This window comes from Kitasatospora sp. NPDC101235 (assembly GCF_044767505.1).
In the GTDB taxonomy this organism is placed as follows: Bacteria; Actinomycetota; Actinomycetes; order Streptomycetales; family Streptomycetaceae; genus Kitasatospora.
Window position 1 is genome coordinate 1 of record NZ_JBIWNZ010000017.1, and the last position, 56,223, is coordinate 56,223.

Annotated in this window: 50 protein-coding genes and 3 pseudogenes (1 of these 53 only partly in view); 39 read left to right on the top strand and 14 right to left on the bottom strand. The window is 73.4% G+C overall.

Features of this window, described 5'->3' with window-relative positions; genetic code table 11:
* The first annotated feature begins 529 nt into the window (after positions 1-529).
* The 5 genes and pseudogenes from ACIRRH_RS25885 to ACIRRH_RS25905 all read left to right on the top strand — a co-directional run bounded on the left by ACIRRH_RS25885 (position 530) and on the right by ACIRRH_RS25905 (position 2,493).
* Entirely contained in the window at positions 530-892 is a 363-nt protein-coding gene (locus tag ACIRRH_RS25885) for an ATP-binding protein (protein ID WP_403071847.1), read from the top strand.
* Positions 889-1,128: a hypothetical protein gene (locus ACIRRH_RS25890; protein ID WP_403071850.1), complete on the top strand. Its 240-nt coding sequence runs from the start codon at positions 889-891 to the stop codon at positions 1,126-1,128. Before ACIRRH_RS25885 ends, ACIRRH_RS25890 begins: the two co-directional genes overlap by 4 nt.
* A complete protein-coding gene (locus ACIRRH_RS25895; protein WP_403071853.1) occupies positions 1,128-1,301 on the top strand; it encodes a hypothetical protein in 174 nt (57 codons plus the stop codon). Before ACIRRH_RS25890 ends, ACIRRH_RS25895 begins: the two co-directional genes overlap by 1 nt.
* Positions 1,302-1,341: 40 nt before the next feature.
* A pseudogene (locus ACIRRH_RS25900) lies at positions 1,342-1,587 on the top strand (ATP-grasp ribosomal peptide maturase); the annotation flags it as partial.
* Positions 1,584-2,493: pseudogene (locus tag ACIRRH_RS25905) on the top strand (rRNA adenine N-6-methyltransferase family protein). The pseudogenes ACIRRH_RS25900 and ACIRRH_RS25905, both read left to right, overlap by 4 nt.
* 65 nt (positions 2,494-2,558) lie before the next feature.
* On the opposite strand, the gene ACIRRH_RS25910 reads toward ACIRRH_RS25905, so the two are convergent.
* Positions 2,559-5,108: a DUF262 domain-containing protein gene (locus ACIRRH_RS25910; protein WP_403071856.1), complete on the bottom strand. Its 2,550-nt coding sequence runs from the start codon at positions 5,106-5,108 to the stop codon at positions 2,559-2,561.
* Between the two features lie 161 nt (positions 5,109-5,269).
* Here ACIRRH_RS25910 and ACIRRH_RS25915 point away from each other — a divergent pair, with 161 nt between their 5' ends.
* The 3 genes from ACIRRH_RS25915 to ACIRRH_RS25925 are packed head-to-tail and all read left to right on the top strand — an operon-like array spanning position 5,270 to position 8,540.
* Complete coding sequence (locus ACIRRH_RS25915; RefSeq protein ID WP_403071859.1) at positions 5,270-5,539, top strand: hypothetical protein; 270 nt, start codon at positions 5,270-5,272, stop codon at positions 5,537-5,539.
* A complete protein-coding gene (locus ACIRRH_RS25920) occupies positions 5,532-6,125 on the top strand; it encodes a DUF6879 family protein (protein WP_403071862.1) in 594 nt (197 codons plus the stop codon). The genes ACIRRH_RS25915 and ACIRRH_RS25920 overlap by 8 nt, the downstream gene beginning before the upstream one ends.
* A 15-nt stretch (positions 6,126-6,140) precedes the next feature.
* Positions 6,141-8,540: an ATP-binding protein gene (locus ACIRRH_RS25925; protein ID WP_403071864.1), complete on the top strand. Its 2,400-nt coding sequence runs from the start codon at positions 6,141-6,143 to the stop codon at positions 8,538-8,540.
* Position 8,541: 1 nt separating this feature from the next.
* Here ACIRRH_RS25925 and ACIRRH_RS25930 read toward each other — a convergent pair whose 3' ends face one another.
* Entirely contained in the window at positions 8,542-9,462 is a 921-nt protein-coding gene (locus tag ACIRRH_RS25930) for a methionyl-tRNA formyltransferase (protein WP_403071867.1), read from the bottom strand.
* A gap of 228 nt (positions 9,463-9,690) precedes the next feature.
* Between ACIRRH_RS25930 and ACIRRH_RS25935 the strand changes: the two genes are divergently transcribed.
* From ACIRRH_RS25935 to ACIRRH_RS25955, 5 genes are all read left to right on the top strand, one after another.
* Positions 9,691-11,133, top strand: coding sequence for a glyceraldehyde-3-phosphate dehydrogenase (locus ACIRRH_RS25935; protein ID WP_403071870.1), 1,443 nt, complete (start codon positions 9,691-9,693; stop codon positions 11,131-11,133).
* Positions 11,134-11,266: 133 nt separating this feature from the next.
* On the top strand, positions 11,267-12,070 hold the full coding sequence (locus ACIRRH_RS25940) for a hypothetical protein (protein WP_403071873.1): 804 nt from the start codon (positions 11,267-11,269) through the stop codon (positions 12,068-12,070).
* A 139-nt stretch (positions 12,071-12,209) separates the two neighbouring features.
* Positions 12,210-13,250, top strand: coding sequence for a hypothetical protein (locus ACIRRH_RS25945; RefSeq protein WP_403071876.1), 1,041 nt, complete (start codon positions 12,210-12,212; stop codon positions 13,248-13,250).
* 47 nt (positions 13,251-13,297) lie between these two features.
* On the top strand, positions 13,298-15,169 hold the full coding sequence (locus tag ACIRRH_RS25950) for an HSP90 family protein (protein ID WP_403071879.1): 1,872 nt from the start codon (positions 13,298-13,300) through the stop codon (positions 15,167-15,169).
* A complete protein-coding gene (locus tag ACIRRH_RS25955; RefSeq protein ID WP_403071882.1) occupies positions 15,169-18,162 on the top strand; it encodes a hypothetical protein in 2,994 nt (997 codons plus the stop codon). Before ACIRRH_RS25950 ends, ACIRRH_RS25955 begins: the two co-directional genes overlap by 1 nt.
* A gap of 101 nt (positions 18,163-18,263) precedes the next feature.
* On the opposite strand, the pseudogene ACIRRH_RS25960 reads toward ACIRRH_RS25955, so the two are convergent.
* Both ACIRRH_RS25960 and ACIRRH_RS25965 read right to left on the bottom strand, forming a co-directional pair.
* Positions 18,264-19,055 (bottom strand): annotated as a pseudogene (locus tag ACIRRH_RS25960) (carbohydrate-binding protein); the annotation flags it as partial.
* A gap of 52 nt (positions 19,056-19,107) precedes the next feature.
* Complete coding sequence (locus tag ACIRRH_RS25965) at positions 19,108-20,004, bottom strand: LysR family transcriptional regulator (protein WP_403071885.1); 897 nt, start codon at positions 20,002-20,004, stop codon at positions 19,108-19,110.
* 151 nt (positions 20,005-20,155) lie between these two features.
* Between ACIRRH_RS25965 and ACIRRH_RS25970 the strand changes: the two genes are divergently transcribed.
* The 4 genes from ACIRRH_RS25970 to ACIRRH_RS25985 all read left to right on the top strand — a co-directional run bounded on the left by ACIRRH_RS25970 (position 20,156) and on the right by ACIRRH_RS25985 (position 23,539).
* Positions 20,156-21,079 (top strand): DMT family transporter, encoded by a 924-nt coding sequence (locus tag ACIRRH_RS25970; RefSeq protein ID WP_403071888.1) that lies wholly within the window; start codon positions 20,156-20,158, stop codon positions 21,077-21,079.
* Between the two features lie 76 nt (positions 21,080-21,155).
* Positions 21,156-22,472, top strand: a complete 1,317-nt coding sequence (locus ACIRRH_RS25975; protein ID WP_403072307.1) for a sensor domain-containing protein — start codon at positions 21,156-21,158, stop codon at positions 22,470-22,472.
* Complete coding sequence (locus ACIRRH_RS25980; RefSeq protein WP_403071891.1) at positions 22,457-23,128, top strand: response regulator; 672 nt, start codon at positions 22,457-22,459, stop codon at positions 23,126-23,128. The genes ACIRRH_RS25975 and ACIRRH_RS25980 overlap by 16 nt, the downstream gene beginning before the upstream one ends.
* Positions 23,129-23,176: 48 nt before the next feature.
* Entirely contained in the window at positions 23,177-23,539 is a 363-nt protein-coding gene (locus ACIRRH_RS25985) for a hypothetical protein (protein ID WP_403071894.1), read from the top strand.
* Here the strand turns inward: ACIRRH_RS25985 and ACIRRH_RS25990 are convergent.
* Both ACIRRH_RS25990 and ACIRRH_RS25995 read right to left on the bottom strand, forming a co-directional pair.
* The gene (locus ACIRRH_RS25990; protein ID WP_403072309.1) at positions 23,511-24,605 is read right to left on the bottom strand and encodes a glycosyltransferase family 4 protein; all 1,095 of its coding nucleotides are present in this window, start codon (positions 24,603-24,605) and stop codon (positions 23,511-23,513) included. The genes ACIRRH_RS25985 and ACIRRH_RS25990 overlap by 29 nt on opposite strands.
* Complete coding sequence (locus ACIRRH_RS25995; protein WP_403071896.1) at positions 24,512-25,666, bottom strand: hypothetical protein; 1,155 nt, start codon at positions 25,664-25,666, stop codon at positions 24,512-24,514. Before ACIRRH_RS25995 ends, ACIRRH_RS25990 begins: the two co-directional genes overlap by 94 nt.
* A gap of 644 nt (positions 25,667-26,310) precedes the next feature.
* On the opposite strand from ACIRRH_RS25995, the gene ACIRRH_RS26000 reads away from it, so the two are divergent.
* Together ACIRRH_RS26000 and ACIRRH_RS26005 are read left to right on the top strand one after the other, a co-directional pair.
* Positions 26,311-27,066 (top strand): SDR family NAD(P)-dependent oxidoreductase, encoded by a 756-nt coding sequence (locus ACIRRH_RS26000; RefSeq protein ID WP_403071899.1) that lies wholly within the window; start codon positions 26,311-26,313, stop codon positions 27,064-27,066.
* 87 nt (positions 27,067-27,153) lie between these two features.
* Complete coding sequence (locus ACIRRH_RS26005; RefSeq protein ID WP_403071902.1) at positions 27,154-28,110, top strand: ABC transporter substrate-binding protein; 957 nt, start codon at positions 27,154-27,156, stop codon at positions 28,108-28,110.
* Between the two features lie 149 nt (positions 28,111-28,259).
* On the opposite strand, the gene ACIRRH_RS26010 is transcribed toward ACIRRH_RS26005, so the two are convergent.
* A complete protein-coding gene (locus ACIRRH_RS26010; protein ID WP_403071905.1) occupies positions 28,260-28,664 on the bottom strand; it encodes a nuclear transport factor 2 family protein in 405 nt (134 codons plus the stop codon).
* 268 nt (positions 28,665-28,932) lie between these two features.
* Between ACIRRH_RS26010 and ACIRRH_RS26015 the strand changes: the two genes are divergently transcribed.
* The 7 genes from ACIRRH_RS26015 (at position 28,933) to ACIRRH_RS26045 (ending at position 38,022) form a co-directional block, all read left to right on the top strand.
* Positions 28,933-29,901, top strand: coding sequence for a GNAT family N-acetyltransferase (locus ACIRRH_RS26015; protein WP_403071908.1), 969 nt, complete (start codon positions 28,933-28,935; stop codon positions 29,899-29,901).
* Positions 29,894-30,688: an aminotransferase class IV gene (locus ACIRRH_RS26020; RefSeq protein ID WP_403071911.1), complete on the top strand. Its 795-nt coding sequence runs from the start codon at positions 29,894-29,896 to the stop codon at positions 30,686-30,688. The genes ACIRRH_RS26015 and ACIRRH_RS26020 overlap by 8 nt, the downstream gene beginning before the upstream one ends.
* Before the next feature lie 105 nt (positions 30,689-30,793).
* Positions 30,794-31,699: an ABC transporter ATP-binding protein gene (locus tag ACIRRH_RS26025; RefSeq protein WP_403071914.1), complete on the top strand. Its 906-nt coding sequence runs from the start codon at positions 30,794-30,796 to the stop codon at positions 31,697-31,699.
* A complete protein-coding gene (locus ACIRRH_RS26030; RefSeq protein WP_403071916.1) occupies positions 31,696-34,221 on the top strand; it encodes an FtsX-like permease family protein in 2,526 nt (841 codons plus the stop codon). Before ACIRRH_RS26025 ends, ACIRRH_RS26030 begins: the two co-directional genes overlap by 4 nt.
* A gap of 214 nt (positions 34,222-34,435) precedes the next feature.
* Positions 34,436-34,909 carry a hypothetical protein gene (locus ACIRRH_RS26035; protein WP_403071919.1) on the top strand — a complete coding sequence of 158 codons (474 nt, stop codon included), beginning with the start codon at positions 34,436-34,438 and terminating at the stop codon, positions 34,907-34,909.
* Positions 34,906-36,483: a multicopper oxidase family protein gene (locus tag ACIRRH_RS26040; RefSeq protein ID WP_403071922.1), complete on the top strand. Its 1,578-nt coding sequence runs from the start codon at positions 34,906-34,908 to the stop codon at positions 36,481-36,483. The genes ACIRRH_RS26035 and ACIRRH_RS26040 overlap by 4 nt, the downstream gene beginning before the upstream one ends.
* A gap of 180 nt (positions 36,484-36,663) precedes the next feature.
* Entirely contained in the window at positions 36,664-38,022 is a 1,359-nt protein-coding gene (locus tag ACIRRH_RS26045) for a DUF2252 domain-containing protein (RefSeq protein ID WP_403071925.1), read from the top strand.
* Positions 38,023-38,121: 99 nt separating this feature from the next.
* On the opposite strand, the gene ACIRRH_RS26050 is transcribed toward ACIRRH_RS26045, so the two are convergent.
* Positions 38,122-39,267, bottom strand: coding sequence for a Cmx/CmrA family chloramphenicol efflux MFS transporter (locus ACIRRH_RS26050; RefSeq protein ID WP_403071928.1), 1,146 nt, complete (start codon positions 39,265-39,267; stop codon positions 38,122-38,124).
* A 539-nt stretch (positions 39,268-39,806) separates the two neighbouring features.
* Between ACIRRH_RS26050 and ACIRRH_RS26055 the strand changes: the two genes are divergently transcribed.
* From ACIRRH_RS26055 to ACIRRH_RS26065, 3 genes are all read left to right on the top strand, one after another.
* Positions 39,807-40,106 carry a DUF6342 family protein gene (locus ACIRRH_RS26055; protein ID WP_403071930.1) on the top strand — a complete coding sequence of 100 codons (300 nt, stop codon included), beginning with the start codon at positions 39,807-39,809 and terminating at the stop codon, positions 40,104-40,106.
* A 162-nt stretch (positions 40,107-40,268) separates the two neighbouring features.
* Positions 40,269-40,571, top strand: coding sequence for a DUF6342 family protein (locus ACIRRH_RS26060; RefSeq protein WP_403071933.1), 303 nt, complete (start codon positions 40,269-40,271; stop codon positions 40,569-40,571).
* Positions 40,572-40,770: 199 nt separating this feature from the next.
* Positions 40,771-41,076, top strand: coding sequence for a DUF6342 family protein (locus tag ACIRRH_RS26065; RefSeq protein ID WP_403071936.1), 306 nt, complete (start codon positions 40,771-40,773; stop codon positions 41,074-41,076).
* Positions 41,077-41,171: 95 nt separating this feature from the next.
* Here ACIRRH_RS26065 and ACIRRH_RS26070 read toward each other — a convergent pair whose 3' ends face one another.
* Both ACIRRH_RS26070 and ACIRRH_RS26075 read right to left on the bottom strand, forming a co-directional pair.
* Positions 41,172-42,080 (bottom strand): diacylglycerol kinase, encoded by a 909-nt coding sequence (locus ACIRRH_RS26070; RefSeq protein ID WP_403071939.1) that lies wholly within the window; start codon positions 42,078-42,080, stop codon positions 41,172-41,174.
* On the bottom strand, positions 42,077-43,645 hold the full coding sequence (locus ACIRRH_RS26075) for an FAD-binding oxidoreductase (RefSeq protein WP_403071942.1): 1,569 nt from the start codon (positions 43,643-43,645) through the stop codon (positions 42,077-42,079). Before ACIRRH_RS26075 ends, ACIRRH_RS26070 begins: the two co-directional genes overlap by 4 nt.
* Positions 43,646-43,719: 74 nt before the next feature.
* On the opposite strand from ACIRRH_RS26075, the gene ACIRRH_RS26080 reads away from it, so the two are divergent.
* Together ACIRRH_RS26080 and ACIRRH_RS26085 are read left to right on the top strand one after the other, a co-directional pair.
* Positions 43,720-44,328: a TetR/AcrR family transcriptional regulator gene (locus ACIRRH_RS26080; RefSeq protein ID WP_403071945.1), complete on the top strand. Its 609-nt coding sequence runs from the start codon at positions 43,720-43,722 to the stop codon at positions 44,326-44,328.
* The gene (locus tag ACIRRH_RS26085; RefSeq protein WP_403071948.1) at positions 44,325-45,893 is read left to right on the top strand and encodes a glycerol-3-phosphate dehydrogenase/oxidase; all 1,569 of its coding nucleotides are present in this window, start codon (positions 44,325-44,327) and stop codon (positions 45,891-45,893) included. Before ACIRRH_RS26080 ends, ACIRRH_RS26085 begins: the two co-directional genes overlap by 4 nt.
* 38 nt (positions 45,894-45,931) lie before the next feature.
* Here the strand turns inward: ACIRRH_RS26085 and ACIRRH_RS26090 are convergent, their stop codons facing one another.
* Both ACIRRH_RS26090 and ACIRRH_RS26095 read right to left on the bottom strand, forming a co-directional pair.
* The gene (locus ACIRRH_RS26090) at positions 45,932-46,354 is read right to left on the bottom strand and encodes a hypothetical protein (protein WP_403071951.1); all 423 of its coding nucleotides are present in this window, start codon (positions 46,352-46,354) and stop codon (positions 45,932-45,934) included.
* Positions 46,355-46,436: 82 nt separating this feature from the next.
* Positions 46,437-46,730 (bottom strand): hypothetical protein, encoded by a 294-nt coding sequence (locus tag ACIRRH_RS26095; protein WP_403071954.1) that lies wholly within the window; start codon positions 46,728-46,730, stop codon positions 46,437-46,439.
* A gap of 79 nt (positions 46,731-46,809) precedes the next feature.
* Here ACIRRH_RS26095 and ACIRRH_RS26100 point away from each other — a divergent pair, with 79 nt between their 5' ends.
* Entirely contained in the window at positions 46,810-47,226 is a 417-nt protein-coding gene (locus tag ACIRRH_RS26100; RefSeq protein ID WP_403071957.1) for a hypothetical protein, read from the top strand.
* A 172-nt stretch (positions 47,227-47,398) separates the two neighbouring features.
* A complete protein-coding gene (locus ACIRRH_RS26105) occupies positions 47,399-47,974 on the top strand; it encodes a TerD family protein (protein ID WP_049650185.1) in 576 nt (191 codons plus the stop codon).
* Here the strand turns inward: ACIRRH_RS26105 and ACIRRH_RS26110 are convergent.
* Positions 47,956-49,278, bottom strand: coding sequence for an FAD-dependent monooxygenase (locus ACIRRH_RS26110; RefSeq protein ID WP_403071960.1), 1,323 nt, complete (start codon positions 49,276-49,278; stop codon positions 47,956-47,958). The two genes, ACIRRH_RS26105 and ACIRRH_RS26110, sit on opposite strands and share 19 nt — an antisense overlap.
* Before the next feature lie 197 nt (positions 49,279-49,475).
* Between ACIRRH_RS26110 and ACIRRH_RS26115 the strand changes: the two genes are divergently transcribed.
* From ACIRRH_RS26115 to ACIRRH_RS26140, 6 genes are all read left to right on the top strand, one after another.
* Positions 49,476-51,518, top strand: coding sequence for an FAD-dependent oxidoreductase (locus ACIRRH_RS26115; protein WP_403071963.1), 2,043 nt, complete (start codon positions 49,476-49,478; stop codon positions 51,516-51,518).
* A gap of 249 nt (positions 51,519-51,767) precedes the next feature.
* On the top strand, positions 51,768-52,169 hold the full coding sequence (locus ACIRRH_RS26120) for a hypothetical protein (protein ID WP_403071966.1): 402 nt from the start codon (positions 51,768-51,770) through the stop codon (positions 52,167-52,169).
* Positions 52,170-52,211: 42 nt separating this feature from the next.
* Positions 52,212-52,763, top strand: coding sequence for a PadR family transcriptional regulator (locus ACIRRH_RS26125; RefSeq protein ID WP_403071969.1), 552 nt, complete (start codon positions 52,212-52,214; stop codon positions 52,761-52,763).
* Positions 52,764-52,854: 91 nt separating this feature from the next.
* On the top strand, positions 52,855-53,631 hold the full coding sequence (locus ACIRRH_RS26130; protein ID WP_403071972.1) for a hypothetical protein: 777 nt from the start codon (positions 52,855-52,857) through the stop codon (positions 53,629-53,631).
* Positions 53,632-54,286: 655 nt separating this feature from the next.
* Positions 54,287-54,706 (top strand): hypothetical protein, encoded by a 420-nt coding sequence (locus tag ACIRRH_RS26135; protein ID WP_403071975.1) that lies wholly within the window; start codon positions 54,287-54,289, stop codon positions 54,704-54,706.
* Between the two features lie 44 nt (positions 54,707-54,750).
* The gene (locus tag ACIRRH_RS26140) at positions 54,751-55,173 is read left to right on the top strand and encodes a hypothetical protein (RefSeq protein ID WP_403071978.1); all 423 of its coding nucleotides are present in this window, start codon (positions 54,751-54,753) and stop codon (positions 55,171-55,173) included.
* A 103-nt stretch (positions 55,174-55,276) separates the two neighbouring features.
* On the opposite strand, the gene ACIRRH_RS26145 is transcribed toward ACIRRH_RS26140, so the two are convergent.
* Positions 55,277-56,223, bottom strand: partial view of an alpha/beta hydrolase family protein gene (locus ACIRRH_RS26145; RefSeq protein WP_403071981.1) — the 3' portion only. Its footprint extends 346 nt past the window's final position; only the last 947 of its 1,293 coding nucleotides appear in the window; the start codon falls outside the window, past its right edge; the stop codon is at positions 55,277-55,279.

The window sequence follows — 56,223 nt, forward strand, 5'->3', positions numbered from 1 at the left end:
CGTCGCCAAGTGACCGCGCAAGCGGCCTTTTCCCCCTGAACGCCTGGCCACGGCCCTCGCCGACGGCCTACGGGAGATAGCACGCCACCTGCTGCCCCCGCGCCGCAGACGCTCCAACGCACGCGTCGTCAAACGCAAGATGTCCAACTTCGGCGTCAAACGCGCCAAGCACCGCCTCTGGCCACAGCCCACCCGGAACCCCACCGAAGCCGTCAGCATCGCCCCGCACTACCGCACCGCTCCCACCAACCCACCGACCAAGGCTCTACAAGGCAGAACCTTAAGTCACTGGTATTGGTCCTAGAGGGAACATTCCAGATCCATGGAAAATTTCTCATGGATCCGCGATACCGTCGATGCAGATCGATCCGACGGAGCGTCAGTAACGTCTGCCTCCCGGGCAGTAGGCGCCTCCTGCCCTCGCACCGCAGAGCAGCCATGCGCGGCATCAACCAGCCGCGCCCTGGCCTGGCTCACGGCGACGCATCCGTCGTCACCTCTCCCACACCACAGCCTCACGGAGGTTCCCGTGTGCACCCGTAACACCCCCTCGCTCGACCTCTCCCGCCAGTCCCTCCGGGACACCCTGACCCGCTACGGCTGGGACCCCGAGACGATCTTCAACGCCGAGCTCGCCCTCATGGAGCTCCTCGTCAACGCCTGGCGGCACGGCAACACCGCCTGCCCCGTCGTCTTCTACTCCCTCCTCGGCGGCACCCTCCGGGTCACCGTCTCCGATGAGAACGACGCGCTCCCGGAGCAGCGGACCCCCGCCGACTTCGCCGAGAGCGGTCGGGGCCTCCAGCTCGTCGAGGGCCTGACCCACCGCTGGGGCATCGACCCCCAGAAGCGCGGCAAAACCGTCTGGTACGAGCTGGACACCCTCGCGTGACCCGCGAACCCGCCGCACCGGACGACCCCCGGATGCGCGACTACACCGCCCCGCACATCACGGCCCTCCTGGGCGAACTGCATCGACGCGGAATGCCGTACGGACTCCTCTGGGGCTCCGCCTCGGCCGGCGAGTCCACCCTCGACGGCCGCATCCTCGTCGACTTCGGCAACGCGCCCGTGAGCACTCTGCTCAACCTCCTCCATCTCCTCCGCGACATCGAGGGGAGCGAGTGATGCGATCCGGCCCCGGCGCCTTCCTGGTCGGCGCCGCCTTCACCGTCCTCCTCGCGCTCGCGTTCGCCACCGTCGCCCTGGGTGCCATCACCGCCCTCAGGATGCCCGGGTCGGAGGAGCCCGCCGAGCCCGAACCCAGCCACGACAACCCGACCCGGCGTATACCCGCCTGACCCGCCCGCCGCGCGTGGCCGAGCCGAGTCCCCAACTCGGCGCAGGGACTACAGCGCGCTGACTTACAGCGTCGTCGATCTGCCGGACCGGCTGGCCATGGCCCTGGTGGCGTACCTGGAGCACTTCGGCCTGGCGTCAGGCAGCTTCGACCTCGCCGTCGATCGCGCGGGTGACTACCGGTGGCTTGAGCTGAATCCGAACGGGCAGTGGGGTTGGCTGGAGGACGAGACCGGCCTGTCGTTGACCGCCGCCTTCGCCGACCTTCTCACCCAAGGAGGACCATGACTCCGGACACCACGGCCGAGCGTCGCGCGCTCGCCGACCGCCTCGAGCTGAACGGCGACCTGACCAGCCCGGCCTGGAGAGCGGCGGTGGAGACCGTTCCGAGAGAACTGTTCCTCCAGCCCGGGGTGTTCCTGCCCACCGACGACGGCCGGTGGCAGCCGGTGACCGCGCGCGGCGCCGACCCGAAGGAATGGGTGGACATCGCTTACAGCGACCAGTCACTCGTCACTCAGCTCGACGGGCACCTGACTGCCGACCAGATCGCTGAGCCGGTGCGTGGCTTCCCGACATCGTCCTCCACCATCCCGGCGACCGTGGTCGGCATGATCGAGGCTCTGGACATCGAGGACGGCCAATCCGTCCTGGAGGTGGGAACCGGGACGGGGTACTCGACCGCGCTGATGTGCCACCGGCTCGGCGAAGACCAGGTCACCACCGTCGAGGTGGACCCCGATGTGGCCGCCCGGGCGGACGCCGCGCTGGAGACCGCCGGTTACTCGACCTGGACCGTGACCGGGGACGGTCTGCTCGGACAACACCGACACCGAACGGCACACTTCGATCTCCCCGCAACTGCTGGAGGAGTGGACACCGGCCTTCCTCGCCCAGCTCGCCGCACCGGGCGCCCAGCTGGTCAAGGCCATCGCCGACGGCGGCGAGCAGACGGTGTACCTGTTCGACGTCGAGCGGGAGTCCTTCGCTCAGCTCGGCGACAGCGGCGACGGCTGGACCGTGCGCCAAGGCGGTCCCGTCGCGTTGTGGGACGCCATCGAGGGCGCGCTCACCGCCTGGCAGGAAGCCGGACGGCCGGACGTCAGCGCCGTCCGCCTCCAGGTCACGCCCCGGGCGCATGCCTACTGGATCGGTGACGAGCCCGCTCTGCGATGGGAACACCGCCTTGCCTGACGGCATCCGCGCCGCGCGCGGCCGAGCCGAGTCACCAACTCGGCTCGGCAGCGCGGCGATCCGGCTCAGGCGCGTTGCGCGAGCTCCAGCGCGGCCGTGTGGATGAACCACTCCAGCACCGCGCGGATCTCCTCCGGGTGATCGGCGAACACCTGGAGCGGGAACGAGGGCCGGAGGTCCAGCTTCGCCTCCGACAGCTCGATCCCGTCGATCTCGTTCAGCCGCCGCAGCAGCTCCCGCCGCACCTCGGTGTCGTCGAACGGACTGCGGTCCTTCAGGTACTGGAAGACCACCTCCGCCGTCCCCGACACCGGGTAGATCGCGAGCGGCCACAGCAGGTGCGGTTGCGAGGCGGTTCCGGTGTCGAGCATCGGGAAGCAGCTGGTCTCCTCGGAGCGGCCGTACTCGAAGTGACCGCCCTGCTGCTGCCAGAAGTACATGGCGGCCTGCACATGAGCCTTCAGGATAGGGGACTGGTTCTCTTCCAGTTGGGACCGGAAACGCTCCGCCGCCACGGCGTTCTCTGGGTCGGGCAGCGGGTCATGCTGGCTGTCCGCCGAGATGTCGCGGCCGAGCAGGGTGGCGAGTTCGGGAGCGGTCAGTCGACACGGGCGGTGTGCGCGGCCGGCCTCGTCGAAGGGCACGCCCTCCTGCTCCAGGATCTCCTGCGGGGTCTCGGTCCGCTCGTCGTCGAGCCAACGGAAGCCGGGGGAGACCCGGCCGTCCGAGTTCAGCACCCGGTACGCGCCGACCACCCCGGGCTTGGTGGCCAGGTGGTTGCCGACGCCGATCGCGTGGAGGCCGATCAGCTCCCCGATGTCGCCGTACGTGGTCCAGGTGCCGCTGGGCATCGCGACAAGAGCCGCCCGCAGGTCCGCCCAGCCCGGCCATTCGTCGCCGACCGTCTTCACCGCTCCGAGGGGAGACGGCCACAGGCCGATGGCCCGTTCGGCAAGCCGGTCGGCGCGGGCCAGGATCTCCGCCTTGCCCCAGCCCTCGGCGGCGGCGATCTCCTGGTTCATCCGCAGCGCGCTCGCATCGAGGAGCTGCTGCTTTCGCTCGAACGGGTGGTTGGAGAGCTTGGAGTTCTCGCCCGACAGCGTCAGATTCCCGAGGGTGTGCACCAGCAGGTCGTGCAGCTCCTTCGGGCTCTGCCCGTCCTCCGTCTCCTCGGCGAGCAGATCGAACCACGCCTGCGGCGGACGCTGCGGCAGCACGTGCTCGATCGTGAGCGCTGCCTTCTCGAAGTCCACCGGCTCGCTCGCCGCGTGGCTCTCCTCCAGCCGCCGCAGCACGTGGAAGCGCTGGGTGGAACGCCCGCTCCAGTAGAACGGCTTGGTACGGATGGCCGCGCGCAGGTCCTCGTCCGAGGGCCACTTGCGGCGAGGGCCGGAGAGCAGCCGGCGTACGGCCTCGGCGGGGGAGCGGTCCGTCTCCAGCTCCCTGGGGGCGTCCATGAAGATCCGGTTGAGGTTGTTCGTCGGAACCTGGCAGATCATCCGGCGCACCAGGTACGACTCGACGTAGCCCAGCGCCTCGGCTGCTTCCTCCGCCGTGGCTCGTTCGGCTTCGACCAGGTCGAGCAGGTGGAGCGCGAGCGGGTAGTGCGTCTGCCCACCCCAAGCCCCGAGCCGCTCAAGCGCGTTGCGCAGCGCGCCCGAGCTTTCGAGCTCGGGATTCAGGATGCGGCGCAGTCGCTTTCCGCGCTCGGCGAGCAGCTGGATCTCCCGCTGCAACGCCTCCTCGTCGTTCTTGAGGCCGTCCAGCCGCTTCTGCTGTTCGCGGTAGATCTCGCTCTGCTTGGCCTTGCCGTGTCCGCGCACCACCAGGTCGAGCCAGACCAGGAGTTCGAGGTTCTTCGGTCCGAGTTCCTGCTGCATCGGCAGCCACAGCTCCCGGTACACCCGCTCGCCGCGCTTCGGCAGCAGGCTGAAGACGTAGTTGCGCAGCAGGTCGCTCTGGCTGAGGCCGACGCCGGTGTTGTTGATCGACTCGAAGATCCGGTAGACGTTGTCGCCGTCCTGGGCGGTGATCTCGACGATCGACAGCAGGTCCTTGAGGACGGTCTCGACGGCGACAACCCAGTCGGCGCCGTGCTCGTCCGCGCCCTGGGCCAGGGCGCCCAGGAAGAAGCGGTACGCGGTGCCGATGTTGCCGGCGCCGCCGGCCTTCGGCGAGGACTCCACACACGCGGTGTAGCCCTCCCGGTCGGCCTGGGTGGGCAGGAGGCGGTAGTGGTCGAGTTCCTCGTGGAACTCGTTGACCAGGATCTGCCGGTGCACCCGGTCGGCGGCGCGCTCGGCCCCGGTCGTCTTGTAGTGGTCGCGCAGTGCGGTGAAGGCGAGCATCAGCGTGGTGAGCCGCTGCTGGCCGTCGACCACCAGCCAGCGCTGGACGCCGCCGGCCTGGATGTGGCCGGGCGCGAGGACGACGGAGCCGAGGAAGTGGGCAGCCGGCGCCCTGCCGCCGGTGTGCTCTTCCACCAGCTCGGACACGTCGTCCCAGAGCTGCTGCAGCTGCGGTCGCTCCCAGCTGTACGTCCGCTGGTAGAGCGGCACCTGGAACTGCTTCTCGCCCTGCACCAGTTTGAGGAACGTGATCTCCTGCGCCCGCATGACTCCCCTTCAGCCGGTCGTGCACGGAACCGCGTGTCCGGCACCGGCCGACAGCGTACGGGCGTGGGGCGGCAGTTGGCCCAGGCGGATGCATTGACGTAGAGCTGAGTGGATTTGTACGGTGTGTAGCCGACCGCTCACGCAACCTTTCTGGAGGCATGATGAGTCAGCCCTGGGGCGCTGATCCGGACGCAGTGCTGACTCGGCGCCTGGGCAAGTCACCGGCCGAGCTGGGTACTACAGGCGATCGGGATGGTTGCCCTGACATCTGGGAGCTCGACAACGGGGACATCGCGGTCATCGGCCGGGACCTGACCGAGGTCTACCGGCCTGGACTCCCTGAGGGCGCGGCGATCAACGAGCGCGAGCGGCTCGTGGTGATCCCTCGGATCACGCTGCTCTCCGCAAAGGCGGACCTGCCTGATGCGTGACCTCCTCGGTGGCGTGTCGGGTGACCGCCTCCCCCAGGCAGAGTACAAAGCAGACTTCCGCCAGCGGGACTTCGCGGTCGATGGCTACGACTCGTGGAAGCTGGAACGCCGCCAGGACTTCCAGCAGCCCGAGGACGCCAGCTGGCGCGCCTATCTGGAGGGGGATCGATCAAAGGCGTGGGAGCTGATCGAGGCCAGGCGTGACGACCTGCTCCAGCTTTCCCGGCTGGCCACCGACCATGCCTGTCGGCTGCTGCGTGTGCGCGTCGTCGAGTTCCCCTTGATTCCCTATCTGGCGTGGGAGCTGGAGGTCTTGAGGGTGCGTGCCCAATGTGGCGAGCTGATCCGTGTGGTCGGCCCCGAGCTGATCGCGCCGTACGAACTTGATAGGCCGCTCCCGGAGCTCGTCACCCTGGGGCCGGACACCGTCTACGACATCTCGTACGACGAGGCCGGCATCTTGAACGGTGCGACCCGCTACGTGGACCACGCGGCCCGGGATCGAGTCGCGGAGTTCATCTCCCGCCTGTACGACCAGGGCGAGGACATCGAGACCTTCATGGCGCGGCTCCCGGTGGAGCGCTGAGGGGTGGAGCGAGAGGTGCCCGAGGCATCCCCCGGCAGGGTCAGTTCGTCGCTGTCGGGGTCCTCCACCGGGCACGTCGTGCAGGCCCGGGACATTCAAGGGCCGGTCCACATCCACGCCGTGCCACCGAACGCCACTACCCGGCACGGCGAGCCCGTGCCCTGGCAACTTCCCACAGGCGTCCGAGGTTTCGTCAACCGGTCCGTGGAACAAGAGGCCATGGGTCGCCTCCTGGCCGAGCACCCGCCCTCGGCCCAGGTCCTGGTGCTCACCGGCACCGCCGGGGTCGGCAAGACCTCGCTGGCCCTGCACTGGGCGCACGCCGTCCGCGAACGATTCCCGGACGGGCAGCTCTACGCGAACCTGCACGGCTACGATCCGCAGGAGCCGGTGGCTGCCGCACAGGTGCTGGAACGGTTCCTGCGTGCGCTCGACGTGCCTGCGGCGGCGATACCGACCGACCCTGAGGCCATGGCATCCACCTACCGATCCCTGGTGGCGGGTCGCCGGATGCTGATCGTCCTGGACAACGCCTCAAGCGCCGCCCAGGTCCGCCCGCTGCTGCCCGGCGTTCCGGGGTGCCTGGTCGTGGTGACCAGCCGGCACCGTCTCTCGGGTCTCGGCGTGCGCGAGGGAGCCCGGCACCTGACCTTGGAGGTGCTGGCGGAGCATGACGCCGTCGAGCTGCTGCAAGAGGTCACGGCGGACTACCGCAACGGGGACGATCCGGACGAGCTCGCGCAGTTGGCGCGGCTCTGTGCCCGCCTGCCGCTTGCCCTGCGCATCGCGGCCGAACGCGCGGCCGGCCGGCCGCGGATGCTGTTGAACGACCTGATCCAGGACCTTCGCGACGAGTCCAGCCTGTGGGATGCGCTGTCCAGTGAGGACGAGGAGGAGTCGGAGGCGGTTCGTTCCGTCTTCGCCTGGTCGTACCGGGCCTTGCCCGCCGACGCGGCGCGGCTCTTCCGCATGCTCGGCCTCCACCCGACCGGCGAGTTCAGTGTTGCGGCTGCCGCAGCACTGGTCGCCGGCACCGTCCGGCAAACGGGCCGTCTACTCGATGGGCTCGTCGCGGGCCACATGGTGGAGCAGACCGCGCCGGACCGCTACCGGTTCCACGACCTGCTGCGCGCGTACGCCGTCGACCAGGTGAGGCGTGAGCAGGAGCCGGAGGAGAGCGAGCGGGCAGTCCGGCGGGTGCTGGCCTGGTATCTCCACGCGGCCGATGCGGCTCAGGCACACATCGCTCCCCACGAGCCCCGTGTCGCGCTTGCGCCACTCGACTCCGAGGTGGAGCCCGTGGCCTTCGGCGATGAAGCTGCCGCGAGGGGGTGGTTCGAGGCGGAGCGCGAGAACCTCGCGTCGGCAACGCGGACTGCGGCCGCTCTGGGCCTGGATTCGTATGTCTGGCAGCTCGCCGTCGTCCTCCGAGCCTTCTACATGCAACGCAACACCTTCCAGGACTGGTTCGCGACCTCCCGCCTGGGCCTGGAGGCCGCAGGGCGCGGCAACGATCGGCACGCGCAGGCGGAGCTGCACGAGAGCCTGGGCATGGCGTACACCCAGTCCAGTCGCCTCGATCAGGCTGCCGAACAGTACGAGGCAGCACTGGCCATCCGCCGTGAGCTCGACGACCCGGCAGGCGAAGCGCTGACCCTCAACGGACTCGGCCTTCTCCGGTTGCGCAGACACCAACTGCCCGACGCTCAGGAGGCTTTCGAGAGAGCGCGTGCCTTGTTCCAGGCCCTCGGCGACACCTACTGGGAGCCGAGGACAGCGGTCAACCTCGCCGAGGTCCAAGCGGCGCTCGGCCGACTCGCGGACGCGGAGCGGGTGGCGCGCGCAGGCCTGGAGTCGTTCCGCGAGGTGGCCGACCGCCGGGCCGAGGGCAACGCACTGCGCATCCTCAGCCGGATCCAGCTCGAAGGCGAGCGGACGGACGAGGCGCTGGACAGTGCCCGGCACGCGGTCGACCTCGCGGTGGACCTCAACAGCGCCGTCGCGGAAGCGTACTGGCTGACGCAGCTCGGACACACCCAACGCGTGGCGGGCCGACTCGCCGATGCCCTCGCCTCCTACCAGCGTTCCGCCGTCCTGCAACGCAGCCTCGGTGACCGCAGTCGCGAAGCACTCGCCTGGGACGGTGCCGGCCTGACGTACCTCGAACTCGGCCAAGCCCAGGAAGCGAGCGAGTTCCACCGTCGTGCCATCGCCGTACACCGCGACCTGGGCGACCGGTGGCAGTGGGCGGAGGCCCTCTGCCACCTCGCCGAGGCGCTGGAGGCCATGGGCGAGGCGGCGGACGTCGTGCGGGAGCACAGGCGCGAGGCGTTGACACTGCTCGGCGGCTTCACCGACCCGTCCGCGCTGCACCGGCGTGACCGGTTGACGAGCGCCTTGGGTGAGGGTGCCTGAGTCAGCCCGCGGAGAGCCAGACGTCCCGAGCCGGGACGGGGACCGATTCCACGATCCACAGCGGGCCGTCCGCGCACTCCATGCGTACACCGTCACCGGGTTCGACACGGGACTTGAGGACGGCCACCCAGCGGCCGTCGACAACGGCGAGGGGACCGGGGACGGGGAACAACCCGACCCGGAAGGTGCGGACGAGGTCGTGAACGTCACGGCGGCTCGCCGACCAGTCGATGACCGCGCACAGCGGCCCCATCAGGCCCTCGTAGGTCGCACCGTCCCGGTCCTGAGGAGTGCCCGGGTGCCCGCCGGCGGCCAGCTCCAACGCTTCCGGGAGAAGTTCGCGCGAAAGGGCCTGGATCTCCGCGAACACGCTGTCGCCGTCCAGGTCATCCGGCAGGACGACGCCTCCGCGCTGGACGAGAATTCGTCCGGTGTCGAACGATTCGTCCATCCAATGGATCGTCACGCCGGTCTCGGGATCGCCGTGCCGAACGGCCCAGTGGATCGGCATCGGTCCGCGATGGCGCGGCAGCAGGGAGGGGTGGACGTTCAGCACACCGAGGCGCGGAACGCGCAGGACCTCGGCCGGCAGCTTCCACGGGAACCCGTTGCAGACCACCAGGTCCGGTCGGTAGCCGGACAAGGCATGTGCCAGGCCGGCGGTGCTGTGCGGCAGCAGCAGATCGACCCCCGGTGGCAGTTGCGAAAGAACGTCGCCGACCGCTGCTCCTGCCGCGGATGCGGCGCACACGTAGGCGACGGTCTCATGGCCCGCCTCGGTGCACGGGGCCTGGAGGTTGGCGAACCCTTTCGCGCCGTAGGACATGAGAACGATCCGTAAGCGGTTCTGCACTGTGCCTCTCCTGCCTGGTTCTCGACGGACGTGCCGGCGCCGTGCGGTACGCCGGCCGCCTGCGGTCATTCTCCCGAAGGGGCGGTTCGCGTCGGTCCCCGACGGGTCGAGGGCCTCGTCCGTATCGGCACTCGCCGGCCCCTGCCCAGGGTGGCGGTGATCACCTTCGGGGGTGGGATGGGGGGGAACGCGCAGGTCGGGGGCTCGGGCGGGGTGGGCCGGGGAGGGACCGGCGGTCGGGGCGCGGGCGGGCGAAGCTACCATGTGGGCAACACCCTCAGCTCGAAAGATGGACTTGTGACTGTCAACGACGACGTGTTCACGGACTGGAAGAACCGCGAGGAGATCGCGGAGTCGATGATCCCGATCATCGGGCGGCTGCACCGGGAGAAGGACGTCACCGTCCTGCTCCACAGCCGGTCCCTGGTGAACAAGTCGGTGGTCAGCATCCTCAAGACGCACCGCTTCGCCCGGCAGATAGCCGGCGAGGAGCTCTCGGTCACCGAGACCATGCCGTTCCTGGAGGCGCTGACCACCCTGGACCTCGGCCCCTCGCAGATCGACCTCGGGATGCTCGCCTCGACCTACCGGGCGGACGACCACGGCCTGTCGGTGGAGGAGTTCACCGCCCAGGCCGTCGCCGGTGCCACCGGTGAGAACAAGCTGGAGCGCCGGTCCGCGCAGGACGTCGTGCTGTACGGGTTCGGCCGCATCGGCCGCCTGGTCGCCCGCCTGCTGATCGAGAAGGCGTCCGGCAACGGTCTGCGGCTGAAGGCCATCGTCGTGCGCAACGGCGGCGGCGACGACCTGGTCAAGCGCGCCTCGCTGCTGCGCCGGGACTCGATCCACGGCCAGTTCCAGGGCACGATCACCGTCGACGAGGCGAACAACAAGATCGTCGTCAACGGCAACGAGATCACGGTGATCTACTCCGACGACCCGACCAAGGTCGACTACACGGAGTACGGGATCAAGGACGCGATCCTGATCGACAACACCGGCAAGTGGCGCGACCGCGAGGGCCTGTCCAAGCACCTGCGCCCCGGCATCGCCAAGGTCGTGCTGACCGCCCCGGGCAAGGGTGACGTGCCGAACATCGTGCACGGCGTCAACCACGACATGATCAAGCCGGACGAGCAGATCATCTCCTGCGCCTCCTGCACCACCAACGCCATCGTCCCGCCGCTGAAGGCGATGGAGGACGAGTACGGCGTGGTCCGCGGCCACGTGGAGACCGTCCACTCGTTCACCAACGACCAGAACCTGCTGGACAACTACCACAAGGCCGACCGTCGCGGCCGCTCGGCGCCGCTGAACATGGTGATCACCGAGACCGGTGCCGCCTCGGCCGTCGCCAAGGCCCTGCCGGACCTCAAGGCGAAGATCACCGGCAGCTCGATCCGCGTGCCGGTGCCGGACGTGTCCATCGCGATCCTGAACCTGCAGCTGAAGCGCGAGACCAACCGCGAGGAGGTCCTCGACTACCTGCGGGACATCTCGCTGACCTCGCCGCTGAAGCGTCAGATCGACTTCACCGACTCGCCCGACGCGGTCTCCAGCGACTTCATCGGCTCGCGCCACGCCTCGATCGTGGACGCCGGCGCGACCAAGGTCGAGGGCGACAACGCGATCCTGTACCTGTGGTACGACAACGAGTTCGGCTACTCGTGCCAGGTCGTCCGGGTCGTGCAGTACATCTCGGGTGTCGAGTACCCGACCTTCCCGGCTCCGGCGGTCTGATCCACCGGTAGGGCAGGACGACCGAGCAGTACGGCGGGGCGGTGACCGGGGCGGTCACCGCCCCGCCGGTGTTCGGCAGCGGGGCGGTCGCTATCTTGAGGGGTCACTGACAGGCCTAGGGAGGGCGATGGGGATGGGTGGTCGGCGGGTGCTCGCCGCGGTGGCGGCGGCCGGAGTGCTGACGGGCGTGCTGTCCGGGTGCTCCTCCGGGGGGTCGAAGAGCGCCGGCGCGGCGGAGTCTGCGGCCTCGTCCGCGGCGAGCCCGGCGGCGGGGACGACTGCGGCGGGTACGGCTGCGGCGTCCGCCTCCGCTCCGGCCGGGGGCGCGCCCGACCCGGCGGCGCCCTCCGCGCCCGGGGCGGGTTCGGCGCCCGCCTCCGCGCCGGCCCCGGCCGCGGCGGAAGCGCCTCGCGGGGACCTGGAGACGGCGCTGCTGGACGACAAGGTGGTCGGGCAGGTGCTGCCGGACGCCAAGGCGATGGCCGGGTGGGAGGAGGAGAAGCGCAGGGTCGACACCGCCGACCACAAGGTCACCTGCACCGGTGCCGCCGCCGCCTCCTGCGCCGGCAAGCCGTTGAGCGGGTCGGTCCGGTTCTCCTCGGGGGACGTGGTCGTCCGCTTCCTGGTGGACACCCTGCCCAGCCGGGACGCGGCGGCGCAGCGGCTGAAGGAGAACTACGCCTCGTACTCCGCGGGGCCGTTCAAGAAGGTCGACACCCCGGCGCTGGGCAGCGAGAGCCAGGCCTTCCAGGGGCCGCTGGCCGAGGGCGAGGGCGTCGGCATCGTGGTGCGCTCGGGCACCGTGGTGGCGAGCGTGACCAGCGAGGGCGGTCCGGTGGACGTGGCCGCGACGCGGAAGTTCGCGGTGATGCTGGTCAAGCGGATCGAGCAGGCGCAGAGCGGCAAGGCGCCGGACGCCGGGCTCGGCGTGGGCTGAGGGCCCGCTGCTCCCTCCCCCCGCGCGGGCCGGGGCGCTGGGCTGGGCAAACGGATGTCAGTCGACCGTGATATGTACCTATCTCGTGGCCATCGTGCGGCCATGCGAAAGATGCCGATGACGTTCGAGGGGGCCAGACATGCCGCTGTTCCGACGCCGCTCCGGCGGGGAGGGCGCGCAGGACCGGGCCGGGCGGCGCGGGTTCGGCTTCGGCCGCCGGGGCGCCGGATCGCCCGCCGCCACCGGCAGCGCCGAGCCGCGGCTCGACCCGACGTACGGGGACGAGTCGGCGCGCCTGGCGCTCCGGCAGGCCGCCGCCGGGGACTGGGCCGCGCTGCGCCCCACGCTGGCCGCCGCCGACGGCGCTGAGCTGTCCTTCCTCGTCGGGGCGATGTCCGACGTGCCCCGGGTCGAGCAGTGGACGTCCCGCGCGCTGGCCGACACCCCGGACGACACCCTGCTGCTGTTGCTGTCCGGAGCCCGGCACGTCGTCTGGGGCTGGGAGGCCCGGACGGCCGCCCGGGCCAAGGACGTCACCGAGGAGGGGTGGAAGGTGTTCCACCAGCGCCTGGACGTCGCCGAGGAGCAGCTGTTGGAGGCCGCCGAACGCGAGCCGTCCTGGCACGCCCCCTGGAACTTCCTGCAGATGAGCGCCCTGGGAGCCTCACTCGGCCCGGACGTCGCCGCCTGCCGCTTCGAGGCCGCGGTGCGCCGGGCGCCCGGGAACGCCGGCTCGCACCGGATCCGGCTGCAGCAGCTGAGCGCCAAGTGGGGCGGTTCGCACGAGGAGATGCACGAGTTCGCCCGCTCCGCGATGCTCGCCGCCCCCGAGGGCAGCCCCCTCGGCGAGCTGGTGGCACTCGCGCACCTGGAGCAGTGGCTGGCCCTGCCGGACGGAGAGGACCGCGCCTACCTGACCAGCCCGGCCGTGGTGGCCGGGCTCCAGGAGGCGGCCTTCCGGTCCGTCCTGCACCCCGACTTCGTGCCGGTGCGCGGCTGGCAGGCGAGCTTCAACGCCTTCGCGATGGCCTTCTCCCTCGCCGACCAGCCCAAGACCGCGCGCCTGCTGTTCGACGCGCTGGACGGCTGCGTGACCGAGGCGCCCTGGCACTACCTGTCGCGCGATCCGGTCAAGGCCTTCCGTGCCCACCGCGACCGCTGCACCTCGTACTGGCGCTGAGCCGTACCCCGCCACCGTCATCCACCCCGCGATCGAAAGAGCCTCCGGTGTCCCCTACCGACAACCCGACGAGTGCGCACACCTTCCAGGTGGACCTGCGCGGACTGGTGGACCTGCTCTCCCACCACCTCTACTCCAGCCCGCGGGTCTACCTGCGCGAGCTGCTGCAGAACGCGGTGGACGCGATCTCCGCCCGTCACGCCCTCGACCCCGGGGCGCCGGCCACGATCACCGTCCGCGCCGACGACGAGCTGTCCGTCACCGACACCGGCATCGGCCTGACCGAGAAGGACGTCCACACCTTCCTCGCCACCATCGGCCGCAGCTCCAAGCGTGACGCCGACGGCCGGCTCGACGGCGACGGGCTGGCCCGGGCCCGCGGCGACTTCATCGGCCAGTTCGGCATCGGCCTGCTCGCCTGCTTCGTGGTCGCCGACGAGATCACCGTGGTCACCCGCTCCGCCGCCACCCCGGACGCCCCGGCGATCGAGTGGCGCGGCAGCTCCGACGGCAGCTACACCATCCGCACCCTGCCCGCCTCGGCCAAGCCCGAGCCGGGCACCACCGTGACGCTGGCCCCGCGCGCCGACGCCGCCGAGTGGACCCGCCCCGGCCGGGTCCTCACCCTCGCCCGGGACTTCGGCAGCCTGCTGCGCCACGACGTCACCGTGATCGACGCGGGCGGCACCGAGCACCGGGTCAACCGCACCCCGCCGTGGGCCGAGCGCCACGCCTCCCCGCTGGCCAAGCGCGACGCGCTCACCGAGTACTGCCGCGCCGCCTTCGACTTCACCCCGCTCGACACCATCGAGCTGGACCTGCCGCTGGTCGGCCTGCGCGGCGTCGCGTACGTCCTGCCGGACGCCGCCCCGCCCTCGCGCCGCAACGGCCACCGGGTGCACCTCAAGGGCATGCTGCTCTCCGACCAGGCCGACGAACTGCTGCCGGACTGGGCGTTCTTCGTCCGCTGCGTCGTCGACACCGACGGGCCGCGCCCCACCGCCTCCCGCGAGGGCCTGTACGCCGACGAGACGCTGGCCGCCGTCCGGGACGCGCTCGGCGCCCGGATCCGCGACTGGCTGACCGGCCTGTCCGCGAGCGACCCGGCGCTGCTGCACCGCTTCCTGTCCGTCCACCACCTGGCCGTCAAGGAACTCGCCCGCTACGACGACGAGTTGCTGCGGATGATGCTGCCCTGGCTGCCGTTCGAGACCACCGACGGCAACGTCACCCTGGACGAGTTCGCCCGCAGCCACCCGGTGGTGCTGGTGACCCGGACGGTCGAGGAGTTCCGCCAGGTCGCCCCGATCGCCGGCGCCGCCGGGCTCGGCGTGGTCAACGGCGGCTACACGTACGACCACGACCTGGTGCACCGGCTGCCCGAGATCCGCCCCGGTGTCTCGGTCTCCGACCTCGACCCGGGCACCGTCACCGCGCACCTGGACACCGTCGACCCGGCCGTCGAGCTGGCCGCCAACGCCTTCCTGGCGATCGCCCGCGAGGTGGTCGGCCGGTTCGACTGCGACGTCGCGCTGCGCAGCTTCCACCCGACCAACGCGCCCGCCCTGCTGCTCGACAACCGGGAGGCCCGGCACGAGCGCACCCGGGCCCAACTCGCCGACGAGGCGGACGGGTTGTGGGCGGACATCCTCGGCTCGCTGCGCGCCGAGGTGCCCCGTGCCCAGCTGGTGCTCAACCACCTCAACCCGCTGGTGCGCCGCGCCGCCACCGTCACCAACCGCGAGCTGGCCGTCACCGCCGTCGAGGCGCTGTACGGGCAGGCCGTGCTGATGACCCGCCGCCCGCTCAAGGCCAGCGAGTCCGCCCTGCTCAACCGCTCGTTCATCAGCCTGCTCGACCACGCCATGCTCGGCCACGAGGCTGCCGGCTCCGGCCGCGACGGCGGGACGGAGGCGTGATGCTGGACACCCCCGACGCGGTGATGGCCGCGCTGCGCGAGAACGACGCCCGTCCGTACGGCCGGACCAGGACCGTCACGGCCGAGGAACTCGTCGACGCCGCCGAGCAGTTCGACGACACCGGGGTCCGCTCGATGGCCCTGCTGGAGCTGATGGAGGCCTACGAGTACGACGGCGAGCGCAGCAAGGGCCCGGTCGTCTTCGCCCGCATCCTCAAGCTCTGGGACACCGACCCGGACGGCTTCGGCGAGTGGGCCCGGCACCAGGTGTTCTGGCGCTTCAAGTGGGTCGCCGACGCGCTCAAGGACACCCCGGACGTCCCCCTCGCGGCGATCGGACGCTGGCACACCGAGCTGCGCGACCGCTACCGCGCGGCCGGCCACGACCTCCAGCCGTACTACGCCCAGCGCTACCACCTGGCCGTGCAGACCGGCATCGACGTGCAGAACGCCTACGAGCTGTGGGCGGCCCGCCCGCGCTCCGAGCTGAGCGACTGCCACGCTTGCGAGACCCGCGCCCGCGCCCGGCACTTCCTCGCCGCCGGGGACGACGCCCGGGCGCTGGAGGTGCTCGCCCCGGTGCTGGACGGCCGCTCCGGCTGCGAGCAGGAGCCCTACCTCAGCCAGGCCACCGCGCTGCTCGCGCAGCTGCGCCAGGGCCGGCCGGACGAGGCCCGCTCCGGCCACCTCTCCGGCTACCGCCACGCCCGCGGCAAGGCCTCGATGCTGAGCGCGGTCGGCCTGCACATCGAGTTCTGCGCGCTGTCCGGCAACGAGCCGCGCGGCCTGGAGCTGCTCGCCGAGAACCGCGCCCTGTTCACGGTCACCGGCGACCCGGCCGCCCGGCTGGACTTCCTGACCGGCGTGGAGGTGCTGGCGGCCCAGCTCGCCCGGGCCGGCCACGGCGAACTCGCCGTCAGCGGCCCGGCCGGCACGGCCTGGACGGTGGACTCCCTGCTCGCCCACGTGCGCGCCGAGGCCGACGCGCTGGCCGCTCGCTTCGACGCCCGCAACGGCACGGGCGCGGTCGGCGCCGGGCGGCGCGCCCGGCTGGCCGTCGAGCCGCTGCTCGCCGAGCCGCTGGCGCTGGGCGTGCGGGCCGCCGTCGCGCCCGAGCTGTCCGCCGCCCCGGCCGTCGCGCCCGCGCCGCGCCGGCCGGCCGAGCCGGAGCCGGAGGACTTCACCGCCCTCGTGCTGCGGGCCCGCGAGCTGGAGCTGCTCGGCCACCCGGACTCCGACCGGCTGTGGAAGCGGGTCGCCGAGCGCGCCGGGGCCGCAGGCTTCGTCCACCCGGAGAGCGCCGAACTGGGCGGCCCCGAGCGGCTGCGCGCCGAACTCGCCGAGCAGCGTGCCCACGAGGCGCTCCAGCGGGACGCCTACGCCGAGGGCAAGGCCGGGCTGCTGGCCGCCGCCGAGCTGTTCGAGCAGGCGGGGCTGCCGGGGCCAGCGCTGATGTGCCGTACCCGGACGCTGATCGCGGACCTGGACGAGAGCGACGAGGACGGGAGCGGCGGGAACGACGGGAACGAGAGCGACCCGGACGGCAGCGAGGGCGCGGACGGCGAGGACGGCGCGCGCGGCGCCAGGCAGGTCGACTGGGCGGCGCTCGACGCGGCGCTGGTCCGGGCCGAGGAACTGCGCGCCGACGGCGAACTGACCGACGACGACTACCTGATCGTGCTGCAGACCCGCGCCTACGCCGCCCACCACGACCTGGTCGAGGCGGAGCCCGAGCCCACCGCCGAGGTGGCCGAGCGTTTCGAGGCGGCGGTCGGGGCCTACCGGCGGACCGCCGTGGAGCTGGGCTCCGAGCGGCGGGCCGCCACCTCCCGGCAGTACACGGCCGACGCCGCCGCCCGGCAGGGCCGGCTGGCCGAGGCGCAGGCCGAACTGCGCGAGGTGCTCGCCCAGTTGGACGCCGCGGAGCTGCCCTGGCACACCCCGCGGGTGCTCGGCCTGCTGGGCCAGGTGCTGTTGCAGAGCCATGAGCCGGGCCAGGCGGTCGAGGTGTTCCACCGGGCGCTGGCCGAGGCCGTGCGCTGGGGCGACGACTCCTACCCGTACGCGCCGACGTACATGATGCTCGGCCACTCCTGCCTCCAGACGGGCGACCTCGGCGGTGCGGTCCGCGCGCTGTCGGAGGCGGCCGCGCGCTACGACCGCAAGGGCGCCGAGGCGGTCGAGGAGGCCGCCCAGGTGCGCCTGCAGCTGGCCGACGTCCTGCGCGACACCGGCCGGGCGGCGGACGCGGTGGCCGTGCTGGAGTCGGTGCTGCTGGACGCGTCGGCGGCCCGGCTGGACGTGTGGATGCTCGCCCAGACCCGGCTGGACCTCGCCCGGGGCCTGTCCGAGCTGGAGGAGTACCGGGACGCCGCCGAGGAGTACCTGCGGCTGGCCGACCTGGTGGCCGGCTGGGAGGACCAGGAGACCCACACCATGGTCGCCTGCGAGGCCACCCTGGCGCTCGCGCGGGCCGAGCGCTGGGACGCCGCCGAGGCGGCGCTGGCCCGGGCCCGCGAGGCGCACGGCAAGGCGCCGCAGGTGGACCAGCTGGCCGCCACCCTGCGGGAGCTGGCCCGGCTGACGACGCGGGAGCAGGGCGAGGAGGGGCTGGCCGAGGCGCTGGCCCTGCTGGCCGAGGCGGACGCGGTCGGCGTGGCGGCCGAGCAACGCGGCGAGGAGTACAACTCGTGGTACCTGCGCGGCGGTTCGCACTACGAGCGGGCGCGCTCGCTGGCCGTCGCCGGGCGGTACGAGGAGGCGCTCGCCGAGGTCGAGCGGGCCATCCCGGAGTACGAGGCGGGCGGCGGGCAGGCCGAGTCGCCGCGGGCGGAGGCCGTCCGGCTGGCCGCGCTGATCGAGGGCAGCGACCTCGGCCGCACCGAGGCGGCGGTGGCCCGGCTGACCGCCGGCATCGCGCGCTGCGAGGCGGCCGGGCTGCCGGAGGCGGCGGAGGTGCTGGCTGAGCTGCGGGAGCGGTTCGCCGGGGAGTGACCGTGCCGCTGCCGGCCGGGGCCCAGGGGCCGCGAGACCCCGGGCCCCCACCCGCAGCGGAGGAGGTTCCGTCAGCAGGGCCCGTCGTCGGCCCAGACGCCCTACTGGCCACCGGCGCTCGGCACCTCGTTCAGCGTCCACCACTTGGCGTGGTAGGCGTGCCCGCTGTACGAGACCTTGGCGCCGCCGTTGTAGGTGGTGCTCGCGCTCCACGCCGGGGCGGTGCAGGTGCCCGGGGTGGGCACCTGGGTGGTCGGGGTGCCCGGGCCGGTCGGCGAGGAGCTCGGGGTCGTCGTGGGCGGGGTCGCCCCGGCGGACTTCACCGTGTACCCGGTGAAGTCCCAGTCGTTCTGCACCACGCTGGAGCAGGAGCCGGACAGCCCCGGGTCGACGTTGCCCGCGCACTGGCGGTCCCGGTTGACCGACCAGTAGGTGTACCGGGCCAGGCCGTGCGCGGTGGCGAAGTCCAGCACGGTCTGGAAGTCGGACTGGTGGAAGTACGCGGTGGCCTCGTTCCAGCCGAAGGTGGTCTGCAGGATCGCGTTGAACTTCACCAGTGCGTCGGTCTGCGCCGCGGCGCCGTTGAAGCCGCCGTCGAACGGCATGATCGAGTAGTTGTCCGGCGTGAAGCCCTGCGACTTGGCCTCGCCCAGCATCTGGGTGCCGAACCAGCCGGTTCCCGCGTTGGTGCCGGCGGTGGTGATCGAGACGTACAGGCCGGGGTTGTTCTGCTGGAGGATCTTCGCCGCGCCGATCTCGTTGTGGATGGCCGCGGTGTTCTCGTACTCCGGCTCCTCCAGGTCGAAGTCGATCGCCTTGAGGTTGTACTTGGTGATCACCTTCTGGTAGCCGGCGGCAGCCCGCCCCACCGCTTCCCCCTCGCCGGACGCCCCGTCAGGCGCGCAGGTGAATCCACGCGACCCGTGCGGGAGTCGTCGCAGCAGGTCAGACCCCGGCCCCGGCCTTCACCCCGGCCCCGGCCGCCACCCCCGCCAGCAGTCCGCTGACCGCCGGGGACCACGGGCGGCCGGTCGGCCCGGTCAGCGACAGCGTCCGGTGGACGGTGGGCCGGATCGGGACCAGCACGCACTCGGCCGGGAGCATGGTCAGCGCCAGCGCGGGCATCACCGAGACCCCGACGCCCGCGTGCACCATGCCGATCAGGGTGTTCAGGTCGCGGATGCGGTGCCGGGGCGTGAAGCGGGCGCCGGCCCGCCGGTAGGCCTCGCGGATGTGGCGTTCGCAGCCGCCCTCCGAGAGCAGGAAGTCGTCGTCCTCCAACTCGGCTACGTTGATGGCTGGTTGACCGGCGAGCGGGTGGTCGCGGCGCAGCAGCGCGTGCATCGAGTCGGCGCCGAGCGCGACTGCCCCGGGCGGCAGCGGCCCGGCGTCCACCAGCACGGCGGCGTCCACCGTGCCCGCCTCCAGCCAGGCCGCCAGCTCCTCGTCCTCGCCCTCGAAGACCCGGACGGTCACCTGCGGGTAGGCCGCCCGCCAGTCCTGCAGCAGCCCGGGCAGCAGCGCCTGGCAGACGGTGGTCGGCGCCGCCAGCCGTACCGTGCCCGTCGGGCCGCCGGAGTGCCGGGTGGCGATCGCGCGGACGGCGGCGGCCGAGGCGACGGCGGTCCGGGCGTGCGGCAGGACCTGCTCGCCCAGCGGGGTGGGGCGGCACGGGTTTCCGCGCCGCAGCACGGGCGCGCCGAGGCTCCGCTCCAGCGCGGCGACGGCGTGCGAGACCGCGGACTGGCTGATGCCCAGCTCGTCGGCGGCCGCACTGAAGCCGCCGGTGTCGGCGACCGCGACCAGTGCCCTGAGCTGGGCCAGGTTGATGTCCGGGGTCATGAGACTTCCTCATCACGAACGGGCTACCACTTGTTGGACTCATGCTCCGGGCCGGGCCACGCTCTGTCCAGCGACAAGCAACAAGCAACAAGCAACAAGCGACACGCGAACACGCGAACACGCGAGCAGTGCGAGGACGGAGGTGGTGGGGGTGCGGCGCTGGCTGCCGGGCTTCGTGGCCCTGTCGGTGATCTGGGGCGCGAGCTTCGCCCTGATCAAGGTGGCGGTCGACGCGGGGGTGCCGCCGGTGTGGGTGGCGTTGTGGCGCTGCCTGTTCGGTGTCGTCACGCTGTGGGCGATCCTGCTGCTGCGCGGCGAGCGGGCCCCGCGCGATCGGGGGCTGTGGGGGCATTCGGCCGTGGTCGCGGTGCTGCTCAACACCGTGCCGTTCACCCTGTTCTCCTTCGGCGAGACCAGGGTCAGCTCGGTGCTCGCCGGGGTGATGAACGCGACCACCCCGCTGTTCACCCTGCTGTTCGCGGTGCTCACCGTCCCCGAGGAGCGCCACCCGGGCGCCCGTCGGCTGGCCGGCCTCGGGCTCGGCTTCCTCGGCGTGCTCACCGTGCTCGGGGTCTGGCGCGGCCTCGGCGCCGGGGCGACCGCCGGCGCGCTGGCCTGCCTGGCCGCCGCCTGCTGCTACGGCGCCGGCTTCGCCTACCTGCGCCGCTTCCTCTCGGGCCGCCCGGAGTCGGTGACCACCCTCTCCGCACTCCAGATCGGCTGCGCCGCGGCCGAACTGGCCCTGATCGCCCCGGTCGCCGCGGGCGCCCCGCACTGGCCCGGCCCCGCCGCCTCCGCCGCCCTGCTGGTGCTCGGCGCGCTCGGGACGGGCCTGGCCTACCTGTTCAACCTGGGCCTGGTCCGGTCGGCGGGCGCGACGGTGGCCTCCGCGGTCACCTATGTGACCCCGCTGTGGTCCACCGCCCTCGGCGCGGCCTTCCTGCACGAGCCGGTGGGCTGGAACGCCCTGGCCGGCGGCGCGCTGGTGATCGTGTCCGTCGCGCTGACCAGGCCGCGCCGGGCCCGGACCGTGCAGCCGGCCGAGGACCCGAAGGGCCGTCAGCCGGTCGGTTAGGGTGGATCGGGTGAGCGAGGGGAGCAGCGGGCGGACCGGCGCGGGGACCAGCGAGGGGGAGCAGCAGCCGGCGTCCGTGGGCGAGGCGCTGCGGGCGAACCCGCTGCGCTTCCCGATCACCCGCTGGGTGCCGCGCTGCTGGGCGTACCTGCTCGGCGGCGCGCTGTTCGGGCCGGTGCTGCTGGTGGTCCTCGCGGCGTTGCTGGTGCTCGGTGCGGGGCTGTCGGTGGTCGGCGTCGGGCTGCCGGTGCTGCTCGCCCTGGCGCTCGCGGGCATCCCCGCCGCCGCCGTGGCCCGGTGGCGGCTGCGGCTGGTCGAGCCGTTCCCCCCGTCCGACCCGCACCGGAGCCTGCCCGGAGCGGGCCGCCGCGCCCGGATCCGCACCCGGCTGCGCGAGCGGGCCACCTGGCGCGAACTCGCCCACGCCGTGCTCGTCTCGACCGTGCTGGCCACCGCCTCGCTCGGTTTCACCGTGCTGCTGGTGCTCTCCGGCCTGTACGTGATCTCCCCGCTGGTGGTCTGGGCGCTCGATCCGGAGACCGTGATGCTCGTCCCCGGACACGCCGTCGCCGGGCCGCTCGCCGCCCTGCCGTTCAGCGCCGCCGGGCTGGCCGGCCTGCTGCTCTGCGCGTACGCCGGGGCGCTGCTGGTCTGTGCCGAGGTCTCGCTGGCCCGCTTCCTGCTCGGGCCCCGGGAGGACGACCTCGGCCGTCAGGTGCTCGAACTCACCCGCTCCCGCGCGCGGTTGGCCGACGCCTTCGAGGCCGAGCGGCGCCGGATCGAGCGCGACCTGCACGACGGCGCGCAGCAGCAGCTGGTCGCGCTCAGCATGACCCTCGGGCTCGCCGAGTACGAGCTGCGCGGCCGGGAGGGGGCCGGGGGCGGTGGCCGGGAGACCCGCGGCGAGGGCGACCGGGACGCCCGGGCCGCCGAACTCGTCACCCGGGCGCGCGGCGAGGCCCGGCAGGCGCTGGAGCAACTGCGCGAACTGGTGCGCGGCATCCACCCGCAGGTGCTCACCGACCACGGGCTCGCCGCCGCCGTCGACGAGGTCGCGCAGCGCCACCCGATCCCGGTGGCCACCGACATCGAGCTCCCGGAGCGGCTGCCCGCCCCCGTGGAGACCACCGCCTACTTCACCGTCACCGAGGCGCTCACCAATGCGGCCAAGCACAGCGGTGCCACCGCGATCACCGTCCACGGGCGTCTCGCGGGCGGCCGGCTGGTCGTCCAGGTGACCGACGACGGCCGCGGCGGGGCGGACCCGGCCGCCGGGGCCGGACTGGCGGGACTCGCCGACCGGGTGGCACTGCTGAGAGGACGGCTGATGGTGATGAGCCCGACGGGCGGCCCGACGACGCTGCGGCTGGAGGTCCCGTGCTCCGGGTCGTGATCGCCGAGGACGCGGTGCTGCTGCGCGCCGGACTGGTCGAACTCCTTGCGCTCGGCGGCCACCGGGTGACCGCCGCCGTCGGCGACGCCGGGGCGCTGGCCGCGGCCGTGGACGCCGACCGGCCGGACATCGTGGTCACCGACGTCCGGATGCCCCCCGACCACACCGACGAGGGCCTGCGCGCCGCCCTCGCCCTGCGCGAGCGCCACCCGGGCCTGCCCGTCCTGGTCCTCTCCCAGTACGTGGCCACCCCGTACGCGACCCGGCTGCTCGCCGCCGCCGGCGCCCAACCGGCCGGTCTGGGGTACCTGTTGAAGGACCGGGTCGGCGACGTCGCGGACTTCCTGGACGCGCTGCGGCGGGTCGCCGACGGGGAGACGGTGATCGACCCCGAGGTGGTCCGGGTGTTGCTGCGCGGTCAGTCCGCCGACCGCCCGCTGGCCCGGCTCACCCCGCGCGAACGCGAGGTGCTCGCGCTGATGGCCGAGGGCCTCAACAACCAGGCCGTGGCGGGCCGGTTGAGCATCACCGAGGCCTCGGTGGTGAAGCACTGCGGGAACATCTTCACGAAGCTGGACTTGGACCCGACGGAGGGCAACCGGCGGGTGCTCGCGGTGCTGGCGCACCTGCGGGGGAGTGAGCGGCCGGCCGGGTGACGATCCACCCACTTGTCACGGTGGTTGCGGTGCCGGAACGATGGCGTCATGGCGAGGACACGGGAACCGCAGAGCGCAATCGTCAACCGACTGCTCAAGGGCGAGGCGACCACGGACGACAGCACGACGGCCCAGACGAACTTCCTGCTGTGGCTGCGGCAGGAGTGGGGCGGGGACGGCGACCAGGCGCTCGCCGCCTGCCTGGACGTGCTGGCCGAGGCCGGGGGCGAGGAGTGGCGGGCGCTGCCGGAGCGCGATCTGTCCGCCCACGTCTGGCTGTTCAGCTTCTCCTGCCCGAGCCGGGACGACCTGCCGGGCCAGGCGCGGAACTGGGTGACGGCGGTGCGCGCCAACGGCGGGGCTCCCGCGATCGCACGGCTGGTCAGGCACCTGCGGGGGCAGCAGGAGTGACCGGGGCGGTCGCGCCGGGCAGGGGCACCTCGGGGTCCAGCAGGTCGGTGAGCCGCCGCGCCGAGGACTCCCAGGTCCAGTGCTCCTCGGCCCAGCGCCGCCCCGCCGCCCCCGTCCGCACGCGCTCGGCGGGCGGGGCGAGCAGGATCCGGGTCAGGGCGGCGGCCACCTCGGCGGGGGCGCGGCCGTCGACGACCGTGCCGGTGACGCCGTCCAGGACGGTGTCCGGGGCGCCGCCGGAGCGGCCGGCCACCACCGGGAGGCCGGCGGCGGCCGCCTCCAGGTAGACGATGCCGAGGCCCTCGGCCTCCAGCCCCAGCCGACGGGTGCGGCACGGCATCGCGAAGACGTCCGCCCCGGCGTAGTGGACGGCCGTCCCGGCGTGGTCGAGGCCGCCGGTGAACACCACGCTGCCCGGCTCGGTGAGCCGTCGGGCGAGGCCCCGCAGCCGGTCCTCGTCCGGGCCCCGGCCGACCAGCACCAGGGTGGTCCCGGGCACCGCCCGGCGGATCGCGGGCAGCGCGCGGATCAGCACGTCCTGGCCCTTGCGCGGGACCAGCCGTGCCACGCAGAGGACGACCGGGGCGGCGGACGCGCCGGTGGCGGTGGCCGGCCGGAAGACCGACGGGTCGACCCCCGGCACCAGCCGCGCCAGCCGGGCGTCCGGCCCGAGCGCGGGGGCGATCCGGGCACGGGTGTAGGCGCCGAGGTAGGTCACCACGTCCGTGCTGCGGCCGATCCGGCGCAGCAGGCCGCGGGCACCCGGCGTGCGGGCCCACCAGATCTCGTGGCCGTGCGTGGTGGCGACGGTGCGGCGGATGCCGGGCGCCAGCCGCCGCAGCCCCGGCGTCATCGCGGCGAGCGGCGCGGCGGCGCCGAACCACACCCGGTCGCAGCCGTGCGCCCGGGCTATCCCGGCGGCCCGGCGGGTGGCCCGCGGGGTCGGCAGCAGGGTGCGCGCGCGGTCGCGGATCACCGGGTAGGGGAGAGCGGCGTCGTGGCGCTCCGCGCCCGGTTCGGCCGAGGTGTAGACCACGACGTCGTGGCCGGGGACGCGGTCGGCCATGGCCTTGACGAAGGTCTCGATCCCGCCCTGGCGCGGCGGGAAGTCGTTGGTGACGACGAGGGTGGTGCCCATGGCAGGCCTTTCGGAACGGAGAGCGGGAAGGAGAGCAGGACGAGGACGAGCGGCAGTGCGAGGTAGCCGAACCGCCCGGCGGGGGCCAGCAGGAAGGCCGCCGACAGCCCCAGGGCCAGCCGGTGCGCCGCCGCGGCCGCGGTGCGCGGCGGGCGGGTGAGCAGCGAGGCCCCGACGGCGAGCCCGGCGAGCAGCCGCCCGGGCAGCGGACTGGCGGCCGGGGTCGGCAGCCGGCCGCGCCCGGTGGGGAAGGCGAACACCTGCTCCACCAGCGGCCCCGGTGCGCGCAGTGCCACCGGCAGCACCGCCATCGCCGCCGCCCCCACCGCGACGGCCGCCCCGCGCAGCGCCGCGCGCCGCCCGGCGGTGGCCGCCAGCAGGGCCGCCACCACGGCGAGCGCGGGCCAGGCCGTCCACTTCAGCGAGCAGGCGGCGGCCAGCGCCAACCCGGCCGCCACCGGCCGCCGTTCGGCGGCGCGGACCAGGGCGAGCCAGCAGAGGCCGGTGAGCGGCAGGTCGACCCCGCTGACGCAGAGCGGCAGCGCGACCACCGGCGAGGCGGTGAGCGCGGCGGCGCCGAGCCGGCACCCGGCGGGTACCGTCCGCAGCACGCAGAGCAGGAACACCGCCGCACACCAGAGCCGGGCGTCGCCCAGCGGCGAACCGTCCAGCAGCGCCCGGGGCAGGCCCAGCAGGGCCATCCCGGGAAGGTACGGGGTGTACTCCGCGACGGACTGCGGGTCGGCCAGGTACGGCGTGCCGGTGTGCAGCAGCAGCGACCCGGAGCGCTCGATCACCCCGACCTCGCTCTGCCCCCGCCCGTCCGGTACCAGCACGAGCAGCGGCGCAAGCACCGCCCCGACGGCCGCGACCGCCACCGAAACCTCAGGCCCGCGCCGCCGCAGCAGCACCACGGCGAGCGCCGCCGACAGGTACCCGCAGGCCGCCCAGGCCCCCCAACTCCGGTGCGGCCCGAGCCCGGACACCACCGGGAACGCCCCCGCCCACCCCGCCGCGACCACCCACCCGCCGCACCACCACCACGCCCGTTTCGTCACCCCTCCATTGCATCGGCGCAGGCCGGCGCGGTCATCACGGCCAAGTCGAGTCCTGTGGTCGGGTTTTCCCCACCATCCCGCGAGCCGTCCTGCGCCTGGGGCGCCGAGCCGTGTACCTGGGCACCGCCTCCACCGCACTCGACGTGCCGGCCGGTGTGCTGATCATCTGCACCGTCCGCCGGATCGGCACCCGGCAGGCCCAGCGGCGCGCCGGAGCGCTCCGCTGGGCCTGCCGCCCGCCGAAGGCGTCAGTGCGGCCGAACGAGGACGTGGGCCGCGCCCAGCACCACCATGTACGCGCTGCGTTCCCGGGTCTCGCGTGCTTCGCCCGTCGTTCCCTCGCGTCCGGTCGGGGTGGACGGGGCCACGTCCCCGGCACGTGCAACCGCGCGGTGCGCGCACAGCCGTTCTACCTTGGCCGTAGCAGTCACCAACAGAACCGCGGCCGATCTGCTGCGGGGGACCGTCGACACGGTGCTCCACGGGGCGATCCGCTCAGCAGACCCCGGCAGCGGGGGCGAAGGACTCCGGGCGGTCGTTCCGACGGCCCGCGACGATGATCAGGAGGTGGGCTCGTGACCGGGGCAGACGGCCGGGTGGCACTGGTGACAGGGGCCGGCAGCGGAATCGGTGCGGCCACCGCAGGTCTCCTTGCCGCGCGGGGAATGCGCGTGGTGGTCAACTACCTGCGCAACACCAAGGCGGCCGACGAGGTCGTGGCCGACATCGAGGCCGCAGGCGGGCAGGCCATGGCCGTGCAGGCCGACGTGCGCGAGGCAGCGGCCGTCCAGAGCATGGTCGAGCAGGTCCGGGCGGCGTGGGGCGGCATCGACGTGCTCGTGCACAACGCGCTGATCCCGTACGCGGTCAAGTCGTTCCAGGACATGACGTGGGAGGAGCTGGGCGGCAAGATCGACGCCGAGATGCGTGCGGCGTTCGCGGTCACCAAGGCAGTCCTGCCCGCCATGAGCGAACAGGGCTGGGGGCGCATCATCTACATCAGCACCGGCCTCAGCCGCCGGCCCCGGGCGGGCATGATCGCGCTGGGCGCGGCCAAGGCCGCCCTGGAGCAGTTCGCCCGCTACGTCGCCCAGGAACTGGGCCCGCAGGGCATCACGGTCAACATCGTCGCAGCCGGCCCGGTGGAGGACACCCGCATGGGGTCCGCGCTCGACGACGAGACCAGGCAGCGGCAGGTGGCCCTCACCCCCGTGGGCCGCCTGGCACGTCCGGCCGATGTCGCCCAAGCGGTCGCCTTCTACGCCAGCGGGGACAACGCCTTCATGACCGGCACCACGGCCGCGGTCAACGGCGGAATGTCGATGGACTGACAGCCGACCGGTATCCGCCGCACCGCCGTTCCGGCGCCGCACTCCGTGCGGGACGGCACGGCGGGGACAGGACCGAAGGAGAGCTCGGTGTGTACGATCGATCTCGCCCATGTCGGGCGGGGCCTGCACGAGGAGTTGGTCGCCTACATCGCCGACCAGCAGGGTTACTACGCCGACGAGGGCGTCCATGTCGCGTTGCGCGACGGCATCTCCTGGGACGATGAGCGGTTGCGCCGCTGCGCCACCATCGGGCTCGGCCGGGCACTGCTGTCCCGACTGATCAACGGCACCCCCTGGGTCGCACTCGATGTCCACACCCACCGACCGCTGTTCTGGTTCCTCGCCCGTCACGGCCTGACCTCCCTGGCCGACCTCGCCGGCCGACGGCTGGCGGTACACGGCCCCCAGGACCCACCCGGGTGCTTCGCCCGGATCGTGCTGCGCGGGGCAGGCCTCGACCCGGACCGCGACGTCCACACCGTCGTCCGCCATCCCGGCGACTACGGCCTGGACCTGCGCGGGCTGCGCGACGGCAGCATCGACGCCGCCTACGTCGGCAGCACCATGGCGCCGGAGGCGGTAGCCGCCGAGCACGGCTGGCAGGTGCTGGCCTGGGTCGGCGACCACTTCCGGATCCCCACCGTCGGCGTGGCCGTGGACCCCACCTACATCTCCCCGGACGACCCCGCGGTCCAGGCCGTCGTACGAGCCAACCGGCGCGCCCTGCGGGTGATCCACAACGACCCCGACACCGCGGTGCGGTACATGCGGACGTTCCTCGGCGGACAGACCACAGACGAAGTCCGAGCCCACTACGAGACGTTCGTCGCACCGTATTACACCACCGACGGCCAGGCCGACCTCGCGGTCGGCGACAGCGCGATCACCGCGGTCGCCGCCGAACTCGGCGTCCCCGCCACCGTCACGGCAGCCGAGTTCTACCGCACCACGACGACCACACCCTGGAAACCCGGGGACGCCGAGGCCGCCCCAGCGCGGGCAGTACCTCAAGGGCACCCACGCAAAGACCCCCGCGGCCGCTAGTCGGCCAGGAGCCGGAGGCGGCTGCGCCTCCCCAGGCCGGCACTCGGGCCGCGCCCCACCCACAGGGCAGGACACACGCATTCGCAAGAGCCCGGAGCCCGCGTCGGCAAGCTGTCACGGGCTCATGAACGATCGAAGCCGGTTTCGGGTCAGGCCCCGGCGATGTCCCTGCCCGGCATCGGCTCCGCGAGTGCTGTCCGCCATTCGGGCGCACCGAAGGCGTCCGCGAAGTACTGCGTCTCGTGCACCACACGCCCGTGGGCGAATTCCATGATGCTCACCGAATGGGTGGGCACCCCGTCGTACGTGATGACACACTCGCTCACCCACAGATCCCCACTGCCGACGATCCGGTGGACGGTGAAGTGCCGACTGGCAGGGTGCCCGCCACGTTGCGCTGAAATCGTCGCGCGGCCACGGAACCGTTCACCTGACTGGGGGTAGTCGAGGATCGCGTCCGCAGCGTAGATGGCGTGCTCGGCTTCGGTATCCCCACGTTCCGACGCCCGCCAGTGTTCCTCGAGTGCGGCCCTGGTCCGGATGTCAGCATCCATCGCACTGTCCCCTCTACAGGCGGCCGGAGCGATCCGGGGACCTGGGAACGCTTCGAGGCTTCCCCCCGGGGCGCCGAGCCGTTGAAACTCATGGGTAACGGTGACAGCGTAGATCGCCAAGGCGGCGACTCGGCTTCAGGACACCGCGGATCAATATCGGCCACGCTCGACACACCCCGGAATGCCCGTGAAGGCGGTCGACGTCCGGTCTGACGTTCGGTGGTCGGTGGATTACTGGTCGTCCCGGCCTCCCCGCTATCCTCGCCGTGTGCTGAGGTCGTGGGGTGCGGCGGTGGAGCGGGCGCAGGACCGGCTGGCGGCGGGGCCGCGGCTGCGGGCGGCCGGGCCGGGGGAGGAACGGCGGTTCGCGCTCTGGGACTTGGCGTCCCTGGTGGAGGGCGAGCTGGGCGAGCCGGTGGACCCGGACGGGCTGGCGCCGCAGGCGGAGCGCGGGTGGCGGGAGCGGCTGGGGGAGAGCGGTCGGGAGTGGCCGGGCGGGGAGCTGTACCGGCGGCGCTACTGGATCCAGGACGACGCCGGTGCCGTGGTGGGCACCGTCGCGGTGGATAACTGGACCAAGGGCCCGAGCCAGCTCGCCGTCTCCTCCCTCTACGTGACCCCGGCCGCGCGAGGCCGGGGGCTGGCCGCCGCCGCGCTGGACGAGGTGTACGCGGCGGCCACCGCCGAGGGCCTGCCGGGATTCCGGCTGGAGGCGCACTGGTCATGGCAGCCGGCGGTCCGCTACTACCTGCGCCGGGGCCTGTGGGTGGTGGGCTGGAAGCGTTCGCTGTCCTTCGCCCGGATGCCGCAGCTCCCGCTGCACCGGGTGCGGGAGGAGAACGGCCGGCTGTTCCTGCTGGTCGCCGACCGGCTGCGCGGCTGGGTGCCGATACTGACCGCCGGGCAGGAGGGCCGCTGGCTGCGGCTGGACGAGACGGCGGACTACCGGGGCTGCGACGGCTGGGTGCACGAGTACGCCCGCTCCACGCTGGCCCTGTACCTGGCGCTGGCCGGCCGGCCGCTGGTGCGCGGCCCGCAGTGGTGGGCGGAGGCGTGGCGCTGGTCGGACGCGGGGGAGCCGGAGGGCTTGGCGTACCGGATCGAGGAGTTCGAGCGGGCGGCCCGGACGGCGGGCCGGCGGATGGTCAGCCCGTACCGCCCGGTGCCGCTGCCGGACCCCGCCCCGCCGCCGTCCTCGCCGCCGTCCCCGCAGCTGGCAGACTCGGGGGATGGCTGAGATCGAGATCGACGGCGCCCCCGCCGACCCGGCGCGGCTGGCCGCGCTGGGGCTGCTCAACTACGGGCACTTCACCACCCTGCGCGCCGAGGCGGGCCGGGTGCGCGGTCTGGCGCTGCACCTGGACCGGCTGGTCCGGGACTGCCGGGTGCTGTTCGGTGCCGAGCTGGACCGGGCGGTGGTGCGGGAGCGGATCGGCGCGGTGCTGCCCGCCGACGGTGCGCCGGTGATCGTCCGGGTGACCGTGTACGACCCGGCGCTCGGCCTGGAGCGTCCCGCCGCCCCGGCCGCACCCGTCCTGCTGGTGACCACCCGACCGGCCGCGGCGGCCGCGCCTGCCCCGCTGAGGGTCCGCACCGTGGCGTACCGGCGGGAGCTGCCGGAGGTGAAGCACGTCGGCCTGTTCGGCCTGGTGCACCACCGTCGGCAGGCCCAACTCGCGGGCTACGACGACGTGTTGCTGGTCGACGAGGACGGCCTGGTGGTCGAGGGCGCGACCTGGAACGCCGGCTTCCTGGCCGGGGACGAGCTGGTCTGGCCGCAGGGCCCGAGCCTGCCCGGGGTGACCGAGGCCCTGCTGTCGGGCGCGTACTGGGGCCCGCAGTCCCGCGAGCCGCTGCCCGCCGCCGGGCTGGGCCGCTTCACCGCCGCCTTCGCGGTGAACGCGGGCGTCGGGGTGCGGCCGCTGGCGGCCGTGGACGGCACCGCCTTCGACCCCGGCCACCCGGTGCTCGCCGAGCTGCGCGCCGCCTACCTGGGGATTCCCGCCGAACCGGTGGGGGGATAACCCCACCCACGGTCCGCCGGTGACCTGCATGGTTCGCGGGGCCCGTCCTTCCTAGGTTGGAGCACGTCGACGACGAGCGACGAAGAACCGAGGGAAGGCCCATCCATGGCACGCCGCCAAGACCGCCGCAGGACCGACGTGTACGGCACCGACGTGTACGGCACCGATGCGTACGGCACCGGCACGTATGGCACCGACGTGTACGGCACCGGCACGTACGGCACCGACGTTCACGGCACGGCCCCGGGCGGCGCCGCCCGGCAGGCGACTCCGGCGGTCGAGCTGCGCGGGGTGCGCCGCACCTACGGGCGCGGCGAGGCGACGGTGCAGGCGCTGCGCGGGATCGACCTGGCGCTCGGCCACGGCAGCTTCACCGCGGTGATGGGCCCGTCCGGCTCCGGCAAGTCCACCTTCCTCCAGTGCGCGGCGGGCCTGGACCGCCCGGACTCCGGGCAGGTCCGGCTCGGCGGCGAGGACATCACCGCGCTGAGCGAGAACCGGCTCACCAAGCTGCGCCGCAGCCGGATCGGCTTCGTCTTCCAGTCCTTCAACCTGCTGCCCTCGCTGACCGTCGAGCAGAACGTCCTGCTCCCGCAGCGCCTCGCCGGGGAGCGCCAGGACCGTGCCCGGGCGCGGGAGTTGCTGGAGCAGGTGGGCCTCGGCGAGCACGCCCGGCGGCGGCCCGGCCAGCTGTCCGGCGGGCAGCAGCAGCGGGTGGCGATCGCCCGCGCGCTGATCACCCGCCCCGACGTGGTGTTCGCCGACGAGCCGACCGGCGCGCTGGACACCCGCACCGCGCACGAGGTGCTGGCCCTGCTGCGCCGGGCCGTGGACTCGCTCGGCGCGACCGTGGTGATGGTGACCCACGACCCGGTGGCGGCCTCCTTCGCCGACCGGGTGCTGTTCCTGGCCGGCGGTGCGATCGTGGACGACCTGCCGCACCCGAGCCCGCAGGCCGTCGCGGACCGGATGGTCGCGCTGACCGCCCGCCCGGTGGGAGTGGCGGCATGACGAACGGACTCGCGCGCTCCTCGGTGCGCTTCCGGCCCGCGTCCTTCGTGGGCACCCTGGTCGCCCTGCTGCTGGGCGCCGCCGTGACGGTGGCCTGCGGGGTGCTGCTGCAGACCGGCCTGACGGCGAGCGTCGAACCCGACCGGTACGCCGCCGCCCCGGTGGTGGTCGCGGCCGACCAGACGGTGAAGATCCAGCAGAAGATCGGCGAGGACACCGAGACCGAGGAACAGGCCACCCCGGAGCGGGCCCGAACGGACGCCGCGCTGGTCGGCCGACTGGCCGCGCTGCCCGGCGTCGCGGCCGCCCGGCCGGACACCGCCTTCCCGCTGCCCGCCACCGGGCAGGCGCCGACCCTGACCGGCCGGGGCTTCGCCGCGCTCGGCATCGCCGGGCCGGGCGACCGGCTGCTGGAGGGCCGCGCGCCCGGCGTGAACGAGGTGGTGCTGGACGCCGACACGGCGCGTGCAGCCCATCTCGCGCCTGGCGCGAGCCTCGCGCTCACCGCGCCCGGCGGCACCGCGAACTACCGGGTCTCCGGTCTGGCCGCCGCCCAGCAGGCCGGCCCCACCGCGTGGTTCGCCGACGTCACCGCCGACCGCCTCTCCGGCCACCCCGGCCGGATCGACGCCATCGCCGTGCAGCCCCGCGAGGGCGTGAGCGCCGCCGCGCTGGCCGCACAGGTCCGCCAGGCCGTCGGCGGCGACGCCAGGACCTTCACCGGGGACGCCCGGGGCGAGGTCGAGTACCCGGCTCTGGGTGATGCCCGCACCATGCTGATGGCCCTCGGCGGAAGCTTCGGCGGCTACGCCACCATGACCGCGATCTTCGTGGTGATGAGCACCGTCGCCCTCGCGACCGGCCAGCGCGCCCGCGAGTTCGCCCTGCTGCGCGCCATCGGCGCCACCCCGCGCCAGATCCGCCGCACCATCGCCGCCGAGGCGATGCTGGTCGCGCCGCTCGCCGCGGCGCTCGGCATCCTGCCCGGACTGGCCCTCGCCCGCTGGTGGTTCGGCCAGCTGGTCGAGCGCGGCGCCGTCCCCGCGGACGTCCGTCTGGACGTCGGCCCGCTGCCGATGCTGGCCGCCGTCCTCGTCTGCACCCTCGCCGCGTTGACCGCCGGCTTCCTGGCCGCCCGCCGGCCGTCCCGGATGCGGGCCGCCCAGGCGCTTGGCGAGGCCGCCGTCGAACCGGCTCCCCCGGGCAAGGTGCGCACCGTTTTCGGGCTGGTCTTCACCGCCGGCGGCGTCGTGACCGGCGCCGTCGCCACCGCCCTGGACGGCACCAAGGCCGCCCAGACCGCGCTCGGCGTCGTGATGTGCTTCATGATGGCCGTCGCCCTGCTCGGCCCCTGGCTGGCCCGGGGCGCCGCCGCGGTGCTCGGCGCCCCGCTGCGGGCCGGCGGCGCGCCCGGCTCGCTGGCCGCCGACAACGCCCGTGCCAACGCCCGTCGGCTGGCTTCCGCGATCACCCCGATCGTCCTGGTCACCGCCTTCTGCGGCACCCTGCTGATCCTGCAGACCACCGTGCGCCACACTACCGGCGAGAACGTCCGGGCCGGCGTCACCGCCGACCACGTGGTCGGCGCCACCGGCCCCGGCCTGCCCGCCGGGACGGCCGAGCGGGCGGCCGGGGTGCCCGGCGTGGACACCGCCGTCGGCGTGCTGCGCACCGGAGTGATCTACAGGAACGGCATGCAGCTGGGCTCCGCCCCCGTCCTCGGGGTGGACGGTGACCCGGCCCGGCTGCCCAAGGTGATCGACCTGGGCGTGCGCAGCGGCGCGCTGGCCGACCTCGGCCGCGCCCCCGACACCATCGCGCTGAGCTCCACCCTGGCCGACTCCCTCGGCGCCGAGGTCGGCGACCGGGTGCCGCTCTGGCTCGGCGACGGCACCGCCGTGCGGCCCGCCGTGGTCGCGGTGTACGACCGCGGGCTTGGCGTCGGCCAGGCACTGCTGCCCCGGGCCGCGGTGGCCGCGCACGTCACGGCCGGGTACGACAGCCAGGTGCTGGTCGCCGACGCGCCGGGCGCCGACCCGGCGGCGGTGGCCGCCGGGCTGGGCAGGCTCGCCGGGGCCGCGGTGACCGACCGGGCCGGGTTCGTCGCCCAGGCCGACAAGGACCTGGAGATCAGCGGCTGGGCCAACACCGTGATGGCCGCGGTGCTCGGCGGGTTCGCCGCCGTCAGCGCCGCCAACACCCTGGTGATGACGGTGCTGGACCGGCGCCGCGAGGTCGCGCTGCTGCGGCTGGCCGGCACCACCCGGCGCCAGGTGCGCGGCATGATGCGCTGGGAGGCGCTGCTGGTGGCCGCGACCGGGCTGGCGGTCGGCGCGGTGATCGCCGGGGTCACGCTGGTGCCGGTCGCCCGGGGGGTGGCCAACTCCACCCCGTACGTGCCGCCGATGCTCGCCGTGCCGCTGGCCGCCGGAGCCGTGCTGCTCTGCCTCGGGGCGACCGGGCTGCCGGCCCGGGCGCTGCTGCGGACCCGGCCGGCGGCGCTGGGCACGGCGCGGCAGTAGGGGGCCGCGGCAGCGGCGGGCTGCGACGGGCCGGGGAGGCGTGCCCTTGAGGATGACTCAAGGGCACGCCTCCTTCGCGTGAGAACGGTGCCTCAAGCGGGGATCACCGGGACCATCGATTGGTCCAACAATCTTTATTTGGGCTGATCATGATGTCGGATCAGCTACGCTCTCGCCCGCCCCGCTCGACCGTCGACGCAGAGAGTAGCCCGACATGAGCAGTCCTCCTGCCGCCCCCGCCCCCCGCTGGCCGCTGATTCTGCTGCGCACCTCCACCACCCTGCTGGCCCTGCTGTCGCTGCTCCAGGTCATGCTGGCCGGCAGCTTCCTGAACGGCACCTACGACTCCCTGAAGGACCACGAGGGCAACGCGATGATGCTGGCCACCGTGGTGGTTGTCCAGCTGGCGGTGGCCGTCGCCGTCCGGCGGCCCGGCCGGGGCCCGCTCTGGCCGCTGTGGACCACGGCCCTGCTCACCGTCGCCGTCGTCGGCCAGATCACCGCCGGCTACGCCCGGGCGCTCGGCGTGCACGTCACGCTCGGCGTGCTGCTGGTCAGCGGCGTGCTGTTCGGCCTGGTCGGCGCCTGGCGGATGCCGCTGCCGGTCCGGGACGCACTGGCCGCCGGCGGTCCGGACGGCACCGGACGGCTGCCGCGCCCCAGTGGGCCGGTGGAGGTGCCCCGGTGAACCGGCGCCGGTTCCTGGGCATCGGCGCCTCCGTCCTCGGCGCGGGCGCCCTGGCCGCCGTCGCCGTCCCCTCCGCCGCCCGGCTGCTGGCCGAGGGCCGCCCCGGGCGGCTGCTGAGCAGCGAACTCGACCTGCCGGAGGCCTTCCGGGCCCCTCTGCCGGTGCCGGCCGTGCTGTCACCGGTGCGCAACGACGGGACCAGCGACTACTACGAGATCACCCAGCGGACCGCCACGTTGGAGATCCTGCCCGGGGTGAGGACCGAGGCCTGGACGTACGGGGGCAGCTTCCCGGGGCCGACCGTGGTCACCCGCACCGGGCGGGCGGCGGTGGTCAAGCACCGCAACGAGCTGCCGGTGCCCTCGGTGACGCACCTGCACGGCGGGCACACCCCGGCGGACAGCGACGGCTACCCGGTGGACCTGCTGCTACCGGTGGGGTCGTCGGCGGACGCAGCCCATGCCATGTCGGGCATGGCAGGCATGGCGGGCATGGACCATGCGGCGGCCCGCACCGCCGTCGGCGAGCGCACGTACACCTATCCCGGCATGCAACGCGCCGCCACCCTCTGGTACCACGACCACCGGATGGGTTTCACCGGCCCCGGCGTCTGGCGCGGACTGGCCGGCTTCCACCTCGTGCACGACGACGAGGAGGCCGCGCTGCCGCTGCCGCGCGGCGAGCGGGACCTGCCGCTGATGATCGCCGACCGCTCCTTCGCCGCCGACGGCTCCTTCCGCTACCCCGCCGTCGACCCCAGGCTCGCCGAGCCGGGCGTCACCGACGCCTACGCCAACGGCGTGCTCGGCGACGTGATCCTGGTCAACGGCGCGCCCTGGCCGCGGCTGGACGTCGACCGGGTCCGCTACCGGCTGCGGCTGCTCAACGCCTCCAACGCCCGGCTCTACCGGCTGGAGTTGGACCCGCAGCCGGCCGGCGGTGGTGCGCTGGTCCAGATCGGCTCCGACGGCGGCCTGCTCGCCGCCCCGATCCGGCACGACGGGATCGAGATCGCGCCCGCCGAACGCTTCGACGTTGTGGTCGACTTCTCCCGCTACGCGCCCGGCACCCGGGTCCGGCTGGTCAACCGCTTCGGCAGCGGCCGGACCGCCGAGGTGATGCGCTTCGACGTCACCGCGAAGCAGCTGACCGACGACGCGACGGTGCCCGACCGGCTCGCCGCCGTCGAGGCCCTGGACGCCTCCGCCGTCGTCACCACCCGCGACTTCACCTTCCGGCGCAGTCGCGGCGACGGCTGGACCGTCAACGGCCGCCCGTACCGGCCCGGCCGGAGCATCGCCACGCCCGCCCTCGGCGCGGTCGAGCGCTGGCGCTTCTCCACCGACCTGCACCACCCGGTGCACGTCCACCTGGACCACTTCCAGGTGATCGGCCGAAACGGCGCGGACCCGGGCCCGTACGACGCGGGGTGGAAGGACACCGTGGACCTGCGCCCGGCCGAGGCGGTGGAGGTGCTGGTGCGCTTCACCGACTACGCGGGGGCGTACATGCTGCACTGCCACAACCTGGAGCACGAGGACATGGCGATGATGGCGGACTTCACCGTGCGGTGAGTCCGCCGTGTGGTGAGTCCGCTGTCCGGTGATCCGCTGCCCGCTGTCCGGCGATCCGGCCGGTTCCGAGCCGCCCGGTTCACCCGGACGGCGCAGCGCCGGAGGGCGTGTGCTGCGCCCTCCGGCACTCCTGTCCTACCGTCGCGGGAAGAAGGACCCGCCGACGGACGGAGCCGCCGCATGACCACCCCCGCCGAACGCCGCCGGCGCGGCCGGGCCGCCCGGGAGCGCATCTCCCGCTCCGCCCACGGCCGGTGGATCCCCGCCACCGACCGCCCCGACCCGCTCGGCGTGCTGGAACGGCAGGGAGAGGACCGGGTCGCCCGGCTGCTGCCGATCCGCTACGGGCGGATGGCGGAGAGCCCGTTCGCCTACCTGCGCGGCGCCGCCGCCGTACTGGCGGCCGACCTCGGGGCCCTCCCCGACACCGGCCTCACCGTCCAGCTCTGCGGCGACGCCCACCTGTTGAACTTCGGCGTGTACGCCTCGCCGGAGCGCGCGCTGCTCTTCGACGTCAACGACTTCGACGAGACCTTCCCCGGCCCCTTCGAATGGGACGTCAAACGGCTCGCCGCCAGCGTTGCCGTCGCCGCCCGGGACAACGGCCAGGACGAGCGCCGGGTGCGCCGGGCCGCGCTCGCCGCCGTCCGGGCGTACGCGGGCGGCATGCGGCGACTGGCCGGGATGGGCGAACTCGAGGTCTGGTACGACCGGGTGGACACCGTCGACCTGCCGGCGCTGCTGCGCAAGCCGGGACAGCGCAGGCAGGCCGAGGCAGGCCTCGCCCGCGCCCGGCGCCGCACCAGCCTGCAGGCCTTCGGCAAGCTCACCGAGGAACGGGACGGGCAGCGCCGGATCATCAGCGCACCGCCGCTGATCGAACCGTTGAAACCGACCGAACTGCGCGCCATCGGCAAGGTGTTCAGCGACTACCGGTCGACCCTCGCGGAGGACCGCCGGGTGCTGATGGACCGCTACCGCTTCGTCGACGCGGCGACCAAGGTGGTCGGCGTGGGCAGTGTCGGCACCCGCTGCTACATCGTGCTGCTGGAAGGCCGGGACGGCCGCGACCCGCTCTTCATCCAACTGAAGGAGGCCGGCCGGTCGGTGCTGGAGGAACACCTGCCGCCGGTGCGGGTGGACGCCGAGGTGGCCGTCCACCACGGCGGCCGCCGGGTGGTCACCGGGCAGCACCTGATGCAGGCCGCCAGCGACATCTTCCTCGGCTGGACCACCGGCCCCGCCGGGCGGCACTACTACGGCCGCCAACTGCGCGACATGAAGGGCTCGACGGACATCGCCGACCTCACCCCCTCCGGCCTGTGCGCCTACGCCGACCTCTGCGGCCGCACCCTCGCCCGCGCCCACGCCCGCACCGGCGACCGCCTGGCCATCGCCGGCTACCTCGGCAGCGCGGACACCTTCGCCGAGGCCGTCGCCGACTTCGCCCTGCGCTACGCGGACCGTACGGTGGCGGACCACGGCGAGCTGGTGGCGGCGATCGCGGACGGGCGGGTGACGGCAACGCGCGGGGTGTGAACGGCCGGCTTCTCGCCGGTCCCCACGAGCCGCCAACCGTCCCTTGCCGACTGCCGACTGCCGACTGCCGACTGCCGACTGCCGATTGCCGGCTGCGGCTCAGGCGACCCGCGGCCGGACCGTCGCCACCAGCAGCGCCGCCGCGACCAGCAGGCCCCCGGCGAAGAACGGGCCGAGGTCGCCGGCCGCCGTGCCGAGGGTGGCGGCGGCGAGCAACGGTCCTGCGGTGGCGCCGAGGTTGAGCGAGGCGGTCGCGTAGGCGCCCGCCAGGGTGGGGGCGCCCGCCGCCTCGTACAGCACCCGGGTGATCAGCGTGCCGCCGACCGCGAAGGACAGTGCACCCAGCAGGAACACCAGCGGCAGCAGCGCGCCCGGTGCGTCCGCGAGGACGGCCAGGGCGGGCCAGCCCACCAGCAGCAGCGGGCCGCCGACGGCGAGGACCAGGCCGGGGCGCCGGTCCGCGAGCCGTCCGGCGGCGGTGACCCCGGCGAACGACCCGGCGCCGAACAGCACCAGCGCGGCCGGCACCCACGGCTCGCCCAGCCCGGCGCGGCCGGTCACCACGGGGGCGAGGAAGGTGAAGCCGCCGAAGGTCGCCGCGTTCACCAGCGCCGCGAGCACCATCGCGCGGAGCAGCCGCGGTCGGCGCAGCTCGGCGATCTCCGAGCGCAGGGCCGTCGTTGAGGACCGGTCGGTCGAAGTGGCGACGGCCGGCAGGCCCTTGGCGAGGCCGACGGCGGGCAGGCAGAGCAGCGCGACGGCCCAGAAAGCGGCGCGCCACCCGAACAGCGCGCCCAGCACCGCCCCGCCGGGGACGCCTGCGACCGTCGCCACCGTCGTGCCCGACAGCAGCACGGCGATCGCCCGCCCCTTCCGGTCCGCGGGGACGAGTGCGGCGGCGGTGGTCAGGGCCACCGCCAGGAACCCGGCGTCGGCGAGCGCGGCGACCACCCTGGTCACGAGCAGCACCGGGAAGCTCGCGGTGAGCGCCCCGACGGCGTGCGCCGCGGCGAACGCCAGGACGAACCCGAGCAGGCTGCCGCGCCCCGGCCGACTACGGGCGAGCGCGGCCATCAGCGGCGCGCCGACGGCCATCCCGACCGCGAAGGCCGAGGTCAGCCCGCCGGCCGTACCGACGGTGACGCCGAGGTCGGCGGCGAGGCCGGGCAGCAGCCCGGCGAGCATGAACTCCGAGGTGCCCATGGCGAACACGGCCAGGGCGAGCAGATAGAGGGGGAGGGGCATCGAGAAGCTCCGAAGAGGGCGGAGGGAACGAGGACGGGACGTCTCGTCACCGCACGCTCAACCCCCGGGCGGCGCAGGCGCGGCGCTCGCTCGGACCTCGGTGGTTCCAGGCTCTCCGGGGCTCAGGGGGCTGACGGTGCGTGACCGAAAGCCCCCACCCTGGATGCCTCAGGGCTCGACATGCCCGCAGGCTACCGGACCGCCCGCCGTCGAGTCACCCGGTTGCTCGACGGGTCTCGCCCATCAAGTGATCAAACGTCACATATCCATCGAACAGCGGTATTTGGCGTCTCGGCGTGGATGCGCGCGGGGCTTGCGATCAACTCTGTGCCTCCATGTCGGCAAATTCGGTCAAATGTTGTTCGTTTTTGACCGGTTCGGAAATTTTTCGAACCGGACGTTCCGGTTCCGTGGCTGAGCTGTGTAGATTTCCGATCGGTTCAGGCGGTCAAGTGCGCCACCTGACACCGAAGTTGTTTCCACTGGAGTGCGGGCGTGCCCTGGCGGGCTCCCCGCGGCATCGAAGGGGGAGGGCCTCCATGCCTGACATCGACCTCGGCCTGGCGACGGACTGGGCGGTGGGCGACACGCACGCCCGCGTCAAGCTGGAGCAGAACCGGATTGGTCAGTCCGCGGCCAAGAAGGACGTGCTCGTCACCTCGCCGGTGAGCATCGAGCTGTCGGTGAACACGAACCTCAGCGTCAGCCAGGAGTCGGACAAGTTCTACTTCACGACCTACCGCGGCGGCGTGAAGAAGATCGTCGCCGTGCTGGACTCCGACGGCAACCTGTCCATCGCCGGCCAGGTGTTCACGGGCCAGGGGAAGCTGACCTACTAGGCCCCGTCTTCGAGCGGTGCGGTACCCGGGCCCGTGCGCTCACCGGAGTGCGCGGACCCTCCGTCAGGTGGCCAAGTGCCTCACCTGGCAGCGAAGTTGTTTCCACTGGAGTGCGGGCGTGCCCTGGCGGGCTCCCCGCGGGATCGAAGGGGGAGGGCCTCCATGCCTGACATCGACCTCGGCGAAGCGTCCGACGTGAAGACCGGCGACTGGAACGGTCGCGTCAAGCTGCGGCAGAACCAGACCTACCTGAACGAGCCGAGGAAGAAGGACGTGCTCATTAGCGGCCCGGAGAGCATCGAGCTGGTGGTGAACACGAACCTGTCCACCAGCCAGGAGGCGAACAAGTTCTACTTCACCACCTACCACGGCAGCACGAGGAAGATGCTCGCGGTGCTGGACTCCGACGGCAACCTGACCGTCGCCGGCCGGCTGATCACGGGCCAGACGAACCTGACCTACTAGGACGGGTGGATCCGGTCGCTCCTCCCCGGCGTGGTGGCCGGAGCGGAGCGCCCGGTGCGGTACCGGGCCCGTGCGCTCCCCGGAGTGTGCGGACTCTCCGTCAGGTGACCAAGTGTTTCACCTGGCAGCGAAGTTGTTTCCACTGGAGAAGAGCGGGTGTGCCCTGGCGGGCTCCCCGCAGGCGAAGGGGAGGACCTCCATGCCTGACATCGACCTCGGCGAAGCGGACAACTGGACGGAAGGCGACTGGCACGGTCGCGTCAAGCTGCGGCAGAACCAGGTCTACCCGACCTCGCCGAAGAGGGACCTGCTCATCAGCGGTCCGGACAGCATCGAGCTGTCGATCAACACGAACGTGGAAGTGGACCACGCGAAGAACAAGTTCTACTTCACGACCTACCACGGCGACACCAAGCAGATCGTCGCGATCCTCGACTCGGACGGCAACCTGTACCTCGCCGGCAATGTGACCGAGGCTCGGTACCAGTTCGACCTGGGCTACTAGGCGGCTGTGCGCTCCACACGGCCCCGAGGTCCGCGCACTCTCCGGAGTGCGCGGACCTCCGTCGTTCCGGCGGACCGGACCACGGCGCCGGCGGCTCAGGGCACCAGCACCCGCAGGGCGTCCCTGACCACCGAGACGTCCACCGGGAGCGAGGTGATGAACTCCCCGTCGGCGTAAGCGGTGATGCCGGGGGACTCGATCCGCAGGGACTCCGTGCGCAGCGTGGTGACCTCCGGGTGGGTGACGTGGGTGCCCTTGAAGAGGGTGGGGAAGAACCGGGCGATGCGCAGCCGGGGCATGGCGTCGACGAGGGTGACGTCGAGCAGGCCGTCGTCGGGAAGAGCGGTCGGGCAGATCAGCATGCCGCCGCCGTAGCTGCGGGTGTTGCCGACGGCGGCCAGGGTCAGGTCGCGTTCGATGACGGTGCCGTCGGCGAGGGTGATGCGGAACGGCAGCGGGCGCAGGTTGGCGAACTCGACGGCGATGGCGAGGTTGTAGCGCATCCGGCCGCGCGGCCAGCGCAACCGGTTGGCGCGGTCACTGACCAGGGAATCGAAACCGGTGGCGAGGACGGAGCCGTACCAGCGGACGGCCCCGTCCGGGCCGGTGATCCGGCCGAGGTCGACGCTGTGGGTGCGCCCGGCGGCGATGACGTCGGCGGCGGCCTCGGGGTCGCCGAGCGGAAGGCCGTACTCGCGGGCGTGGTCGTTGCCGGTGCCGGCCGGTATCACGCCGAGCGGGACGGGCGTGCCGGCCAGGGCCTGGAGGGCGAGGTTGATCATGCCGTCGCCGCCGACCACGGCCACCGCGTCCACCCCGTCGGCCGCCGCCTCGCGGGCGAGGCGGACGGCGTCCTCGGGGGAGCGCCCGGCGTGCGGTTCGACCTGGGTGCCGAGGGCCCGCAGCCGGGCGGTGGCCCGGTGGGCGGCGGGCTCGGCGTGGCCGACGCCCGCCGCCGGGTTGGTGAGAACGGCGACCCTGCGGACGGTTCTCACCTCGTTCATGGAATCAACTTGCCCGGGTTGAGGATGCCCGCCGGGTCGAGTTCGGCCTTGACGGCGCGCAGGATGCGCACGCCCAGCTCGCCGACCTCCTCGGTCATCCAGGGCCGGTGGTCGGCGCCGACGGCGTGGTGGTGGCTGATGGTGCCGCCCGCGCCGAGGATGGCGTCCCCGGCGGCGCGCTTGGCGACGCCCCAGCGGGTGAGCGGGTCCTCGCCGAGGGCGGCGACGACGGTGAAGTAGAGCGAGGCGCCGGTCGGGTAGACGTGCGAGATGTGGCAGAGCACGAGGGCGCCGGGCAGGGCCCCGGTGAGCGCCTCGGTGACGGCGGTGCGCAGGGCCGGCAGCCGGCTCCAGTCGGTCGCGGTCTCCAGGGTCTCGCACAGCGCGCCCGCGCTGAGCAGCGAGTCGCGCAGGTAGGGGGCGTTGAACCGGCCGTGTTCCCAGGCCCGGGCGGGGGCCTCTCCGAGCGAGGTGCCGCCGGCGGCGAGCAGGGCGTCGCGGGTGAGCTGCTGCCGGGCGGCGACCTGGGCGGCGCTGCCCTCGAAGACGGTGACGGCCAGGCAGCCGCTGACCGCAGGGGCGCCGCCGATCTGCTCGGTCATGGCCAGGTTGATCATGGTCTCGGCCTCGTCGGAGAGCCGGATCACGGTGGGGCCGGTGCCCTGCTGCTCGACGGCGCGCAGCGCGGCCGTGCCGGTGGCGAAGTCGGGGAAGCTCCACGCCTCGTACGCCTTGACGGCGGGCAGCGGGTGGACGCGCAGCCGGACGGCGGTGATCACGCCGAGGGTGCCCTCGGAGCCGAGGAAGAGCTGGCGCAGGTCGGGGCCGGCGGCGGAGGCGGGGGCGCGGCCGAGGTCGAGCACCCCGGCGGGGGTGACGACGCGCAGCCCGCGCACCATCTCGTCGAAGCGCCCGTACCCGGCGGAGTCCTGGCCGGAGGAGCGGGTGGCCGCGAAGCCGCCGATGGTGGCGTAGCGGAAGCTCTGCGGGTAGTGGCCGAGCTCCCAGCCGCGTTCGGCGAGCAGTTTCTCCGCGGACGGGCCGGTGAGGCCCGCGCCGAGGACGGCCTCGCCGGAGGTCTCGTCCAGGTCGAGCAGCTGGTCGAAGCGGCGCAGGTCGAGTGAGATGACGGAGTCGAAGGCACCGCGCTCGGGGTCGAGGCCGCCGACGACGCTGGTGCCGCCGCCGAACGGCACGACGGCGATGCGGCGTTCGGCGCACACCGCGAGGACGGCGGCGATCTCCTGCTCGTCGCCGGGCAGCACGACGGCGTCGGGCGCGTCCTGCGCCTCGCGGCTGCGGCGGCGCAGCAGGTCGGGGGTGGACTTGCCGCCGGCGCGCGGCAGCCGGTCGGCGTCGGCGGCGCTGACGTGCGCCTCGCCGACGGCGGCGGCCAGCGCCTTGAGGTCCTCGGCGGAGATCCGGGACGGGCGCAGCACGACCTCGTCGGCGCTTGGCCCGGGGGCGGCGTCGCCGGTGACGCCGAGGGCGGCGGCGAGCAGTCCCTTGATGTCGGCGGACAGCTCCTTGGCCAGGGCCGGGTCGCCCCAGGCGTTCCACTTCATCGGGGGGAGCGGAAGTGCGGCGCCGGCCGGTCCCGCTTGCGTCTCAGGTGCCATGCGTTACAGTTTCACACATCATGTCAAGTAGTAACGCCGAGCCCCAGACCCCGTCCCCGACGCCCGGGGAGCGCAGCATCGACGATGCGATCCTGGACGCCGCCGCCGACCTGATCGTCCACCTCGGCGTGCGCCGGACCCAGTTGTCCGAGATCGCCCGCCGCGCCGGGGTCAGCCGCCCGACCGTCTACCGCCGCTGGCCGGACGTCCGGGCGGTGATCGGCGCGCTGCTCACCCGGGAGATCCTGACCACCCTGGAGGGCGCCGGGCTGGACGTCCACGACAGGGAGACCCTCGTCGAGCGGGTCGTGGAGATCGCCGTCCGGCTGCGCGACCATCCGGTGCTCGGCGCGCTGCTGCACTCCGACGACTCCGACCTGCTGCTCCAGTACGTCGTCGAGCGGCTCGGTACCAGCCAGCGCGGCCTGCTGGAGGCGCTGCGCACCGGCATCGAGCAGGGCCAGGCGCACGGCTCGATCCGGGCCGGCGAGCCGCTCGAACTGGCCGCCATGGTCCTGCTGATCGCCCAGTCCACCGTCCAGTCGCACCGCATGATCGCCTCCCTGCTGCCCGAGGCGGCCTGGCGGCGCGAACTGGCCAGAGCGCTGAACGGATACCTCGCGCCATGACCCCCACCGCAGGCCCGTACGCGGGCACCGGCCGGCTCGACGCCGTCCGACGGAAGCTGGAACTCGAAGCGCTCGGCGACGACGCCCGGATCGACCTCCTGGTCGTCGGCGGCGGCGTCACCGGCGCCGGAGTGGCCCTGGACGCCGCCTCGCGCGGCCTGCGCACGGTGCTCGTCGAGGCCCGCGACCTGGCCTTCGGCACGAGCCGCTGGAGCTCCAAGCTGGTGCACGGCGGCCTGCGCTACCTCGCCTCCGGGCGGATCAAGGTGGCCCGGGAGAGCGCCGTCGAGCGCGGCGTGCTGATGACCCGCACCGCCCCGCACCTGATCCGGGCACTGCCCCAACTGGTGCCGCTGCTCCCGGACCTGCTGCGCCCGGGCCAGGCCACGCTGATCCGCACGGGCTTCCACGCCGGGGACGCGCTGCGGCTCAGCGCCGGGACGCCGGGTGCCCTGCTGCCCCGGGTCCGCCGGGTCGACGCCGACCGGACCCGCCGGCTGGTGCCGGGCGTGCGGACGGACGGGCTGCGCGGCGCGCTGGTCGCCCACGACGGCCAACTCGTGGACGACGCACGGCTGGTGGTCGCCCTGGCCCGCACCGCCGCGCAGTACGGGGCGAGCGTGCTGACCAGGGTGCGCGCCGAGCAGGTCACCGGCACCTCGGCCCGGCTGGTGGACACGCTGACCGGCCAGGAGCTGACCGTCACCGCGGGCGCGGTCATCAACGCCACCGGCGTCTGGGCGGGCGACGTGGACACCTCGATCAGGCTCCGGCCCAGCCGCGGCACCCACCTGCTGGTGGACGCGCAGGCGCTCGGCAACCCGACCGCCGCCCTCACCGTGCCGGTGCCCGGCTCCACCAGCCGGTTCGTCTTCGCCCTGCCGCAGCAGCTCGGCCGGGTCGCGATCGGGCTGACCGACGAGGACGCCCCGGGCCCGATCCCGGACGAGCCGCAGCCCACCGAGGCCGAGCTCTCCTTCCTCCTCGACACCGTCAACGCCGCCCTCGCCACCGCCCTGACCAGGGCGGACGTACGCGGCGCCTACGCCGGGCTGCGCCCGCTGATCGACACCGGGGACGGCAGCACCGCGGACATCTCCCGCGAGCACGCGGTGCTGGAGAGCCCGAACGGGGTGATCACCGTGGTCGGCGGCAAGCTCACCACCTACCGCCGGATGGCCGAGGACGCGGTGGACGCCGCCGTCCGGCTGCGCGGCCTGTCCGCCCGCGCCTGCTGGACGGCCCGGCTGCCGCTGATCGGCGCCCCCGGCCACCGGGAGAGCCGCCTGCTGTCCGCCGGGCAGGTGCCCGCCTCGCTGCTCGCCCGCCACGGCGGTGCGGCCCACGAGGTGCTGGCGGCGGGGGAGTTGACGCCGATCGCGGAGGACCTGGACGTGACCCGCGCCGAGGTCGCCTACGCCGTCACCCACGAGGGCGCGCTGGACGCCGCCGACGTGCTCGACCGCCGCACCAGGCTCGGGCTGGTCGCGGAGGACGCCGAGCGGGCCCGGAAGGCGGTCGAGGAGATCGTGGTGGAGTACCTCGGGGACGGGCTGGAGGGCTGACGTCGCAGGAGGGCTGAGGTGTCAGGAGGGCTGACGCCTCAGGAGGCGGCCCCGGGGAAGGGGGCGAGGTCCGGCTCCACCCAGGCGGTCCGGGCCTGCTCGCTCGCGAGCGTCTGCGGACGGTAGTGACGGGCGAGCAGGTTCTTGTCGAGCAGCTCGGGGTGGCGGGCCGTGAACGCGTCGAAGTCCGCGGCGTCCTCGGTGTGCCGGGTGCCGGTGTGCCGGGCCACCAGCTCGACCCAGGCCCGGGTCATGGTGACGTGGAACTTCTGCGGCGCGCCGGCCTTGGTGGCGGTGCGCCGGATGCCCTCGCCGACCAGGTCGAGGGCGGCGGTGGCGCCGTGGCGGCGTACGGCGAGCCAGGTCAGCCGGACGTGCTGGGGGTGGCCGAAGCGTTCGGCGCCGGTCATCACCTCGCGCAGCAGGTCGTCGAAGGTGCTGGGGGTCGCGGGGGAGGTCATGCGGCGGCATTCGTCGTGGGGGTCCGACCCGGGATCGTAAGGTTTTCCGGCATTCGTGGGCAAACCACCCGAACGGAGGGCCTCAGCGCGCCGTGTGCTCGGGCATCGCGTGTTCGGCGCCGGACAGCTCCAGGACGCAGGAGAGCGGGTGCTCGGCCAGGCCGGTGCGGTCCAGCCGGACCGCGAGGGGCTTCGGCGGCTCCTCGGCGACCTGGGCGGCGAGGGTCAGCGGGTAGTCGCCGTGTCCGTGGACCCGGTGGAAGGCGCACTCCTTGCCGTCGACCAGCAGCTCGGTCTCGGTGATCCAGCCGGACCGGACGTTGACGGTCACCGAGTGCCCGCCCCGGTCGAGGTGGAAGCTGTACCGCTGGCGCATCGGAACCTCCGGCGACAGGGCCTGTGACGAGGGGAAATCCACTGCCAGTTTAGGGCGGTCGGCGCTTAGGGTGCTCGCCATGCGAAGCACAGCGGGCGGCCTGCGGCCGTGCGGGCCGGACGACGAGGTGACGGAGGACGAGTACGTCCTCGGCCTGTACCGGGTGCCCGTGAAGGCGAGGACGGGCCGCAAGGCGGGCCCGGCGCCGCAGACCGGGCGGCTGGAGGCCTACGCCGACGGCGGCGCGCTGCGGGCCGTCCTGCGGCGCCTCGGCGAGCGGAGCCTGCCCACCCTCGCCCGGCACGAGCCGGACCTCGACTTCAGCAGCCGCATCAGGCAGCCGTCGATGGCCGCGCTGGTCCGGGAGATCGAGCGGGTGGACGTGGCCCGGCTCCCGGCGGGCGAACGCGAGGTGCTGGGCCTGCTGCTGGACTGGGGCCGCCGGGCGCTGGCGGAGAACGGCGCGCTGCGGATCGAGATCGACGCCGTCCAGTGAGCCTGCGCCGCCCGTCTGCGTCTCCCGCGTGCGGCCCCCGTGTGCGCCCCCCGCATTCGGTTCCCGAGTGCGACCCGGAGAAATTCCCGGGGCGGGCCCGACTCCCGGCGGATTCTCGTGATCTCTACAGTGTTGTAGATTCGTCCACAGGGAGAGATCAGAGGAGGGCATTGTGGGAGTTTCGCTGGCCAAGGGCGGCAACGTCTCGCTGAGCAAGGAGGCGCCCGGTCTGAGCGCCGTGATCGTCGGTCTCGGCTGGGACGTGCGCACCACCACCGGGGCCGACTACGACCTGGACGCCAGTGCGCTGCTGTGCAACGCGCTGGGCAAGGTGGTCTCGGACCAGCACTTCGTCTTCTTCAACAACCTGCGCAGCCCCGAGGGTTCGGTCGAGCACAGCGGCGACAACCTGACCGGCGGCGGAGACGGGGACGACGAGCAGATCAAGGTCGACCTGGACCGCGTCCCGGCCGACGTGGCCAAGGTGGTCTTCCCGGTGTCGATCTACGACGCCGACGCCCGGCTGCAGAACTTCGGCCAGGTGCGCAACGCGTTCATCCGGATCGTCAACCAGGCCAACGGCCTGGAGATCGCGCGCTACGACCTGACCGAGGACGCCTCGACCGAGACCGCGATGGTCTTCGGTGAGCTGTACCGCAACGGCAACGAGTGGAAGTTCCGCGCCATCGGCCAGGGCTACGCCTCCGGCCTGCGCGGCATCGCGACGGACTACGGCGTCAACGTCTGATCGTCGTCGGGATCCGGTCGCCCGGCGCGAGTCGACGGGGTTTCGGCGGTCTCGCCAGGCGCTCGGCCGGTGCGGCCGCGCGCCTGGCCGCCGAAACCCCCGCCGCCGGTGAGCTGTTGCCGCCACCAGGCGGTCATGCCCGGCTCGTCCATCCCTGACCAGTCCGGCGCGTCGGTGACCTGGGCCCGGCCGAGGGTGCGGCCCAGCTCCACCAACTCCCGCCCGGCCGCCGTCCGTTCACGGTCGTAGGCGGCCAGCAGCGCAGGCCAGGAGCCGGCCTCGCGCCCCGCCAGTTCGAAGGCGTGCGCGTCCTGCATCGCCTTCACCACGCCGCTGGTGTTGTGCGGGCGCACCACGGTGGCCGCGTCCCCGCCGATCAGCAGCCGGCCGGCCGTGCGGCGCGGGGCCGCCAGGTCGTAGATCGGCTGCAGGAAGGTCCGTTCGCGCGGGGTCAGCGTGACCAGGGCGGCCCAGTACGGCGGCAGGTGCCGCTCCGCCAGCTGCCGCAGCTCGTCCAGCTGCGGGCCGGTGAGGCTGCCCGCCGGGATGCTGGTCGGGCCGTCCAGCCGCAGCCAGGCGGGGGTGGGGGCGTAGAAGACCCAGTTCACCTGGGTGCGGCCGGGATCGACCCCGGGGATGCGGTAGATCACCACCTGGCCGCCGGGGTAGCAGGCGGTGATGCACTGCTCCTGCGGCCAGGGCGCCGCACCGCCGGGCAGCTCGGCCAGCAGGGCGGCGTCGTAGCTGCCGCGCCAGCACACGTACCCGGCGTACTCGGGCTCGGCCTGCGGGCAGACGGCGGCGCGGACCACCGAGCGGTAGCCGTCGGCGCCGATCACCAGGTCGTACGCCTCGCGGCCGCCGCCGGCCTGCTCGGCCCAGGCGCCGCCCTGCCCGTTGCCGACGGCCGTCACGGTGGTGCCCAGCCGGAACTCGACCTGCTCGGGCGCCCGTTCGCGCAGCGCCTGCCATAGCACGCCCCAGTGGTGCGAGTGGAACGGGAAGGGCTGGGCCCAGAGCAGTCGCCCGCAGCCGTCCGGTCCGTCTCCCTCGCCGGCCGCGCTCCGGGTGACCCAGCGGCGGACGGTGAGGCGGTGGCGGCGGGTGTCCGCGTCGAGGTGTCCGGCCCGGACCAGTTCGTCGAAGCGGTCGTCGTGGGTGCACAGCCCCACGCCGCGGTCCTCCAGCCGGCCGGGGCTGCGTTCCAGCACGACCACCCGTTCCGCGCCGAGCCGGGCGGCGGCGCCGGCGAACGCGCTCCCGGCGATGCTGCCCCCGACCACGGCCACCGAGCCACCCCGCACGGTTGCTCCTCTCCCGAGCACGCGCTGTCCGGGACACGACGATACGCCGACGGCCGGGCCCGGGCGCAGGGTTCTCGCCCATCCGGAGACGCCCCGGCCGGAGGCCCCCGCTCCTTATGCAACTAGTTGCATATTCGGTCGCACGTCCCCTACTCTGCGGTAACAACCGCCCCCGGACCGCGCCCCAGGAGACGTCGATGAGCGCCCACCCCGGCAGCAGCCGCTACCCGCACCTGCTCAGCCCGCTCGACCTCGGCTTCACCACCCTGCCCAACCGCGTGATCATGGGCTCGATGCACGTCGGCCTGGAGGAGGCCCCCGGCGGCTACGAGCGGATGGCCGCCTTCTACGCCGAGCGGGCCCGCGGCGGCGTCGGCCTGATCGTCACCGGCGGCATCGCCCCCAACGAGGCCGGGCGTCCCTGGGAGGGCGGCGCGATGCTGACCACCGAGGAGGAGGCCGACAGGCACCGGGTGGTCACCGACGCGGTGCACGCCGCCGGCGGGCGGATCGCCCTCCAGATCCTGCACTTCGGCCGCTACGCCTACCACCGCGACCTGGTCGCCCCCAGCCCGATCCAGGCCCCGATCAGCCCCTTCGTGCCCAACGAGCTCACCGCCGAGCAGGTCGAGCAGACCATCGAGGACTTCGCCCGCTGCGCCGAACTCGCCCGCCGCGCCGGGTACGACGGCGTCGAGATCATGGGCTCCGAGGGCTACCTGATCAACGAGTTCATCGTCGCCGCGACCAACCACCGCGAGGACGAGTGGGGTGGTGCGTACGAGCGGCGGATGCGCTTCCCGGTGGAGATCGTCCGCCGGGTCCGCGAGCGGGTCGGCGAGGACTTCGTCATCGTCTACCGCCTCTCCATGCTCGACCTGGTGCCGGGCGGCTCCACCCTGGACGAGGTCGTGCAGCTCGCTCAGGCCGTCGAGGCCGCCGGGGCGACCATCATCAACAGCGGCATCGGCTGGCACGAGGCCCGCATCCCCACCATCGCCACCTCGGTGCCGCGCGGCGCCTTCGCCTGGGTGACGAAGAAGGTGATGGGCGAGGTCGGCATCCCGCTGGTCGCCACCAACCGCATCAACACTCCCGAGATCGCCGAGCAGTTGCTCGCCGAGGGCAGCGCCGACCTGGTCTCGATGGCCCGGCCGCTGCTCGCCGACGCCGACTTCGTCGCCAAGGCCCGGGACGGCCGCGCCGAGGCCATCAACACCTGCATCGGCTGCAACCAGGCCTGCCTCGACCACACCTTCAGCCTCCGGATCACCTCCTGCCTGGTCAACCCGCGCGCCTGCCACGAGACCGAACTCGTCCTCGGTGCGACCCAGTTGCGCAAGCGGATCGGCGTCGTCGGGGCGGGCCCGGCCGGCCTCGCCTTCGCCGTCTCCGCCGCCGAACGCGGTCACGACGTCACCCTGTACGACGCCGCCGAGGCGATCGGCGGGCAGCTGAACATCGCCCGGCGCATCCCCGGCAAGGAGGAGTTCGACGAGACGCTGCGCTACTTCCGCACCCGGCTGGCCGAGTTGGCCGTCACGCTGCGGCTCGGCGCGACCGTCACCGCCGATCAGCTGGCCGAGCAGGGCCACGACGAGATCGTCCTCGCCACCGGCGTCACCCCGCGAACCCCCGCCGACATCCCGGGAATCGACCACCCCAGCGTGCTCGGCTACCTCGACGTGCTGCGCGACGGCGCGCCGGTCGGCGAACGGGTCGCCATCCTCGGCGCGGGCGGCATCGGCTTCGACGTGGCCGAGTTCCTCACCGACCCGGGCGACGCCGCGAGCCTCAACCCGCCCGTGTTCCAGGCCAAGTGGGGCATCGACCCGGAGTACCGCGAGCGCGGCGGCCTGCGCGCCCCGGAGCGGCCGAAGCCCCCGCGCAGCGTGCACCTGCTCCAGCGCAAGACCGGCAAGGTCGGTGCCGGCCTCGGCAAGACCACCGGCTGGATCCACCGTACCGAGCTCAAGCACCGCGGCGTGGTGATGGTCCCCGGCGTCACGTACGACCTGATCGACGACGCCGGCCTGCACATCACCGTGGACGGCGAGCGCCAACTGCTGCCCGTGGACACCGTCGTGCTCTGCACCGGCCAGGAGCCGCGCCGCGACCTGCACGAGGCGCTGCGCGAGCGCGGCCTGCCGGTGCACCTGATCGGCGGCGCCGACGTGGCCGCCGAACTGGACGCCAAGCGCGCCATCAAGCAGGGCACCGAGCTGGCCGCGGCCATCTGAGCCCCCGCGCACCCCGACCGGCGGCCCTCACCACGCGGTGCGGGCCGCCGGCCGGAAACCACTCGCGCTCCGCCCGCCCGCTGTTGCTAGTATCCGCAGGTCACGGAGCGGATCACGGAGCGGATCGCGGGGGAACGGGCGGATGGACGAGCAGGTCGAGTTGGCGTACACGCTGACGGTGGACGACTTCCGGGAGGCCCTCGCCGCCCGCGCCCGGGCGAGCCGCGCGGGCCGGCGCAACCGGGTGCCATGTACGTGATCGCCGTGGGCTGCCTGCTCACCGCCGCGGTCCAGATCTCCACCGAAGAGGCTGTCGACACGTCGCTGATCGCCATGCTGGTCGCCGTCCTGTTCCTGGTCCTGGGGATGCCCCGGCTCCAGGCGAGCCAGTTCCACCGGCTGGCCGCCGGCAAGGGCGAGTACAGCGCCACCGTGGACGTGGCCGGCGTGACCGTGGCCAACCGCCAGTCCAGCAGCACCCTGACGTGGCAGGCGGCGCCGTACTACGTGGAGACCCCGGGGCTGTTCGTCCTGCTGAGCGGTGACAGGAACAACTCCTGCCTGACCGTCCTGCCCAAGCGTGGCACCGCCGACCCCGACCGGCTGCGCGCCGTGCTCGCCCGGCACGCCGCCGCGCCCGCCCGGGGCTGAGCCCGGCCCGTCGCCCGCGGCGGTCCCCGTACGATCGACGGCATGTCGCTGCCGCACGCCATCCTCACCGCCCTGCTGGAGAAGCCGTCCTCGGGGCTGGAACTGACCAGGCGGTTCGACAGGTCGATCGGCTTCTTCTGGCCCGCCACCCACCAGCAGATCTACCGCGAACTGGGCCGGCTGGAGGCCTCCGGACAGATCCGGGCCCTCCAGTCGGAGGGGCCGGTGCGTGGGCAGAAGAAGGAGTACGAGGTCCTGCCGGAGGGCCGCGCCGAACTGGCCCGCTGGACCGCCGAGGGCGCCGCGCCGCGCGCCGTCCGGGAACCGCTGCTGCTGCGGCTGCGGGCGGCCGCGGTGGTCGGCACGGACGGGCTGGCGGCCGAGCTGGAGCGCCATCTGGCCCTGCACCGGGAGCAGTTGGCCGACTATCGGGAGATCGAGCGGCGCGACTTCCCGGCCGATCGGGCGGACGGCGAGAACCGGCTCCAGCACGCGGTGCTGAGGGCCGGCATCGGGCTGGAGGCCTTCTGGGTGCAGTGGCTCGCCGAGACCCTCGAAACCCTGCCCTCCACCGGCCCTGCGAACCGTTCCTGACCTGCGGAGATCCACGCCGGCGCGCCCCGCCCCGCCCCCGGTGGGACACTGGTGGCCTGTCCCTGCCCGAACTCTCGACCGGGGGCCCCGCATGTCTCTTCCCAGGCCCATCCACGCCCTCACCGCCGCGGCCGCCGCTGTGGCGGTCGCCCTGGGCCCGACGGCCCTGCCGGCGTCGGCCGTACCAGCCCAGGACCTGCCCTCCGCCGGCCGGCTGACGTCGGCCGCACCAGCCCAGGACCTGCCCTCCGCCGACCAGCTGACGTCGGCCCTGCTGACCGCGGCCGACCTCGGCTCCGGCCACACCGCGATCCCGGTGACGCAGAGCCCGAGCGCCGGCGAGGTCCCGACCCCGGTGACCGGCTGCGACGCACTCAGCGCCCTGATCAACATGCACGCCACCCAGACCGGCACGGACGTCCCGCGCGCCGCGGTCGCACTCGACAGCCCGGACGGCAGCCCGGTGGTCACCCAGGTCCTCGCGGCCGAGGTGCCCGACCGGCTCGCCGCCGACTTCGACGCCGCCGCCGACGCTCTGCGGACCTGCCACAGCATCACCTTCAACGCCGGCCCCGAGGACACCGTGACCTTCACCGTCACCCCGGTCACCCTCGGCGACCGTCAGGACGCCCCCGCGGTCCAGGTCAACGGCACCCTGGCCGGCGTCCAGCTCAACGGCTACGTCGGCATCGAGCGCTTCGGCAATGTGGCCATGGCCTTCGGCTTCTTCGAACGCCAGGGCGCCTCCGAGCAGACCGCCTCCCAGCAGTACCGCACCGCCGTTGCCAAGGTCGAACGCACCCTCGGCGCGAAGGCCGGCAGCACCACCGCCCCGACCGCCGCCGCCGGCCCGGGCGTGAGCGCCTGACCGGCCTCCTCCCGACAGCAATCCGGCCCCTCGCCGAACGCCTCGTGCGTTCGGCGAGGGGCCGGATCCGCAGCACCGGATCGCCGACGCCCGCAGGGCCGGCGATCCGGTCGGCCGTGCGGACCCGCGGCGGCGATCCAGGGCCTCGCCGGCCGGGTTCATGTGGACATATTCCACGACAACTACGGGCCGGCTGTCCTGAACCGGGTTGGCAGCTCTGGGAGTTCGAGCGCTCGCCTGATAGGTTCTCCGGGCCGATCCCGCACAACCGCCTCATTGTCCCCAGCGGCCTCTTGGGAGTTCTCGTGGATTTGCTCAGAGCCCTGCCCTTTCTGATCCCCCTGTTCCTCGGGATAGCCGTGGTCACGGACTTTCGAGGGTTCTCGAAGATGCTCACGCAGTCCTCCAGGAGGTCCTCGACGGACGGGCCGGCTCGCGGTCTCCGGATCACGGGATGGGTGTTCATCGTCGTCTCGTCCTTGGTGATCCTGAGTGGGATCGTGACGTCCTTCGCCGAGTGACCTGCGGCTCACAGCTACCGAGCGGACGAGCCCTTCGTCCGGCAGTAGCCGTTCCGGGAGCGCCCCATCCGGTCGTCGGGTGGGGCGCTCCCGGTGTTCGCCGGTGTGCGGGAGATCCTTTGAGGGAGGGGTGCGTGAAGGACCTGCGAATCGTGCTGTGGAGTACGGCCGCCAGGCTGGTGGTCACGGGCGGGCTGGGGTGGGCCGGGTGGGCCGCGTGGCAGAAGCTCCAGCCGTCCTGGCCCGAGGTGCCGGATCCGGTCGGGCGGTGGAGCGGGGGGACGGCCGTCGTGGAGTTCATGCCGGAGGGGCGGGTCGGGTCCGCGCAGGTGCCGGCGTACGTGTGCAGCAGCTCTGCGGCGGACAAGGCACGGCCGACGGAGATCGAGGGGCGGTGGCAGAAGTCCTTCTTCGACGACGTCGGTCCCGCGGTCCACGTGGAGGCGAAGCGGAAGGACGACGGGGGCACGTGCATGTTCTGGCTGACGGCCGAGGAGAACGGGAAGGACCTGTGGCTCCTGAAGAGCCCGGGCTTCCTGATGACGAAGTCCTGAGTGGCAGTGGTGAGTGCGGGGGAGTCCGGAAACGGAGGCGGGCGGTGAACGGCGTTCGCGGGCGGGCCGTGGTGCTGGCGGGGCTGTTGTCGTTGGTGGTGGGGTGCGCCGGCGGGAGCGGGGGGAACGCGCCCGTGGTCGGGTACTGGCGGTCGGGGGCCGGTGAGATCGAGTTCCTGAAGGGCGGCACGCTCGGGCAGGTGAGTCTGCTGCCGGCGGTGTGCTTCAAGCCGGTGTCCGACCAGCAGGAGCACCTCAAGGGCACCTGGCACTACGAGCGGATCGAGGGTGCGGGGCGGGGCGCGAGTGCCGTGCTGACCTCCGATTCGGGGGCGGTGACGTGCGAGCGGTACTTCCGGTACGTCAAGGACGAGGCCGGCGAGCGGTTGCAGCTGGACTCGGGGAACGTCACCAAGGAGCCCTTCCTCCGGCAGAAGGGGCATGCCATCGGCACGGTGGTGGAATGATCCGGGGCTGTGCCGGTGGTGTTGTGCCGGGTCGGTGGTCGGTGGTCGGGGGTAGGGGCGGGCGGCCGCAACCCCGTGGCGGCCGCCCGCCGCCGTACCGGGCCTACGGGTGGTACACGACCTCGGGGAAGGCCTTCGACGGCCCGTCGAGCAGGTTGCCGCAGTGCCGGTTGCGCAGGTGGAGGTCGAAGAAGGCGCGCGGGTAGGCCTGCTGGATGAGCACGCCGCGGTCGGGGTCGAGGGTGCCGACCTGGGACTGGATCTGCTGCTCGGTCATGCCGAGCAGCCTGCCGGCCTGGGGGATCAGCGTCATGTTGTCGCCGTACGAGCCGTGGATGGCGCCGGTGGCCTGGACGTCGAGGCGCCAGCCGCGCAGGTGGCCCCAGAAGGTCTCGACGTACGGGCTGGCGGCCCGGGTGTAGTTGGCGGTCATCAGCATGAACGGCCGGTCGATGTCGGTGGTGATGGCGGGGTTCGACTCCATCCGGCCGTCGAAGGTGAGGCCGGCGCGGATGCGCGGGTCGGCGACCATGGCGAGGGCGACGGCGGTGCCGCCCTTGGACCAGCCGAAGGCGCCGATGTTCCGCGCGTCCAGGGCACCGAGCAGGCCGGCCGGCAAGGTGCGGCCGTCGACGTCGGGGTTGCGTCCGTTGGCGAGGTCGACGACGCGGTCGAGCAGGAAGAGCAGGTCGGCGGCGTAATCCCTCGGGTACAGCCCCGGGGCGACGCCGTCCCGGGTGACGACGGTCCCGTCCGGGAACTCGGTGATGCCGTCGTGGGTGTGGTCGACGGTGACGACGGCGAAGCCGTGGCTCGCCAACTCCTGGACCCCGATGGTGTGTTCGGCGCGGTGGCCGCCCGCACCGTGCGAGTAGAGGACGACGGGCAGCGGTCGGCCGGTCCGGTGGACGGGCGCGCCCTGGTGGCCGGCGGTGAGCGGGGCGAGCGTGAGGGGCAGCGGGAAGCCGACGTCGTCGAGGAGGGCCTTCAGGGCGCCCTCGGTCATCCAGGGGGCGAGCGGGTGCGCGTCGGCGTCCGCGGCCCGGGCCG

Excerpts from the sequence above, each read along its gene's own strand:
- ACIRRH_RS25895 (WP_403071853.1), top strand. The coding sequence starts at position 1,128 with ATGCGATCCGGCCCCGGCGCCTTCCTGGTCGGCGCCGCCTTCACCGTC.
- ACIRRH_RS25910 (WP_403071856.1), bottom strand. The coding sequence starts at position 5,108 with ATGCGGGCGCAGGAGATCACGTTCCTCAAACTGGTGCAGGGCGAGAAG.
- ACIRRH_RS25915 (WP_403071859.1), top strand. The coding sequence starts at position 5,270 with ATGAGTCAGCCCTGGGGCGCTGATCCGGACGCAGTGCTGACTCGGCGC.
- ACIRRH_RS25920 (WP_403071862.1), top strand. The coding sequence starts at position 5,532 with ATGCGTGACCTCCTCGGTGGCGTGTCGGGTGACCGCCTCCCCCAGGCA.
- ACIRRH_RS25930 (WP_403071867.1), bottom strand. The coding sequence starts at position 9,462 with ATGACCGCAGGCGGCCGGCGTACCGCACGGCGCCGGCACGTCCGTCGA.
- ACIRRH_RS25940 (WP_403071873.1), top strand. The coding sequence starts at position 11,267 with ATGGGTGGTCGGCGGGTGCTCGCCGCGGTGGCGGCGGCCGGAGTGCTG.
- ACIRRH_RS25945 (WP_403071876.1), top strand. The coding sequence starts at position 12,210 with ATGCCGCTGTTCCGACGCCGCTCCGGCGGGGAGGGCGCGCAGGACCGG.
- ACIRRH_RS25955 (WP_403071882.1), top strand. The coding sequence starts at position 15,169 with ATGCTGGACACCCCCGACGCGGTGATGGCCGCGCTGCGCGAGAACGAC.
- ACIRRH_RS25965 (WP_403071885.1), bottom strand. The coding sequence starts at position 20,004 with ATGACCCCGGACATCAACCTGGCCCAGCTCAGGGCACTGGTCGCGGTC.
- ACIRRH_RS25985 (WP_403071894.1), top strand. The coding sequence starts at position 23,177 with ATGGCGAGGACACGGGAACCGCAGAGCGCAATCGTCAACCGACTGCTC.
- ACIRRH_RS25990 (WP_403072309.1), bottom strand. The coding sequence starts at position 24,605 with ATGGCCGACCGCGTCCCCGGCCACGACGTCGTGGTCTACACCTCGGCC.
- ACIRRH_RS26010 (WP_403071905.1), bottom strand. The coding sequence starts at position 28,664 with ATGGATGCTGACATCCGGACCAGGGCCGCACTCGAGGAACACTGGCGG.
- ACIRRH_RS26020 (WP_403071911.1), top strand. The coding sequence starts at position 29,894 with ATGGCTGAGATCGAGATCGACGGCGCCCCCGCCGACCCGGCGCGGCTG.
- ACIRRH_RS26025 (WP_403071914.1), top strand. The coding sequence starts at position 30,794 with ATGGCACGCCGCCAAGACCGCCGCAGGACCGACGTGTACGGCACCGAC.
- ACIRRH_RS26030 (WP_403071916.1), top strand. The coding sequence starts at position 31,696 with ATGACGAACGGACTCGCGCGCTCCTCGGTGCGCTTCCGGCCCGCGTCC.
- ACIRRH_RS26035 (WP_403071919.1), top strand. The coding sequence starts at position 34,436 with ATGAGCAGTCCTCCTGCCGCCCCCGCCCCCCGCTGGCCGCTGATTCTG.
- ACIRRH_RS26045 (WP_403071925.1), top strand. The coding sequence starts at position 36,664 with ATGACCACCCCCGCCGAACGCCGCCGGCGCGGCCGGGCCGCCCGGGAG.
- ACIRRH_RS26050 (WP_403071928.1), bottom strand. The coding sequence starts at position 39,267 with ATGCCCCTCCCCCTCTATCTGCTCGCCCTGGCCGTGTTCGCCATGGGC.
- ACIRRH_RS26055 (WP_403071930.1), top strand. The coding sequence starts at position 39,807 with ATGCCTGACATCGACCTCGGCCTGGCGACGGACTGGGCGGTGGGCGAC.
- ACIRRH_RS26060 (WP_403071933.1), top strand. The coding sequence starts at position 40,269 with ATGCCTGACATCGACCTCGGCGAAGCGTCCGACGTGAAGACCGGCGAC.
- ACIRRH_RS26065 (WP_403071936.1), top strand. The coding sequence starts at position 40,771 with ATGCCTGACATCGACCTCGGCGAAGCGGACAACTGGACGGAAGGCGAC.
- ACIRRH_RS26070 (WP_403071939.1), bottom strand. The coding sequence starts at position 42,080 with ATGAACGAGGTGAGAACCGTCCGCAGGGTCGCCGTTCTCACCAACCCG.
- ACIRRH_RS26075 (WP_403071942.1), bottom strand. The coding sequence starts at position 43,645 with ATGAAGTGGAACGCCTGGGGCGACCCGGCCCTGGCCAAGGAGCTGTCC.
- ACIRRH_RS26080 (WP_403071945.1), top strand. The coding sequence starts at position 43,720 with ATGTCAAGTAGTAACGCCGAGCCCCAGACCCCGTCCCCGACGCCCGGG.
- ACIRRH_RS26085 (WP_403071948.1), top strand. The coding sequence starts at position 44,325 with ATGACCCCCACCGCAGGCCCGTACGCGGGCACCGGCCGGCTCGACGCC.
- ACIRRH_RS26090 (WP_403071951.1), bottom strand. The coding sequence starts at position 46,354 with ATGACCTCCCCCGCGACCCCCAGCACCTTCGACGACCTGCTGCGCGAG.
- ACIRRH_RS26095 (WP_403071954.1), bottom strand. The coding sequence starts at position 46,730 with ATGCGCCAGCGGTACAGCTTCCACCTCGACCGGGGCGGGCACTCGGTG.
- ACIRRH_RS26100 (WP_403071957.1), top strand. The coding sequence starts at position 46,810 with ATGCGAAGCACAGCGGGCGGCCTGCGGCCGTGCGGGCCGGACGACGAG.
- ACIRRH_RS26115 (WP_403071963.1), top strand. The coding sequence starts at position 49,476 with ATGAGCGCCCACCCCGGCAGCAGCCGCTACCCGCACCTGCTCAGCCCG.
- ACIRRH_RS26120 (WP_403071966.1), top strand. The coding sequence starts at position 51,768 with ATGTACGTGATCGCCGTGGGCTGCCTGCTCACCGCCGCGGTCCAGATC.
- ACIRRH_RS26125 (WP_403071969.1), top strand. The coding sequence starts at position 52,212 with ATGTCGCTGCCGCACGCCATCCTCACCGCCCTGCTGGAGAAGCCGTCC.
- ACIRRH_RS26130 (WP_403071972.1), top strand. The coding sequence starts at position 52,855 with ATGTCTCTTCCCAGGCCCATCCACGCCCTCACCGCCGCGGCCGCCGCT.